The 57671-nt window shown below is 55.1% G+C and carries 46 protein-coding genes, 2 rRNA genes and 1 other RNA gene (1 of these 49 running past the window's edge); 3 read left to right on the top strand and 46 right to left on the bottom strand.

Features of this window, described 5'->3' with window-relative positions; genetic code table 11:
- From rimO to tkt, 8 genes are all read right to left on the bottom strand, one after another.
- Positions 1-1266 carry the 5' portion of a 30S ribosomal protein S12 methylthiotransferase RimO gene (gene rimO, locus ACFCTO_RS05280; protein ID WP_499876495.1) on the bottom strand. 69 nt of this gene lie to the left of the window's left edge, so only the first 1266 of its 1335 coding nucleotides appear in the window; the start codon lies at positions 1264-1266; its stop codon lies beyond the left edge, outside the window.
- A 6-nt stretch (positions 1267-1272) separates the two neighbouring features.
- The gene (locus ACFCTO_RS05275; RefSeq protein ID WP_499876494.1) at positions 1273-2316 is read right to left on the bottom strand and encodes an ABC transporter substrate-binding protein; all 1044 of its coding nucleotides are present in this window, start codon (positions 2314-2316) and stop codon (positions 1273-1275) included.
- A gap of 5 nt (positions 2317-2321) precedes the next feature.
- On the bottom strand, positions 2322-4211 hold the full coding sequence (locus tag ACFCTO_RS05270) for a YgiQ family radical SAM protein (RefSeq protein ID WP_499876493.1): 1890 nt from the start codon (positions 4209-4211) through the stop codon (positions 2322-2324).
- 12 nt (positions 4212-4223) lie between these two features.
- The gene (locus tag ACFCTO_RS05265; protein ID WP_292260152.1) at positions 4224-4628 is read right to left on the bottom strand and encodes a helix-turn-helix domain-containing protein; all 405 of its coding nucleotides are present in this window, start codon (positions 4626-4628) and stop codon (positions 4224-4226) included.
- Between the two features lie 72 nt (positions 4629-4700).
- Positions 4701-7277 (bottom strand): FtsK/SpoIIIE family DNA translocase, encoded by a 2577-nt coding sequence (locus tag ACFCTO_RS05260; protein WP_302485150.1) that lies wholly within the window; start codon positions 7275-7277, stop codon positions 4701-4703.
- A gap of 24 nt (positions 7278-7301) precedes the next feature.
- Entirely contained in the window at positions 7302-8621 is a 1320-nt protein-coding gene (locus tag ACFCTO_RS05255) for a replication-associated recombination protein A (RefSeq protein WP_292108204.1), read from the bottom strand.
- Between the two features lie 79 nt (positions 8622-8700).
- Positions 8701-8878: non-coding RNA, 6S RNA (ssrS, locus tag ACFCTO_RS05250), on the bottom strand.
- Between the two features lie 193 nt (positions 8879-9071).
- Entirely contained in the window at positions 9072-11063 is a 1992-nt protein-coding gene (gene tkt / locus ACFCTO_RS05245) for a transketolase (RefSeq protein ID WP_303148731.1), read from the bottom strand.
- A gap of 160 nt (positions 11064-11223) precedes the next feature.
- Between tkt and ACFCTO_RS05240 the strand changes: the two genes are divergently transcribed.
- A complete protein-coding gene (locus ACFCTO_RS05240; protein WP_303148734.1) occupies positions 11224-11985 on the top strand; it encodes an HAD family hydrolase in 762 nt (253 codons plus the stop codon).
- 38 nt (positions 11986-12023) lie between these two features.
- Here ACFCTO_RS05240 and ACFCTO_RS05235 read toward each other — a convergent pair whose 3' ends face one another.
- The 36 genes from ACFCTO_RS05235 to fdxA form a co-directional block, all read right to left on the bottom strand.
- Entirely contained in the window at positions 12024-13175 is a 1152-nt protein-coding gene (locus tag ACFCTO_RS05235) for a toxic anion resistance protein (RefSeq protein ID WP_020309645.1), read from the bottom strand.
- A gap of 9 nt (positions 13176-13184) precedes the next feature.
- The gene (locus ACFCTO_RS05230) at positions 13185-13895 is read right to left on the bottom strand and encodes a 5-bromo-4-chloroindolyl phosphate hydrolysis family protein (protein ID WP_292261269.1); all 711 of its coding nucleotides are present in this window, start codon (positions 13893-13895) and stop codon (positions 13185-13187) included.
- A 218-nt stretch (positions 13896-14113) separates the two neighbouring features.
- Positions 14114-15028 (bottom strand): lysophospholipid acyltransferase family protein, encoded by a 915-nt coding sequence (locus ACFCTO_RS05225; protein ID WP_499876492.1) that lies wholly within the window; start codon positions 15026-15028, stop codon positions 14114-14116.
- Positions 15029-15040: 12 nt separating this feature from the next.
- A complete protein-coding gene (gene lpxD / locus ACFCTO_RS05220; RefSeq protein WP_020309648.1) occupies positions 15041-16072 on the bottom strand; it encodes a UDP-3-O-(3-hydroxymyristoyl)glucosamine N-acyltransferase in 1032 nt (343 codons plus the stop codon).
- Between the two features lie 18 nt (positions 16073-16090).
- Complete coding sequence (locus ACFCTO_RS05215) at positions 16091-16510, bottom strand: OmpH family outer membrane protein (protein WP_020309649.1); 420 nt, start codon at positions 16508-16510, stop codon at positions 16091-16093.
- A gap of 16 nt (positions 16511-16526) precedes the next feature.
- Entirely contained in the window at positions 16527-17462 is a 936-nt protein-coding gene (locus tag ACFCTO_RS05210; protein WP_292261261.1) for an OmpH family outer membrane protein, read from the bottom strand.
- 9 nt (positions 17463-17471) lie between these two features.
- Positions 17472-18020: an OmpH/Skp family outer membrane protein gene (locus tag ACFCTO_RS05205; RefSeq protein ID WP_499876491.1), complete on the bottom strand. Its 549-nt coding sequence runs from the start codon at positions 18018-18020 to the stop codon at positions 17472-17474.
- 21 nt (positions 18021-18041) lie between these two features.
- Entirely contained in the window at positions 18042-19322 is a 1281-nt protein-coding gene (locus tag ACFCTO_RS05200) for a hypothetical protein (RefSeq protein WP_292300139.1), read from the bottom strand.
- 18 nt (positions 19323-19340) lie between these two features.
- Entirely contained in the window at positions 19341-21578 is a 2238-nt protein-coding gene (locus ACFCTO_RS05195) for a BamA/OMP85 family outer membrane protein (RefSeq protein ID WP_292300141.1), read from the bottom strand.
- Between the two features lie 16 nt (positions 21579-21594).
- Positions 21595-22194 carry a hypothetical protein gene (locus ACFCTO_RS05190; protein WP_292300143.1) on the bottom strand — a complete coding sequence of 200 codons (600 nt, stop codon included), beginning with the start codon at positions 22192-22194 and terminating at the stop codon, positions 21595-21597.
- A 168-nt stretch (positions 22195-22362) separates the two neighbouring features.
- Positions 22363-22998 (bottom strand): sigma-70 family RNA polymerase sigma factor, encoded by a 636-nt coding sequence (locus ACFCTO_RS05185; protein ID WP_418518036.1) that lies wholly within the window; start codon positions 22996-22998, stop codon positions 22363-22365.
- Positions 22999-23240: 242 nt separating this feature from the next.
- Positions 23241-27527 (bottom strand): translocation/assembly module TamB domain-containing protein, encoded by a 4287-nt coding sequence (locus ACFCTO_RS05180; protein ID WP_499876490.1) that lies wholly within the window; start codon positions 27525-27527, stop codon positions 23241-23243.
- 154 nt (positions 27528-27681) lie between these two features.
- A complete protein-coding gene (locus tag ACFCTO_RS05175) occupies positions 27682-29364 on the bottom strand; it encodes a TolC family protein (protein ID WP_499876489.1) in 1683 nt (560 codons plus the stop codon).
- A 28-nt stretch (positions 29365-29392) separates the two neighbouring features.
- A complete protein-coding gene (locus tag ACFCTO_RS05170) occupies positions 29393-30628 on the bottom strand; it encodes an MlaD family protein (RefSeq protein ID WP_499876488.1) in 1236 nt (411 codons plus the stop codon).
- Entirely contained in the window at positions 30625-31377 is a 753-nt protein-coding gene (locus tag ACFCTO_RS05165) for an ABC transporter ATP-binding protein (RefSeq protein ID WP_292300153.1), read from the bottom strand. The genes ACFCTO_RS05170 and ACFCTO_RS05165 overlap by 4 nt, the downstream gene beginning before the upstream one ends.
- 8 nt (positions 31378-31385) lie before the next feature.
- Positions 31386-32150, bottom strand: coding sequence for an MlaE family ABC transporter permease (locus ACFCTO_RS05160; protein ID WP_292107609.1), 765 nt, complete (start codon positions 32148-32150; stop codon positions 31386-31388).
- Positions 32151-32463: 313 nt separating this feature from the next.
- Positions 32464-34479: a SpoIVB peptidase S55 domain-containing protein gene (locus ACFCTO_RS05155; protein ID WP_499876500.1), complete on the bottom strand. Its 2016-nt coding sequence runs from the start codon at positions 34477-34479 to the stop codon at positions 32464-32466.
- Between the two features lie 11 nt (positions 34480-34490).
- Positions 34491-34781: a hypothetical protein gene (locus ACFCTO_RS05150; RefSeq protein ID WP_020309663.1), complete on the bottom strand. Its 291-nt coding sequence runs from the start codon at positions 34779-34781 to the stop codon at positions 34491-34493.
- Positions 34782-34822: 41 nt separating this feature from the next.
- The gene (locus tag ACFCTO_RS05145; protein WP_020309664.1) at positions 34823-35893 is read right to left on the bottom strand and encodes a rod shape-determining protein; all 1071 of its coding nucleotides are present in this window, start codon (positions 35891-35893) and stop codon (positions 34823-34825) included.
- Positions 35874-37148, bottom strand: a complete 1275-nt coding sequence (gene murA / locus ACFCTO_RS05140; protein ID WP_226884382.1) for a UDP-N-acetylglucosamine 1-carboxyvinyltransferase — start codon at positions 37146-37148, stop codon at positions 35874-35876. Before murA ends, ACFCTO_RS05145 begins: the two co-directional genes overlap by 20 nt.
- Before the next feature lie 382 nt (positions 37149-37530).
- On the bottom strand, positions 37531-38496 hold the full coding sequence (glpX, locus tag ACFCTO_RS05135; RefSeq protein ID WP_292301590.1) for a class II fructose-bisphosphatase: 966 nt from the start codon (positions 38494-38496) through the stop codon (positions 37531-37533).
- Positions 38497-38752: 256 nt separating this feature from the next.
- A complete protein-coding gene (gene serS / locus ACFCTO_RS05130; RefSeq protein ID WP_292262347.1) occupies positions 38753-40033 on the bottom strand; it encodes a serine--tRNA ligase in 1281 nt (426 codons plus the stop codon).
- Positions 40034-40087: 54 nt separating this feature from the next.
- Positions 40088-40732 carry a histidine phosphatase family protein gene (locus tag ACFCTO_RS05125; protein ID WP_292107600.1) on the bottom strand — a complete coding sequence of 215 codons (645 nt, stop codon included), beginning with the start codon at positions 40730-40732 and terminating at the stop codon, positions 40088-40090.
- Between the two features lie 12 nt (positions 40733-40744).
- Positions 40745-42337: a phosphoglycerate dehydrogenase gene (gene serA / locus ACFCTO_RS05120; protein ID WP_292262350.1), complete on the bottom strand. Its 1593-nt coding sequence runs from the start codon at positions 42335-42337 to the stop codon at positions 40745-40747.
- Positions 42338-42361: 24 nt separating this feature from the next.
- Positions 42362-43435 carry a 3-phosphoserine/phosphohydroxythreonine transaminase gene (serC, locus tag ACFCTO_RS05115; RefSeq protein WP_292262353.1) on the bottom strand — a complete coding sequence of 358 codons (1074 nt, stop codon included), beginning with the start codon at positions 43433-43435 and terminating at the stop codon, positions 42362-42364.
- Between the two features lie 328 nt (positions 43436-43763).
- Positions 43764-44828, bottom strand: a complete 1065-nt coding sequence (locus ACFCTO_RS05110) for a phosphoethanolamine transferase (protein WP_499876487.1) — start codon at positions 44826-44828, stop codon at positions 43764-43766.
- A gap of 37 nt (positions 44829-44865) precedes the next feature.
- Complete coding sequence (locus ACFCTO_RS05105; RefSeq protein WP_499876486.1) at positions 44866-45558, bottom strand: hypothetical protein; 693 nt, start codon at positions 45556-45558, stop codon at positions 44866-44868.
- 921 nt (positions 45559-46479) lie between these two features.
- Entirely contained in the window at positions 46480-48762 is a 2283-nt protein-coding gene (locus ACFCTO_RS05100) for an adenosylcobalamin-dependent ribonucleoside-diphosphate reductase (RefSeq protein ID WP_499876485.1), read from the bottom strand.
- Between the two features lie 139 nt (positions 48763-48901).
- Positions 48902-49858 carry an alpha/beta hydrolase gene (locus ACFCTO_RS05095; RefSeq protein ID WP_292261583.1) on the bottom strand — a complete coding sequence of 319 codons (957 nt, stop codon included), beginning with the start codon at positions 49856-49858 and terminating at the stop codon, positions 48902-48904.
- Between the two features lie 6 nt (positions 49859-49864).
- Complete coding sequence (gene dhaM, locus ACFCTO_RS05090) at positions 49865-50242, bottom strand: dihydroxyacetone kinase phosphoryl donor subunit DhaM (protein WP_292261584.1); 378 nt, start codon at positions 50240-50242, stop codon at positions 49865-49867.
- Between the two features lie 21 nt (positions 50243-50263).
- Complete coding sequence (dhaL, locus tag ACFCTO_RS05085) at positions 50264-50893, bottom strand: dihydroxyacetone kinase subunit DhaL (RefSeq protein ID WP_299723490.1); 630 nt, start codon at positions 50891-50893, stop codon at positions 50264-50266.
- Between the two features lie 6 nt (positions 50894-50899).
- Positions 50900-51889 (bottom strand): dihydroxyacetone kinase subunit DhaK, encoded by a 990-nt coding sequence (gene dhaK, locus ACFCTO_RS05080; protein WP_292261589.1) that lies wholly within the window; start codon positions 51887-51889, stop codon positions 50900-50902.
- 205 nt (positions 51890-52094) lie between these two features.
- The gene (gene pyrR / locus ACFCTO_RS05075; RefSeq protein WP_499876484.1) at positions 52095-52628 is read right to left on the bottom strand and encodes a bifunctional pyr operon transcriptional regulator/uracil phosphoribosyltransferase PyrR; all 534 of its coding nucleotides are present in this window, start codon (positions 52626-52628) and stop codon (positions 52095-52097) included.
- A gap of 15 nt (positions 52629-52643) precedes the next feature.
- Positions 52644-53561: an RluA family pseudouridine synthase gene (locus ACFCTO_RS05070; protein WP_302485906.1), complete on the bottom strand. Its 918-nt coding sequence runs from the start codon at positions 53559-53561 to the stop codon at positions 52644-52646.
- Between the two features lie 10 nt (positions 53562-53571).
- Positions 53572-54009, bottom strand: a complete 438-nt coding sequence (lspA, locus tag ACFCTO_RS05065) for a signal peptidase II (RefSeq protein ID WP_020309679.1) — start codon at positions 54007-54009, stop codon at positions 53572-53574.
- A 125-nt stretch (positions 54010-54134) separates the two neighbouring features.
- Positions 54135-54299: a 4Fe-4S ferredoxin gene (fdxA, locus tag ACFCTO_RS05060; protein ID WP_020309680.1), complete on the bottom strand. Its 165-nt coding sequence runs from the start codon at positions 54297-54299 to the stop codon at positions 54135-54137.
- A gap of 513 nt (positions 54300-54812) precedes the next feature.
- On the opposite strand from fdxA, the gene ACFCTO_RS05055 reads away from it, so the two are divergent.
- Positions 54813-55493: a response regulator transcription factor gene (locus tag ACFCTO_RS05055; protein WP_292300705.1), complete on the top strand. Its 681-nt coding sequence runs from the start codon at positions 54813-54815 to the stop codon at positions 55491-55493.
- Entirely contained in the window at positions 55477-56910 is a 1434-nt protein-coding gene (locus tag ACFCTO_RS05050; RefSeq protein ID WP_499876483.1) for a sensor histidine kinase, read from the top strand. Before ACFCTO_RS05055 ends, ACFCTO_RS05050 begins: the two co-directional genes overlap by 17 nt.
- A 440-nt stretch (positions 56911-57350) precedes the next feature.
- On the opposite strand, the gene rrf is transcribed toward ACFCTO_RS05050, so the two are convergent.
- Positions 57351-57467 (bottom strand): 5S ribosomal RNA (gene rrf, locus ACFCTO_RS05045).
- Between the two features lie 98 nt (positions 57468-57565).
- Positions 57566-57671: ribosomal RNA gene (locus tag ACFCTO_RS05040) — 23S ribosomal RNA — on the bottom strand; the annotation flags it as partial.

The following is a 57671-nucleotide window of genomic DNA, read 5'->3' as shown; positions in this document are numbered from 1 at the left end:
AGACTGTACGTCCTGGGCGTCTTCCAGATAGGTCAGGCCATCGACGTCGGGAGCCTGGATTTCAATGCGCCCGACAGCCTGGCGGATACCCTTTTCTTCTTCTACTCTTTCGACGAGCATCGTATGGACAGAGCCTTCCAGTTCCTGATTGCGGATTTCCGATACCTTGGCCTGGATGGCCATGAGCTGATGATACCGTTCTTCCTTGACTTCTTCCGGAATCTGGCCGTCCATGAGGGCTGCCGGCGTGCCGTCTTCGCGGGAATAGGTGAAGACGCCGACATCGTCGAATTCCGTTTCCTTGACGAAATCACAGAGTTCCTGGAATTCTTCTTCAGTTTCGCCAGGGAAGCCGACGATGAACGTCGAGCGCAGGGTCAGCTTGCGGCCGTGGCTGCAGAGCTTCTTCATGAGGCTGCGCACATCGGCTTCGGAATCGCGGCGGTTCATGCGCTGCAAGACGGACTGGGAAATGTGCTGGAGCGGCAAGTCGACGTAGGGACAGATTTTTTCTTCCTTGACGATGAGGTCCATCAATTCATCCGTAAAGTAGTGGGGATAGAGATAGAACAGGCGGATCCAGCGGATGCCGTCGATCTTCACCAGCTGGCGCAGCAGTTCCGGCAACAGGGAATGACCGGCCAGGTCGACGCCATAGCTCGTCGTGTCCTGGGCGATGAGGTTGACTTCCTTGACGCCGTCGGCTGCCAGCTGCTGTACTTCGGCGACGACGGAATCGACGGGCCGGCTGTACAACTTGCCCCGTACATGGGGAATGATGCAGAACGAGCAGCCGTTGTTGCAGCCTTCGCCGATCTTCACATAGGCACTGTACTTCGGCGTCGTCCGCAGGCGGCTCGTATTCTGGTTGTAGAGATGGCTGACGTCGTCCATGAAGCAGGCTTTGCGCCCTTTCTTGACCGTATCGATGGCTTCCCAGATGCGGTCCCACGAACCGGTTCCCAAGAGGGCGTCGATTTCCGGCATTTCCTTCATCAAATCTTCTTTATACTGCTGGCTCAGGCAGCCCGTGACGATGAGTATCTTGCATTTCCCTTCCGTCTTGTAGCGGGCAGCCTGCAATATCGTATCAATGGATTCCTGCTTGGCTTTTTCAATGAACGTACACGTATTGACGATAATGATATCCGCCTGGGGCAGGTCCTCTGTGATCTCCATATGGCGGTCGCGGAGGATGCCCAGCATGACTTCCGTATCAATAAGGTTTTTGGAGCAGCCTAAGCTGACAAATCCGATTTTTTCCATGTATCTTTACTTTTCCTTTCCGAAGCGAATTGATTTGATCCACCAGGCCTGCAAATCGCGGCGGCCCTGATCAGAATACTGTTTTTTTACGGGGAATAAGACGAGCTCCCGGCCTTTGGCATCGACTTCCGGGTTGGCCGGCGGCAGGGCTTCGCTCAAAAAAATGTGTCTCTGCCGCAAGACGTCAATAGCATCGGGCGAATAGAGCCAGTCGATGAAGGCATTGTTCAATTCTCCATCTTCACACCAGTTGGTGACAGCCGCACCGGTCAGCCAGTACGATGTACCGTCCTGGGGATAGAGGATGAAGATCGGCGCCCCGTCTTTGTAATACTGCCGGGCGACGGACGCGTCGGCGACGCCCATATCGGCTTCGCCGCTGGCTACGCGGCGGACATTGACCGACATGGACTTAGAATAGGCCGCTACATGGCTCTGGAGCGAGCTCAGGTAGCGGGCACTGTCCTCCATGCCTCTCATTTCCACAAAAGAACAGAGGAACTCGCCGGCCATATCCATGGATGCCAGGTCCGGGAAAGCCAGGACCATACCCGGGTCGGTCAACAGGTCGTCCCAGGACTGGATCTGCATGCCCCGCCGTTCGTAATAGGCCTGGCTGAGGACGAAGATCATAGGGTTATACCAGAGGCCATTCCAGAGCTGTTCCTGGTCCTTCATGGACGGCGGCACTTTATCCGTCACCGGTGAGGCGTAGGGCTGCAAGATGCCATTTTTCTTCTGAGCCTGCAAGTCGTCTTCCGAGGCGATGAGGATATCGGGCTTGACGCCGCCGTCGTCCTTCAGGGACTGGCGGATCTCGCTGTCGCTCTTGGAATAGATCTGGACGCGCAGATGTTTCTGTTCGTAAAAGCGCTGGGCCAGGCCGTCATTGACATCCTGAGGCAAGTCGGAAAAGACGACGAGATGGCGTTCGGCTTCATACGCCCGCTGTGCTTCTTCCTGCTGGCGCTGTACCAGGATGGGCCCGCACAGGCTCAGGAGCAGGATGACGAAGAGGCTGAGCACGATAAAGGGCACGAATTTCTTCATTAGCTTCACCTGAATTTTCTAGTCTTAGCCGGTCCCCTCCCCTGCCTGCGGGGCGGAGCGACATGCCGGCCGGCCTTATCGGGCCGTCTCCCTGCCTGATGGCGCCGCGGCGCGATGAGGCATTTGGGGCCGTACCCGATGAGGTCCCGTCGGCCGGCCAGGCACAGAGCCTTATAGACAATATCATAATTGGCCGGGTTCTTATACTGCATCAGGGCCCGCTGCATCTGTTTCTCTTCCGGCCGGCGGGCGACGTAGACTTTTTCACCCGTCAAGGGATTGAGGCCTGTATAGTACATGGCCGTCGACAGGCTGCCCGGCGTCGGGATGAAGTCCTGTACCTGTTCCGGCTGCATATGCATATCCCGCAGGAATTCGGCCAGGGCGACGGCATCTTTCAGGGTACAGCCGGGATGGCTGGACATGAAATACGGGACGAGGTACTGTTTCTTCCCCAGTTCCCGGTTGGCTTCATCGAACCAGTCCTTGAACTTCAGGAAGGCATGGACGTCGGCCTTGCCCATGAGGTCCGTCACGTGCTTGACGACGTGTTCCGGCGCCACTTTCAGCTGGCCGCTGACGTGATACTGACAGAGTTCCTTGACGAAAGCCTTGTTGTGGTCAGCCAGGACGTAATCATAGCGCAGGCCTGAGCGGACGAAGACCTTCTTGACGCCTTTGACGCTGCGTATTTCCCGCAGCAGCTTCAGGTAATCGTCGTGGGACGTATTGAGGTTCGGGCACGTTTCGCTACCGATGCAGTGGCGGTTGCGGCAGGCCCCGTCGGTGAGCTGCTTGGCACAGGCGACGTGGCGGAAGTTCGCCGTCGGGCCGCCGACATCGTGGATGTATCCTTTGAAACCGGGCAGATGGGTCATGCGTTCCGTTTCCCTGACCAGCGATTCATGGCTGCGGTGCTGGATGATACGGCCCTGATGGCTGGTAATGGCACAGAAATGGCAGTGGCCGAAACAGCCGCGCTGGCTGGTCAGGCTGAACTGGACCTCATGGAGGGCCGGAACGCCGCCGGCTGCGTCGTAATCAGGATGCCAGCGCCGCTGGAAGGGCAGTTCGTAGATAGCATCCATCTCGGCTGTCGTCAGCGGCAGGGCCGGCGGCGTCTGGACGACGAAGCGGTTCTCTGACGGCTGGATGATAGTCTTGCCGTAAAAGGGATCCTGTTCTTCGTACTGCATCTTGAAAGCCTTGGCAAAGGTCAATTTATCCTTCTTGACGTCTTCATAGGACGGACAGACGACGGTCTTATCCGAAATGGGCGGCCGGCTGGTGACGTAGCAGATGCCGCGGATGTCGTACATTTCGGCGACAGTCTTGCCTTCGGCCAGGGCGTCGGCGATTTCGACGACGGAATGTTCCCCCATGCCGTAGCTGAGGATGTCGGCCTTGCTGTCCAGGAGGATGGAATGGCGCACTTTATTGGACCAGTAATCATAGTGGGCAAAGCGGCGCAGGCTGGCTTCGATGCCGCCGATGATGATGGGCACATCCTTATAGGCTTCCCGCATGCGGTTGGCATAGACGATGGTCGCCCGTTCCGGCCGATGGCCGGCTTCGCCGCCTGGCGAATAGCTGTCGCGGCTGCGGAATTTCTTGGCTGCCGTCTTTTCATTGAGCATGGAATCGAGATTGCCGGCTGTAATCAAAGCGGCCAGCCGCGGCCGTCCCAATTTCTTGAACGGTTCGGCACTATGCCAGTCGGGCTGGGAAATGATACCGACACGATAGCCCCGGCTTTCCAATACGCGGCCGATGAGGGCTGCGGCAAAACCGGGGTGATCGACATAGGCGTCGCCATTGATGTAGACAAAATCGAGCTGATCCCAGCCGCGGCGTTCCATGTCCTCCCGGCTGGTTACTAAGAATTTCTCGCGCATATGGCTCCTTATTTAAATTAAAATCCAAATGATGAGCAGCAGGAAAATGATGATGCCGGCAATGATGGTGATTTCCGGCCATTTTCCCTGACGCTGCTTCTTCTTTTTATTGCTGTCCTTGCGGACTTTCTTCTTTTTGACGGGCATGATGGTCCGCACTTCCGGCTGCGGCGTCCGTTCTTCGACGTTTTCCTTGTATTCCCGGGCCAGGGCGATGCCGTCCAGTTCCAGGAAATTACCGTAATTGCGAAGAAAGCCCTTGACGAAGACGGCACCGGGAATGGCATCGTATTCGTCCTTTTCCAGGGCTTCCAGGTATTCCCGCTTTATATTGAGGGCATCGGACACGTCTTGCAGTGTCAGCCCTTGTTGTTCTCTTGCCAGTCGCAGCACTTCTCCGATCGACGATTCGTTCACTGTTGTTCCTCTCCCCATTCTCTATAATCGTACCTTTTATTATATAACAGATACGGCCAGGGGTACAGGGGTTCAGCTCAAATACTTCTGCTGGACTTCGTCGGCCGTCATGAGGATTTCCCTGGGCTTGCTGCCGTTATTGGGGCCGACGATGTGCATGGCTTCCATCATGTCGATCATGCGGGCTGCCCGCGTATAGCCGACGCGGAAGCGGCGCTGGAGCATGGACGTCGAAGCCTGGCCCGTTTCCAGGACCATGTCGATGGCCTGGCGCATGAGGTCGTCTTCAAAGAAATCGACGCTGTCTTCGGGATTTTCCGACTGGGCCTTCTGGACGGCTTCATCGTAATTGGGACCGCCCTGGGCCTTGATGAATTCGACCATTTCGTCGATTTCCGAATCGGAAATGAAAGCGCCCTGGACGCGGAGAGGCTTGGAAGCGCCGAGAGGATAGAAGAGCATGTCGCCCTTGCCGATCAGTTTTTCTGCACCGGCCATGTCAAGGATAGTCCGCGAATCGACCTGGCTGGAAACGGCGAAGGCAATGCGGCTCGGGACGTTGGCCTTGATGAGACCCGTCAGGACGTCGACAGACGGCCGCTGCGTCGCCAGGACGAGGTGCATGCCGCAGGCACGGGCTTTCTGGCCCAGGCGGATGATGGACTTTTCCACGTCGTCTGAGGCCATCATCATGAGGTCGGCCAATTCGTCGATGATGATGACGATGAAAGGCATCGTGTCTTCCGGATGGAGTTCATTATAGCGGGAAATATCCCGCGTATGGGTGATGGCGAAGCGCTTATAGCGGTCGTCCATTTCCCGGACAGCCCAGCGCAGGACGCTGGCGGCCTTCTTCGGGTCCGTGACGACTGGCGTCAGCAAGTGCGGGATGCCGTTGTAATTGGATAATTCGACGACCTTCGGGTCGATGAGGATGAGCTTGACGTCTTCCGGCCGCTGCTTGAAGAGGATGCTGGCAATGAAGGTGTTGATGCAGACACTCTTGCCGGACCCGGTCGAACCGGCTACCAGGAGATGAGGCATCTTGGTCAGGTCGGCGACGATGGGGTTGCCGGCAATGTCTTTGCCCAGGCAGACCGGGACGCCGCCGGCGGCCTTGCGGAACGTATCCGTGTCGATGACATCGCGCAGATTGACACCGGTCAGCTTTTTATTCGGCACTTCGATGCCGACGGCCGCTTTGCCGGGAATCGGCGCTTCGATGCGGATATCCGTGGCGGCCAGTTTCAAGGCGATATCATCGGCTAAGTGGACGATTTTGCTGACTTTGACGCCCGCTGCCGGTTCCAGCTCGTAACGGGTGATGGACGGCCCCTGGCTGGCATTGAGTATCTTGGCATCGATGTTGAAGCTCTGCAGCGTTTCCTGGAGGATGCGGGCATTTTCCCGGACTTCATCGCTCAGGCCGACGATATGCTGCGGCCCCGGTTTGAGCATGCTCACCGGCGGCAGGCGGTACGTCTTTTCGCCAGCCGCTTTGGGAACGGCACTGCTCCCTTCTTCGCTGGTTTCGACAGCGACGCTGCTCTTTTCGACTTCAATGGGCTTGAGGTCGTCCATATCATGGCCGAGGACATCCGTTTCTCCGGCCAGCGAAGCCGCCGGCGCTGCCGGGCCGGGCTGTACGTCATGAGCCGTCGGCACTGTATCGCCGACGACGGTTTCATGTATCTGACTGTAAGGCCGGGCGTCTTCCGGCATTTCCTCCGGCGTTTCCGGAACTTCTTCATACGAATCGTCGCTGGCCCAATCGTAAGGCACGTCTTCTTCGATAGGGCTGGCATCGAAGCGGACTTCTTCGACGCCGTTGCCCAAGTCGCGGGCATCGGCAATGGTTGAGACCGGTCGTTCCATATCAGCGGGATAATCATCGGGATTCCCACAAGCGGGACGCCCTGTGTCTACGGAATTCCCACAAGCGGGACGCCCTAACGGGTCGTCCCCTACAACCGCTTGCAAATCGAAGATGCGGCGGCGTTCATGCCACTGTTTCAGGGACTGGGATGCGTCCTGAAGGCCTTCGACGGCCTTCCCCGACACTTTGGCCGCTTCCTGGCCGGCCTTGTCGGCTACGACAGCCACAGGCTTAGAAATAGACCAATTCTTCCAGACCAGGAAGGTGACGATGCAGGCACCGGTAATAGCCATGACAGCTCCAAAAAATCCAAGAAACCGCCGCAGGACCGAGGCCATGACGGCCCCGACGATTCCCCCGCCGACAGATAAGCTGTGCGGCAGGAACTCCGTCCCTTCCGGGATGACCAGCAAATGGACCAGCCCCAGGAGGAGGATATAGATCCACGTCCCGACGGCCCACGATTTCGACACTGGGCAGGCCTTGCGGATGACGATGTATTTCAGGCCCAGGACGATGAGGGACAGGCTGACGACGATCCGGCCCAGGCCGAAGATATACGCTAAGATATCGTCGACGCTGTGGCCGATGCGGCCTGTATCGACGCCGATGAAGCCGGCCGTCGCAAAGACGCCTGCGAGGATACAACAAATACCTATGATTTCATATTTCAAAAGTGGCGACGTCCCTGCCTTCCTGGCAGTCTTCGCCTTCTGACGCGTGCCAGTCGTCCGCTTGGTGCGGCTGGTTTTACGGGTCTTTCCTTTTGTCAAAACAGTTCACCTTCTACTAATAGATTACTTGCCGCCACGGCGCTTATGCCAGGCAGCTGCCATGCTCCCTTCCTGTCCATAGGGCCGTTCCCGGTAATAGGACGCCCCTTTCAAAGCATCGGGCAGATACTGCTGGGCCACCCAGCCCCCATCGAAATCGTGAGGGTACTGGTAGGTCAGGCCATGGCCCAGGGCGGCGGCGCCGCTGTAATGGCTGTCGCGCAGATAATCGGGCACATCGCCGCAGTCCTTATGGCGGACGTCGGCCAAAGCCGCATCAATAGCCATGTAGGCGCTGTTGCTCTTCGGCGCACAGGCCACGTAGATGACGGCTTCGGACAGGATGATGCGCCCTTCCGGCCAGCCGACGAACTGGACGGCCTGGGCAGCGGCATTGGCGATGACCAGGGCCTGGGGATCGGCCAGTCCTACGTCTTCAGCCGCACAGATGACCAGGCGGCGGGCGATGAAGGACGGCTGTTCTCCGGCGTCGATCATACGGGCCATATAGTGCAGGGCCGCATCGGGGTCGGACCCACGCATACTCTTGATGAAGGCCGATACCGTATCGTAATGGGCATCGCCTTTCTTGTCATACGTATAGACCTTATGACCGGCTACTTTTTCGATAGCGTCGTGTGTGATATGGCCGCCAGCCGGGACGACCATGCAGACCTGTTCCAGCAGGTTGAGGCCGACGCGGGCATCGCGGTCGGCCAGCCGCGCCAGGGTTCCCAGCATCTCATCGCTGGCCGTGATGCCCAGCGAGCCCAGGCCTTTTTCTTTATCCGTCAGAGCCCGCCGCAGGACGGCCATGACGGCCTGTTCCGGCAGGGGCTTCAGCTGGATGACGCGCAGGCGCGACAATAAGGGGCGGTTGACTTCAAAATAAGGATTTTCCGTCGTTGCCCCGATGAGGATGACCGTCCCGTCTTCGACATACGGCAACAGGACGTCTTGCTGGCTTTTATTGAAGCGGTGGATTTCGTCGATGAAGAGGATCGTCCGCTTTTGATATAAATGGATGGCATCCTGCGCCGCCGCGATGACTTTGCGCAGTTCCGCCGTCCCGGCCGTGACGGCGTTGAGGGTTACGAAACGGCTGTCCGTCTCATTGGCAATGACATGGGCCAGCGTCGTCTTGCCGACGCCAGAGGGACCGTAAAATAAGAGGGACGGGATCGTGTCCTTCTCGATGAGGGTCCGCAGAAAACTGCCCGGGCCGATGAGGTCGTCCTGGCCATAGATGTCATCCAAAGATTCCGGCCGCATGCGGACGGCCAGCGGCGCATAGTCCCGGCCGCTCCGTTCATCAGCCATAGAAAATAAATCGTCTCCGCTCATTTGTTTGCTCTCCAGACTAAATAGAACGCCGCCAAGTCTCCTCAGCGGCGGACGAAATAACTAAATTCTCGAATAAGAAAAGAGCCCCACCATGCCGTTTATAAACCGAGTTTTGAGCCTGCCTAAGCAGGTGGGTGTTCTCCTATAAGGGTCGACAGTCCAGTGAAGGCATTGCCTAACGATATAGAGCCCGAACTCCCAATGTAAAAAGTGTTGGTTCAAAACATCGAGACCATTTACGTACACAGTAGGGTTTCTTCTTGCATCTAGTATAATAAAATATAGAAGAAAAATCAAGCCTTGACAAATGAAAAAGGCGCTGTCGCATGAAGACAGCGCCTTTTAAGTGGCTAGGGATTAGGGGTTAGGGGTTAGGGGCTAGCGGCTAGCGGCCAACTGCTGACTGCTAACTGCGCCCTTTGGACGTCCCCTACGAACCACGAACCACGATTATTTTACGACTTTCTTTACGGCGGCTACGACGTTTTCTGTCGTGAAGCCAAATTTCTTGAACAAGACGCCGGCCGGAGCGGAGGCACCGAAGGATTTCATGGAAACCGTCGTCCCGTCGAGGCCGACGTATTTACCCCAGCCGAAGTCCGAAGCGGCTTCGACAGCGACACGGGCGCGGACAGCTTTCGGGAGTACCTGTTCTTTATAGGCTTCGTCCTGCTGTTCAAAGAGTTCCATGCAAGGCATGCTGACGACGCGGACGTCGACACCTTCTTTAGCCAGTTCGTCTTTAGCGCTGACAGCCAGTTCGACTTCCGAACCGCTGGCCATGATGATGGCATCGGGAACGGCCTTGTTGGCATCGGCGATGACGTAAGCGCCTTTCAGGGCTTCTTTGCTGCTGCCGGCGAGCTGCGGCAGGTTCTGGCGGGTCAGGACGAGGGCCGTCGGCGTCTTCTGGCTGGTCGCAGCCAGGTACCAGCCGGCAGCCGTTTCCGTAGCGTCAGCCGGACGGAAGACGTTGACGTTAGGAAGGGAACGGAGCATGGCCAGCTGTTCAATCGGTTCGTGAGTCGGGCCGTCTTCGCCGACACCGATGCTGTCGTGCGTGAGGACGTACGTCGTCGGCAGGCTCATGAGGGCAGCCAGGCGGATCATGGGTTTCATATAATCGCTGAAGACGAAGAACGTGCCGGCATACGGACGGATACCGCCGTGAAGGGCCAGGCCATTGGTGATGGCGCCCATAGCCAGTTCACGGACGCCGAAGTGGACGTTGCGGCCGCTGTAATCGGTCTTGCTGAAAAAGCCTTCGCCTTTCATTTCCGTCTTGTTCGACGGAGCCAGGTCGGCGCTGCCGCCAAAGAGCTGAGGCATGATGTCTTTCAGGCGGTTGATCATCGTGCCGGACAAGCTGCGCGTAGCCTGCGGTTTATCTTCATAAGCCCAGAAATCTTCGTTATTCAAGAGGGCCTGTGCATCGACATCGCTGTGGAAAGCATCCCATTTAGCTTTCATATCCGGGAATTTGGCAGCGTAGTCGGCAAAGAGTTTCTGCCAATCCGCTTCGGCTGCGCCGGCTTTCTGGCTTAATTCAGCATAATGAGCATAGACTTCGTCCGGGATGTAGAAGGTTTCCTGCGGTTTCGGCCAGCCCAGGTTTTCTTTCATGGCGACGATGTTTTCTTCACCCAGCGGCGAGCCATGAGCGGCAGCCGAGCCCTGTTTGGCCGGGCAGCCATAGCCGATCTGGGTCTTGATGGTGATGAACGACGGATGTTCCTTGTCGGCTTTGGCTTCTTCGATGGCTTTGCCGATGGCGTCGAGGTCCGTGCCGTCTTCGACGGTAATCGTCTGGAAGCCGAAGGCAGCCATGCGGGCCTGGACATTTTCCGTAAAGGCGATGTCCGTATTGCCTTCGATAGAGATGTTGTTGCTATCGTAGAGGACGATGAGTTTGGAAAGGCCGAGCGTCCCTGCCAGGGAGAAGGCTTCCGACGAGATGCCTTCCATCAGGCAGCCGTCGCCGCAGAGGGCGAAGGTGTAGTGGTCGACGACGGGATAGCCCGGTTTATTGAAAATAGCTGCCAAGTGAGCTTCTGCCATGGCCATGCCGACAGCCATGCCCAGGCCGGCGCCGAGGGGGCCTGTCGTCGCTTCGACGCCCGTCGTGTGGCCGTATTCCGGATGCCCCGGTGTCAAGGAGCCGTCTTGACGGAACTGTTTAATGTCGTCCATGGTCAGGCCGTAGCCGTAGAAATGGAGCAGCGAATACAACAGCATCGAGCCGTGGCCAGCCGAGAGGATAAAGCGGTCGCGGTTCGCCCATTTCGGGTCCTTTGCGTTATGGTTCATGTGATTTGCCCAGAGTTCGTATGCAATGGGAGCTGCGCCGAGGGGCAGGCCGGGATGGCCAGAGTTGGCCTTCTGGATGGCGTCAGCCGACAATACACGAATGGCATTTACACAAGTCGTATCAATGGTGCTCATTAGTCAAATCGCTCCTTTTTATGTGATCGAAAATAAATAGACATTCACTTTATTATGTAAAAAAAGGACCCCTTCTGTCAATGGCAAAAGGGGATTTTGGGAGAAATTTATATATGCTATAATAAAGAAGTTTCTTAATTTTCCGAGAAAGGATAGACTCATGACGAAAAAATACTTTTTCTTTGATATCGACGGGACCCTGGGCCTGGGAATCTCCAGCATCATCCCGGCAGACACGCTGTACTGCCTGCGCCGCCTCGTCCAGGAAGGCCATTTCATAGCCATCGCATCGGGCCGCCTGCAGCACGATACGCAGACCTTTGCCGACCGCTACGGCATACCAGCCGTCGTCGCCGATGGCGGCAACAGCCTGTCCCTGGACGGGAAAATTCTGGAAATGACCGGCCTGCCCCTGGAGAACTGCAAAGCCCTGCTGCGCGACCTGACGGACCGCCACTATCCCTGGGCCGTAGTCACGGACAATACCATCAACCGCTATACGCCGTATTCTGATTTCCCCCACGACGACCCGCGCAATTACATGGAAACCGTCATCCGCCCGGTCCCCATCGAAAACCTGACGGCGGTCTATAAAATCATGTACGCCCGGCCCCAGCGCCTCGAAGACGAACCGCCGACATACGGCCTGCCCCACCTGGAATACATCGACCACACGTACCTCATCGAACCGACCGACAAGAGCCGCGGCATCCTGCGCATGCTGGACCTCGTCGGCGGCCGCCCGGAAGATGCTGTCGTCTTCGGCGACGGCATGAACGACATTTCCATGTTCCGCAAGCCCTTCTTCTCCATCGCTATGGGCAACGGCCGGGATGAGCTGAAAGCCCATGCCGACTACGTCACAGGCGACAACGATAAGGGCGGCATCCTGGAAGCCTGCAAAAAATTCGGCTGGCTCTAAGGGATAGTCCGTAGTTTGTAGTCTGTAGTTGGCAGTTTCTAGTTGTGGCCGGCGCCTTTTAACAGGGCTTCCCGCAGGCGGTCTTCGATCTGGACCAGTTCGGCTTCGGCGGCCTGCCGCTTCTGCCGTCCTTCCTGCTGGATGCGCAGCGTATCTTCGATGGTGCTGATCAAATCTTCATTGACCTGCTTGACCGTTTCGATATCGACGATGGCCCGTTCATTTTCGACGGCCGTATCGTGGGAATTCTGCTTGAGCATGGCGGCGTTGCGCTTGAGCAGTTCATTGGTCGTATTGGACACGGCCTGCTGCATTTCCAGGGCCTCTTTCTGCCGCCCCAGCCCCAGGGCCAGGACCATCTGGTTCTTCCACAAGGGGATGGTGTTGTAAATGGCACTCTGGATGCGGTCGACGAGGATCTTGTCGTTGTTCTGGATGATGCGGATCTGTGGTGCCGTCTGGATGGCAATGGTCTTGCTGATTTTCAAGTCGTGGACCTTCTTTTCAAAGCGGCTGACGGAATTCTTGAAATCCTGGACGACCTGGACGGCCATGGGATTATCTGAAACCTGGGCCTGGGCTTCCAGTTTGGGAATCGTCGTCAAGTTCAGTTCCTGTATCTTTTCTTCGCCAGCCTGGATGTAAAGCTGGAGCTGCTTGAAGTATTCCAGGTTCTTATCGTAGAGGCCGTCAAACATGGCAATGTCCTTCATGAGGGTCATTTTCTGGCTGTCCAGGCCGGCCTGTATCTTGTCGATCTGGGCAGCCAGCGTCGTATAGGACTGGGTCAGGGCTTCTTTTTTCTTGAACAGCGAGCCGACGACGGGCAGGCTGGCCAGGAAGCCCTGGTCCTCGTCGTTTTCGTCTTCAAAGGACTTGACCCGCTTGACCAGGTCGTTGAGCAGGTCACCGGCTGCGGCCGGGTCCGTACTCTTGACCGTCGACAAGACGCTGTCCGAAAAGGTGGCGATATTTTTCTGGGCGGCGCTGCCGTACTGGACGATGGCGTTGGAATTGACCAGGTCGATGGCATCCTTGATGGTGTCGACCTGCTGCCGTTCTTCCGGCGTCAGGCTTTCGACCTGGGCATTGAAATGAGCTACTTCGTGCTTTTCATCGACGGCTGGCAGGGCTTTCTGGCTGTCAGCCTGCTTTTTCTCTAAAAGGTCATTCAAATTGATATCGGCCATAGTATCTACCTACTTTCTTTTTGTATTCAAGAACTGGTCGGCTAAATCGATGATCGTCCCGACCAGGTCATCACTGCGCTTAGCCTGCGGTTCCACCTTGGGCGGTTCCGTCTGGATGCCGTCAGCGGCCATGTTCTGCTTCATGACCTTCATTTCGGCGTCGAGGTCCATGAGCTGGGCATTGAGGACCTTGGAAAACTGGTCTTCATAGGCTTCGTCGAACTTATCCAGGAGCTGCTTGATGTCCCATTTCGACTGCTGCACTTCCTGCGCTTCAAGGCCCGTCTTTTCCAGCTCCTGGTACTTGCGGACCAGGAGCAGAGCCCGGTCCTGGTAATAATCGACGAAGCGCCGGGCCAGGCTCATCCGTTCCGGATGCTGCTGCAAGTAGGTCAGGAAATTCTTGGCAATGCCCTGCATCTTGCGCAGCTGTTTCCGCAGTTCGTCGTCATCGACGTGCTTCATTTCTTTTTCAATGGCGTTGAAATCATCGACGGCTTTGCTGAAGAGCTCGTCGTTCAGCTTGTCCACTTCTTCGTTGCCGCTGGAAAATTCCAGTTCCGGCTTGAACTTCTTCTTATTGCGGCGGTGAATCCAGTAGAGGATGAAGACGCCGAAGACGAGACTGAACGTCCCGGACAGATGACCCGTAGCGAACCAGTTATAACTGGGAACGGCAAAACAGATGATAGCGATGAGATATAAGAAAATATTCACGATCGTCCCTCCTAAGTGAAGAATGTCTTTCCTTAATCATAGCATTTTTCGCCCCATTTGTCGTGGATTGTAAGGCAAAAAAGAGACTGCCTCTGAAGACAGCCTCTTTTGAGTGGTTAGGGGTTAGGGGTTAGTGGCTAGGGGCTAGGGGCTGCTTTTAAATTTAAAACCATCCGCTAATCGCTGACAGCTAGCCGCTAACGGCTTAAAAGGACCTGTCGTCACGCGACAGGTCCTTTTTCAGCTTGTTTTATTTTATACCGTTTAGTCCATTTCCAGCGATTGTGCAGCCAGAACCAGTCTTCTGGATACTTGCGGATATGGGCTTCCAGGCGGTCGTTGAGTTCCTGTGTCGTTTCGTACATGATGCGGTTCTTTTCCTCTTTCGAGAGCTTGTGGTCCGCTGTGTACGGCTTGATGGGCGGCAGGACTTCGACGATGTGGTGGTACGGCCGGTCTTCGTGGATGAAGGTCGACACGATGGGGTAATTGGCGATGCCGGCCATCTTGGCCGGTCCGTCAGCCGTCAGGGTGTCCATGCCAAAGAGTTTGACCATGATGCCGGTATAGCCCGGGTCCTGGTCCATGAGCAGGCCGATGTAGTGGCCATCGCGGAGGAAGCGGACCATGTCGCGGATGCCCGTCTTGTAAGTGACGTGCTGCTTCATCATGGCCCGATACTCGTTGATGAAGGTATCGGCGCTCTTGCTGTTCTGTTCCTGAGCAACGGAGATGAGGGGATAGCCATTCATGGCTAGGACAGCTCCCAGGAGTTCCCAGTTGCCGGCATGGGATGCCATGAAGACGGCCCCTTCGCCGCTGGCTTTGAGTTCGTCCAGGTATTCCTTGCCGTGCCAGGTAATCTTTTCGTCGAGCATCTCCTTCGTATAGCGCGGATACGACAGGACTTCGATGATCATGGGCCCGAACCGGACCGTACTGACCTTGGCGATGGCCATGGCCTTTTCCGGATCATCGGTCAGACCGCAGTCCAAAATCTGCTGCTGGGCCAGGACCTTGCGCTTCTTGGGGACGAAAGTCCAGAAAAAGGCACCTAAAAAGGTGCCCAGGGCCCGGCGACAGCCTTCTGGAATGTGGCAGATAATCCAGCTCAGACATTTCATAAAGGTGTACATAGGCAAATCCTCTTACTGTTGTTCTAATTTCTTTTCCAGTTCAGCGATTTTTTTCTGCAAGGCTTTGACGGTCTTGGCCATTTCCGGCAGGTGTTTCAGGTAGACCTGGGTACGGCTCCATTCCATGTGAGGCCGAATGGGGAACCCGGCATAGACCTGGTTGCCCTTGACATTGCCCGTAATGCCCGATTTGCCGGCAAAGACGGCATTGTCGCCAATGGTGATGTGGCCAGTGCAGCCGGTCTGACCGGCAAAGATAACGTGATTGCCGGCTTTGGTGCTGCCAGCGATGCCCGTCTGGGCGATGAGGAAACAGTCTTCACCGATTTCGACGTTGTGGCCGAGATGGACGAGGTTGTCGATTTTCGTCCCCCTGCCGACTTTCGTCGAACCCAGGGTTGCGTTATCGAGACACGTGCAGGCGCCGATTTCGACATCGTCGCCGAGGGTGACGTTGCCAATCTGCGGGATCCGCGTATGCTTGCCCTTTTCCGTAGCAAAGCCGAAGCCTTCGCCGCCGATGACGGCGTGAGCCCGGATGACTGCGTTCTTTCCGAGGACGCAGTTTTCGTGGATGACGGCACCGGGATAGAGTACCGAACCTTCGCCGATCTTGACATTATCGCCTAAAAAGACGTAGGGATAAATCGTCGAGCCCTTGCCGATTTCGACGTTCTTGCCGATGACGGCATAAGGCATGATGGCTACGTCTTCGCCGATAGAGGCGCTGCCGTCGATGATGGCTGTCGGATGGATGCCCGGCGTGACCGACTGGCGGGGGTGAAACAGCACGAGGAGCTGGGAAAAAGCCAGGCGGGGATTTTCTACGACGACGAGCGTATTATCTCCGGCAGGAACTTCTTTTTCGACAATGACGGCACCGGCATGGACCTGCGGTAAATATTCCGTATACGGATCGACGGCAAAGGTAATGTCCTGCAAACCGGCTTCGGCCAGGCCTTTCACGTCTTCAATGACGGCGTCACCCTTGCCGATGACCGTGCCGCCCAGCAATACTGCTAATTCCTGTACTGTTTTCTTCACGATATACAACCCCTTTTTTTACTGCAATTTGGCAATTAAATCGTCGGTTACGTCGATGCCGCCGGAAGGAACGGCTTCTTTGACGACGATGATGCCGACATTTTTATCCTTGGCGATGTCGCCTAACTTACTCTGGATGTCCGACATGAACTGACGCTGCATGCTGGCGCCGAAAATATTGAGTTCCTGCTGGGCCTGCTGCTGTTTCTTCTGGAAATCTTCAGCCGACATGGACTGCTGTGCGTCCTGCAATTCCTTTTCGATGGATTTCTGTTTATCTTCGGTCTTCTGTTTATACTGCTGGACCAGGGGCGCTTCTTTCTGTACGCGCGACATGTCGACGACGCCTACATTATCTTTTCCGCCACAGCCGGCGAGCATACCCGTCAGGGCCAGCATTGCGGCGACGATTCCTAAGCGCTTCCAAACTTTTTTCATTGCTAAAAGCCTCCTGTTATGCCAACTTGGCAATAATATCATCGGTAACATCCGTAGCCGTGCCGATGCCTTCGTAGTTGGCGAAGATCATCTCAAAGCCCTGTTCCTGGGCGACATCAGCGGCTTTATCGCGGATATCTGCCATGATGGCGTCTTTCACATCTTTCATTTCTTTTTCTTTTGCATCGAGTTTATCTTTCCATTCCTTGTTCCACACAGCCGGTTCCGGCCGGTCCTGCAAGACGCCCAGCTGCTGCTGGAAAACCTGCTGGCTGTCTGCCTTGCGTCCTTCCAGGTCTTTCTTGACCTGCTGGGCGTAGTCATCGAGCTCTTTCTTGGCCTGGGCCTTATCCGGTGCCATGAGGGCCGCGATTTCATCGGCTGTCCGGTTGGTCACCTGGACGTCAGCCTGGCTGCCTTTGAGCAAGGTTTGGAGCTGTTCCTCTGTCGCTGCCCGTTCTTCTTTAGACAGGGACAGGGTCTTCAGCTTCAACTGGAGATTGACGATTTTCAACGTGTCGGCCTGGGAAATGACAGGCGTCGTCTTCTTCTTTTCCTGGACGAGCGAATCATACCGCTGTTTCAGCCGGTTGTTGAGCTCGTTCTCTTTGAGGGCGACTTTGGCCTGCAGTTCCTGGTCGAGGGCTGCCGTACCTGCGGCGTCGGCAGCGGCAAAATTCTGGACCGACGTCCCTTCGGCAGCAGCCTTCTGGGAATAGTTCCACTGTTCAAACTGATATTGGGCAACCATAGCGTTGTATTCCAGTTCTAAATGGTGATACTCGCTATAACGCGGGTGGCTCATGACGACGTGTTCCAGGTCTGCATAGGCATAGACCGGCGTCGCAGCTGTCGACGGGGCCGGCTGGCTGCGGTGGCTGAAGAACCACCAGCCGGCGAGGAGACAGACCATGAGGACCGCGGCACCGGCTGCCGCATATATCCGTTTCATAAAGACTCCTTACTGGTTACTGCTGCTGGAGCTGTCCGAACTGCTGGAGCTGTTGGCGCTGCTGTCGGAGCTGCTGGAGCCAGAGTTCTTGTTCAGTTCTTTAGCGACCTGGTCGGTAATATCCGTACCGCCATAGAGGACGACGCTCTTGTCGACGACGAGGCTGAGGCCTTTGGTCTTGGCAACATCGCTGACAGCCGTGTCGACTTTATCTTTGATGCCTTTGAAGATTTCCTGGCGTTTCGTAGCCAGTTCGCCCTGCATCTTCTGGAAGAGCTGCTGTTTCTGCTGGTCGTCCATGCCGGCCGACTGCTGTTCAAACTGTTTCTGCATGTCTTCGCCAGCCTGCTGGAGCTGTTTCTGTGCCGCAACGGCATCCTGATTATCAGGAGTGATGATCTCGCTCGTATCGACGACGCCGATGTTGCTCGACGGAGCCGCATTGACAGGGTTGCCCGTCTGCATGATAGCCAGGCCGGCGACACTGAAGACGAAGATAGCTGCGATAACAGCCGAAAAAATCTTGATATTGCGTTTCTTACCTATTTCAGACATCATAATAAAACTTCTCCTTTTGTATTACAAATAACCGATAATCCGGAGCCAAGCATCGTGGTCGGACACGATATATTCCAAACCGACATAATCATCGACGCGATAGTGCAGGCCGACTTCGGAATCGTCATGCGTCAGGTCCCGGTCGTAGCGCAGGGTCCACCGCCCGCCTAAGGGCTGGCGCAGCCACAGGTGCTGGCTGTCGTCGAGGCTCTCGAACTGGTATCCCGCCTGTGTTCCGCCGGCAAAGCGGTAAAAGTAGCCGGGAATGAAATTCCAGTCCAGCGAAGACGGCATGAACTTGACGGCGCCGTAGATTTCGTGATGACTGCCGATTTTGCGGCCCAGATGGGCCATGAGGACCGTATCTTCGTCGCTGCTGTGGTCACGGCCGGCGTCGATATAGGCGCCGCCGCGGATGTCATAAAAAGCCGTCTTCGACGTAAGGTCGATGGTCGTATCCTCACCGAGCGACAAGGACGGCGTCACGTGAAGGCCGTAGTTCTTGACGACCCACTGACGCTGGACGTCTTCCTGCAAGGCTGCGGCGATGTCCCGCTCATGGCGCTGAACGAAGGCGACAGGCAGGCCGTCCAGTCCGGCATAGTCCCGTTCCAGATGGTTGCGGGCGCTGAGGAAGATGACCTTGGGCACATCATCGCCCTTGATGGCGACGCGGACGTTGCGCACGACAGGCAGCTTGGGCAGCATGTAGACCGTGACGTCTGTCTCGGGCCCGCCGTGGATGACGATGTGCGGATAGAATTCCGGCACCCGGTCTTCCAGTTCATTCTCCAGGACCGACTTGACGGCGCCATTAGCCCAATCCAGGGCATCGACGGGCAGTCCCGTGAGCAGGCTCTCAGCCATATCCCCGGCGTGTTCCAGGTCCTTATCGACCAGGGCCTGGCCCATCGCCGGCAGAGCGCCGTAGTCGATAACAAAGTGGACTTTGCGGATCGTATCGCCCCAGGGGCGGATGCGCACATCCAAGTCCGTCCGGCTGCCGGGATGGATGGCAATGGATTCCACCGTATAGCCTATGAGGACGCGGTTGATGATATCATTGACGGTTCGCTCGTATTCTTCATGACGGCTGACGATTTCCCCGTTGTCGTGGTTGAGGAATACGTGGTTCCCTACAGTTTGGATGCTGGCAGCAATACGTTTCTCGACTAATGGCGGAATCGCCTCCTCTACGGAGGCGACATGGACCGTCACTTGTTCTACCGATGCTGCTGTAGCACTACTAAGACTAGCACAGACGGCAAAGACAGTCAATAAATAAGTGCGGATCTTCATCATCCACGACCTTTCATTGTCTTAGAACTTACCGCCAAAGCTGAAGTGGAACTTGCCGCCATCCTGGCCTACGCCGTAATCCAGGCGGATAGGCCCGATTGGCGTGGTAATGCGGAAGCCAAGGCCACCGGAGTAATGGAGTTTATTGTTTTCATGGTACCAGGGGATATTTTCTACGCCACCCCAGGCATTGCCCACGTCGGTAAAGACGACGCCCTGGATCTTCTTGGCAATGGGATAGCGGTATTCGATGGTCGCTTCGTACATCTTGTTGCCGCGGAATTCATCGTCTTCATAGCCGCGCAGGTTGTCGGCGCCGCCGAGAGTGAACAGGTCGTTGTAGGGCATATCGCCGGTGGCGATACCGCCCATGAGGCGGACGGCGATGACGTGGGCCCGGCCGACTTTATAGTACAGGCGGTTTTCGGCAATGAATTTGAAGTAGTCGAAGTCACCGCCCATGCCGTGGCCGGCCCAGGTGCCCGTAAAGGACAGGCGCTTGCCTTTCGTCGGGTCGTAGACGTTGTCGCGGTTATCGAAGACGTGGGACCAGGTCAGGCTATTGGTACGGCCGAAGTTATTATTTAAGTAATTACGATATCTATCTAAATCGCCACCCCAACGGCCAAAATCTTGACCATCATCGTTGACCCATTTTTTATACTCTGCCCCACTGTCATAATCGGTGTATTTCGTCCGCTTCGTTTCCAAAGTGACGTAGTCGCTGACGTATTCGCTGCGGACGCGGCCGTACGTGACGTTGAAGCCATTGGTCCGGCGGTCGTATTCAGCGACGGAATTGCCTTTTTCATTGTAGTCGTCGTATTCCGATTCGCGGTCGAAAATGCTGAAGCCGATGGAGTCGCCGGCGTCGTTGAGGTACGGATGGGTATACGAGAAGATGTAGTTCTTGTTGGTATCCGTATTGCCGCCGAATTCCCAGCTGATATTGACCTTATCGCCCGTACCGCGCAGGTTCGTTTCAGCCAGGCCGAGGATGCCGACCAGGCCGTCGGAGTCAGAATAACCGGCACCGATGGTGACCGAACCTGTCTTCTGTTCGGTGACGTCGATTTCGACGATAACGTCTTTGGGATTGCGCTGACCCGGCAGGAGGCGGACGTTGACGTCTTCAAAATAGCCCGTGTTGTAAACACGCTGGATACTGCGGCTGGCCGCGTTCTTGTTGAAGATATCGCCCTTCTTCATGCGCAGTTCACGCATGATGACTTTATTCTTGGTCTTGGTATTGCCGCGGAGATTGATATTTTCGATGCGCGGTTCAGAAATAGCAATGTGCAAAACGCCTTCGTCGTCGAGGCGGACATCGGAGACGCGGCTCATCATATAACCGGCATTGGCAAAGGCCGTGTTGATATTGGCTACGTCGTGGCTGACGACGGCGGTGTTGAGCGTCGTGCCCGGCGTCGTGGCGACGAGTTTCATCAAATCACCTGTACTGAGGGATTCGTTGCCGACGATGTCGATTTTCTTGACGACCGGATTCATCTGGACCGTATAGTTCAGGGAAACGCCTTCCGGTACGGTCGTAAAGGACGGCTTGACCGTCGAGAACAGACCCGTCGCACCGATGACGTTGAGGTCGTGACGGATGTAGTCCATGTTGACGGCATCGCCGACGCGCATGGCCAGCTGCGGCAGGAGTTTCTGTTCGATCTGGGCTTCCGGTACGGGGCCGACCGTAACAGAAGTGGCTACTTTGTCGATATAGGGTTTCAAGTCGGCATCGGTGACGGCTTCCCCATAAGGCAGGGCCACGTCCTGGCCGGCCTGGATGACGGCCAGGGGATAGCCGGGGATGGACGTATCGAACTGCATGTCGCTGGTACCGCTCATGTAGCTGACTTTATCGCCCGTAATCTGCGGCGTCGTATCGACAGGAGCCGGGTTGAGGATTTCATTTTCCTTGTGGACGGCTTCTGCTGTTTCCTGCTGAACTGCAGCCGGACTCTTGCCAGCCGCAATGGCTGCCAGTTCTTCTGCCGTTTCATAGCCCGTCAGGCCCGATTTAGCCGCTTTCATGGCATCGGCTGTCGTTTCATCGTTAGGCGAGGTTACGACCGTATTGACAGCTGTTTTCTGGTCATCCGCCGGAGCGGCTGCCGAGCCAGATGTAACCGTCTGGCTGCCCGACGACTCATAACCTGTCGCCGCCGTCGTATCATCAGCCCAAACAGGGCACGTCATCATCGCACTGGTTACCATCAGGGCGAGAAGTTTTTTCTTCCGCATATTCATAAAAATCCTCCATTATCTATTTCGTAATACCTGTACCGCGCAAGGTATGACGTGCTTCTTGTACAGTAGCTTGTACCTGGCGGTCCGACAAGACAGCCTTCCTTTCCACCCGTACCGGAGCCGCTGCTGGCGGTTCCGGTACGGCTGCAGCCGTCGCGGCTGGCTGCACAGGCAGTTCGTCTCCGGCAGGAGCTGCTGGCGGCGCAGATGCTGCCACCGGTGCTGGTCCTTCCTGGACAGGGGGCTGCACGCTGCCTGTCGGGACCGGCTCGGCCACAGGCGCAGCCGTATCCACCGGGTCCCGGTCCGCTTCATTCCCTGCCGCCGTCTCCTGGACGACGGCCTCGACGGCCGGCGGCCGTTCTTCCGGCCCGGTCAGGCGGAAGGCATACCAGCCGCCCAGCGCCAGGCAGAAGGCCGTGACCATGGCACCGGTCCGCAGCCAGTTCCTGCTGACTGGATGGTGTTTGCGCAAATTCTTCATTTCCGCTTCGGCCAGCATCAGATTGAGTTCGCCCTTGATATCGGACTCTTCATCAAACGAGGCTTCGGCCTTTTCCAGCCAGGACCGGACGGCCCGGACCCGGTGAACCGTGTCGCGTTGGGAATGTTTCATACAGCCTTCTCCTTTCTGCCTAGACGAATACTCTTATAAAATCGGCAAAGGCCGTATGAATTTATACCGGCAAAAAGGCGCAAAAACATGCCATAATCTATATTTTACAGCATTTTTCGATTATTTTCACCTAAAAACGGGTCAATTTTAAGAAAATGTAAAAAAATTTTAGTGGCGGCTCTCATGGATGAACCGGCTGAGCATGCCGCGCACGCGGCGGATGCCCCGTTTCTGCAGGCGGTAGACGTAAGGCAGGCTGACGTCCAGGCTCTTGGCCAGGTGCTTCTGCTCCACGTCGTTCAGGTACACGCCTTCGACGACGGCCTGTTCCTTTTCGGGCAGCCTTTTCAAGACGTGGCCGACCTTTTCCAGCAACAGCTGGCGGCTCGTGGCTGCGACAGGGTCCTGGCGCTCATCGCAGAGTGTATCCTGCAATGTCACGCCCCGTTCATCCGGTTCGTCAAGGGATACGGCGCTGACGGCGCCTTCGCGCTTCAGATAGTCCAGGATGGCCCCGCGGATGCGGTGGACGGCAAAGAGCGGGAAGGCCACGCCACGGCGGTAATCATAGCGTTCCACGGCTTCGATGAGGCCCAGCGTCCCTTCCTGCAGGGCGTCGGACAGGACATCGCGATGGATGTGCCAGCGCATGGTCTCTTTGAAGACCAGGGGCTGGTACTGCTCGATGAGGCGGCTGCGGGCCTCCAGATTCCCCTCGTCCTTATAGGCCTGCCACAGGGCCCGTTCTTCGTCGGGCTGGAGCAGGGTGATGTGCTGTAGTTCTTTCAGATAATCGTCTAACATGGCCTTTCACCACCTTTTCATTCAAATGGAATTCACACATATATAGGGACGGGCGCCCCACGTGGGCGCCCCTACAAAGGCAATGGCGTATCCACACATATACAGGGATGGGCCTGTGTCCCATCTGTAGGGGCTTGCACGTGGCAAGCCCGCTTCAGGACATGTTTCCTTCCCGTTATTCCTGTATGTATGGCGTCCTGCCATCAATCCCCGGATGCAACGGCATGACCCCATATACGGAATCAAAACGAATACTTATAGACACCGCCGATGAAACTGTCGTCGTCGGACGTCCAGGCGTTGACGCTGAACTTGCTGCCCAGGTCGTACATGAAGCCGAAGCGGTCGTCACCGTGGTTGATGCCGAAGGCCGCCGTGACCATGAAGTCGTTGAACAGGTATTTCCCCATTTCAATGTTGTAATAGTTGCGGCTCACATCGGTATTCTTATCATTGAGGTTCAGCGAGCCGTTGGTGACGGTGAGCATATCCAGGGACAAGGCCTTTTCCAGGCTCTGTGTAAGGCCCAGGCTGTTCAGGGTCATGCGGATGCCCGATCCGAGGAGGCTGTCCATATCTTCCTCGCTGAGGGAGCTCTGGGGGCGGCCGCCGCTGTTGCGCAGGGTAATGAGCGATACGATCTGCTGCTTCGTCAGGGGCGGGTCGGAGCGGAGCATGAGGTCCATGTTGTCCGCCTGACCTCGCAGGGTCAGCATGACATTGTACTGGCCGACGCGGCTGAAGCCTTCAGCGTCGACATAGGGCAGGAAGGAATCATACCGTGAGAAATCGGCCTTAGCCTTGGTCACGCGGAAATTGGTGTCCAAATAATGGACGGTTCCCCGCGTCGCTTCAAAGCGGCCCGACGGATGGGGATGATTGAGGTTGCCCTGGAAGGTGACCGACCCATTGACCATCAAGTCGTACAGAGCCGGATTGTACAGGCGGACCTTGTTGCCCAAAGTCAGGGTGAAGTCCAGGTCCAAATCGGGCCCTTCACTGCTGCTGGCCAGGGCCAGGGGGATGTCGACAGTCGTATTGTCGACCTGCATGAGGCCGCTCACTTTAGGCCGCCCGTCACCAGGCGTGACGTTGACATAGCCCGTAATGGGACCGTCGTAATAAGGGCAATTCAGATAGAGGCCTGAAAAATCAGCCGCCAGGGAATACGAATCTAAGCTGCGGCCACTCCAGGCGGCTTTGCCGTCAAGGCTGATGCTGCCGGGATTCTTCTTCCCTTTCTTATCCATAGTACCGCTGCCGCTGAGGACGGCCGAACGGCCTTTGAAGGCCAGGTCAGCATTGATGTTGGCCAGGGGATAAGCCGTGTCCTTGAACTTGATGGTGCCGTTCTTGATGGCAATATCGCCGTTGACCGTCGGCGCATCCAGAGTTCCGCCGATTTTGACGGCCCCCTGGATGGGACCGTCGGCTTCGGTGACGTAAGGCGTCAGGAAAGTCAGGACATCGAGGCCGGCGTTATCGAGCTGCAGCGAAAGGTCCATGGATTCGCCGGTCTTGCCGCCAGACAAGGCGCTGACGGGAATGGTACCGTGTGCGCTGACCTTATAGGGGTCGCGGCTGCCGCTGGCCTGCTGCAAAGTGATCAGTCCGTTGCGGATGTTGAACAGGGCATAAGCGCCCGTAAAGGAAATGCCGTTGGCCGTGCCGCTTCCCAGCTGGGCCGATACGTCGGCCTGGAGGTCATCGCCTGTACCGCTCAGGTCAGCGGCAAAGTCGATAGGCGCATCGACGACGAAGTCTTTATGTCCCAGAACGTCGGTCAGGGCCTTGGCCGGGAACTGCTTAGCAGCGACGGACAATTTCACCGGACCGTGCAGGGCATACGTCCCTTGGGCAGCCAGGACGCCGCTGCCGATGTTCAGGGCCATCTTGTTGATGGTGACGACACCATTTTCCATCTGGACGTCGATGTCAGCCGGTTCGACGGCCTGGCCGCCGAAAGAAGCGTCACTGATGGTCCCCTTCATGGAGACCGTCGGGTTGTCACCTGTGCCGCTGATGTCGACCTGGCCATTCAGCTTGCCGGCAATATCCTGTACCGGCAGGGCCGCGACCTTGAGCAGGCCGGCAATGTCGCCGTTGACGACCGTCGCCTGGCCCCGCAGGAGGGACGATTTCGTATTATACAATAAATTGCCGTCATACGTCCCGCCGAGCTGGGCGAAATGAAGGTCCGTCAGGCGCAGCATATTGTCATAATAGGCAAAATCGCCGTGGATATTGTTCAGGGCCATGTGGTTGATGACCAGATTGACCGCCGTCAGTGAACCGGCTACCGTCGGATTGTCCAGGCTGCCGCCGATATGGGCCTGGACGTCGAAAGATCCGCTGCGCGGCGTCTTGTTCTGCGGTACCAGGCGGGAAATCTCGACGTTCTTCCCGGTCAAATCGAGATTGAGCGTATCGCCGATGGAACCGGACAGGGCCAGGGATGCCGTGTAGGAAGAAATATCGCCGTTCGAGAGATAGACTGTCCCATTATCCAGGCGGTAATCGGCGCTGACATTCTTATAGAGGTAGCCTGCATAGGATCCGCTGGTCAGGCGGAACGAGCCGGAAGCCGTCGGATTATCCAGGCTGCCGCTGAGGGTAATCGTATTATCGGCCCAGCCAGTGAGCGGCAGGTCTGCCTTGCCGATGGCCGGCAGGAGCTGTTCGATGCGCATATGCGCCGTCGTCAGCGATGCCTGTATCGTTCGGGCATCCAGGTCCGCCTGGCCGCGCAGGGTGTGGGTCCCATCACCGCGGCGCCAGTAGAGGGCCGGGAGTTCGATGCGGCTGCCCTGTCCCCGGGCCGTCCCGTCGATGCTGTCGAAGGGGACGCCTTTGATCTGGCCGCTGCAGGCATTGAAGGCCACATCCCACTGCTGCCCTTCGATGTGGCCGGACAAATCAGCCGTTCCATCCATAGGGAGGGACACAAAGGGCGAGGCGGCGTCGAGGGGCAGGTCATGGCCGGTAAAGGTCAAGTGCGGCGTCTGGCTGTCCACTTCATAAGAACCGCTGACGTCGATACTTCCTCCTGCCAGGTCAGCGTGACCGCTGCGCAAGGTCATGACGCGGCCATCATAGGCCACATCGCCGGCTGCCGAGTCGACAGTCAGGCCATTATAAGACAGGTCCCCTGCCGTCACGTGGCCTGTCGCCATGATCGAGTTATCCTTACTGTTGCCGGCTGCGTGGAGCGACGCCGACAGACTCCCCATGACGGCCACAGGCACGCCGGGCACGGCCGAGATGTCCAGTCCGTCTACGTCGGCATCGGCTTCATAGGCACCGCTCTGGATGTCATAGACGCCCTTCCCGCTCAGGGAAGCGCCATAGGCCTGGGCCGTCAGGGAATCGATATCGATCCGGTTCTGACTGTAAATCAAATCTGCCTGGGCTTCATCGACGGTATAGCCGTTATAAGTCATATCGTGCAGAGACGCTGTACCGCGGGCATTCACGTCCTGTACCGTCCCCCAGACCGTCCCTTTGAAACCGGCTGTCCCGCTGATGGCAACGGGCAGATAATCGGCAAAGGCCGTCACGTCGGCTCCCGGGACGTCGACGTTCAGGTTGAATACCGGCGTGTCGCCGTTGGTCACGATAGTCCCGCCGACGCGGAAGTCCTGGCCGTTGACACGGCCTTCGACGTCCGATAAAGTAATATCTTTGCTCGTCAGGGCCGCATGGCCTTTCAGGCCGTCTACCTCGAGGCCCTGGACGGTGACGTGGCCGTCAGATACGTCGGCCTGGCCGGACAGGAAAAAGCCGTTGTGGCTGTCCGCAACGCGTACTTTGACATTTTCGACAGTCCCGCTGCGGATGACGACATCGGCCGACGACGGGATGAATGACGATGCATAAGTCCCGTTGATGACGTCGGCGCTGACAGTGAAGTCATACTGGCGGTTCGAGGCATACGTCCCGTGGGCCGTCACCGTTTGGCCATCGACGGTCATGGACGCATCAATGGCCAGCGACGGATAATCGGCAAAGGCCACGCTGCCGTTGACGTTTTCTCCGGTGACGACCGTGCTGTCCGGTAATTGGGCGTCAATAGTCCCGTTGTGGACGTTGATGGCCCCGCGGAACCCGGCATCGGTCGTACTCTGATTCTTCTTGATGAGCGACGCCACGTTCCACGTGCCATCGTCTTCATTCTGCCAGAGATGCAAGACCGGCGCATCGACATCGGCCGTATCCAGGGCCTGCAGGATTTCGCCCTGCTTCAGGGCCGTCATGATCTTACCGGGATTGACATAGACCCGAACGGCGTCGCCTTCGATGACGACCCGCCCTTGTGTATCTTTAATGACCGGCTTGGCCATGACCAGCTGGCCATTCAAGGATATATCCAGTGAAGAAAACGACAAGGTCCCGTTCAATTTACTGTTTGCAGTTGTCGTAATCGCCTGGCCAGCCATCTGGGTCAGAGCCGGCTTTTCCATCCACAGGGCAATCCCTGCAGACAGGAAGAAGGCCGTGACGCCACAGGCAGCCATCCATTTTTTCTTCATAATCGAGCTCCGCATACAAAAAAAGAGAGAATCGCACGTTACAATTCTCTCTTTATTCTACCTATGGAGTTGAGGAAAATCAAGAAATAGATGATAAATAGGATATTTCCCTTGTAAATTGTTAAAAACCTGTCATCATCTCTTTAAGTCCTGTTTATCCCCGATATGTCGTCGCCGTCAAAGACGGATGGATGACACCCGATTCGACATCGACGCCCATGACCTGTTCCAGTTTGGCAATGCCGACGTTGTAGTCGTACAGGGCCTGGATGTGGTTGACCTGGGCTTCGTTGAGGCTCAGCTGGGCATCGAGGACGTCCAGGTTGATGCCGACGCCGGCCTGGTAACGGATATTCTGGATACGATAGTTTTCACGGGCCTGGTCGACGACGGTCTGCGTTTCTTCGACCTTCTGGGCGGCACTGCGGATGTTGAGGTAGGCCTGCTTGACTTCCAGCTGGACGGCTTCGCGGGTCTTCTGTTCCGTTTCACGGGCCACAAGGAGATCCTGTTTAGCCTGGTTGACTTTAGCCTTCGTCGCGCCGCCGTCATAGAAATTATAGGTGACGCCAGCAGCTACTTTCCAGCTGCGCTTATTGGCATCGATGCCAGGGAAGGTATTATCGGCCCAATCATTACCGCCCGTAATAGCTACTGTCGGTTTATTGCCGGCATCGGCGATGTCGATATTGCGTTCCGCTTCCTGGACGGCAATGGCTGCCTGGAGGACTTCCGGCCGATACTTCATGGCGTAATCCGTCGCTTCCTGAAGGGAAATGTTATAGGTATCGAAGGGAAGCTGATGGTCGGCCAGGTTGAGCTTCGTTTCCAAGGGCAGGCCGAGGATGTTGTTCAAGTTCGATTCGGCCACAGCGACGTTGTTATCTGCCGTAATGGCCGTCGTCTTGGCGTTGGCCAGGGAGACATCGGACGAGAGGACGTCGACTTTGGCCTTGGTGCCGACGTTGTACTGGGCCTGGACGTTGTCCAAGTGGCCCTGGAGATTGTCGACGGCTTCATGGTAGACGCCCTGCAGTTCCTGATAAGCCAGGAGACCGTAATAGCCTTCAATAGCCGAGTATTTCGTCGCCTGTTCGACGCGCAGGATTTCTTCCTGGGCACTGGTCTTGCCTAATTTAGCAACGTCGATTTTCCCTTCAACGAGGCCGCCCGTATACAGCGGAATATTTACAGAAATGCCATTGGAAAAAGCATTGCTGACACTATTGGCACCTCCCATAAGACTAGCAGCACGACTATACGTAGCGGCATCCGTAGCCCGGCTGCGCTGGGCACCAAAGTTGTAATCGACAGTCAGCTTCTTGCCTGCCTGGGCCTGATTAATGGCATATTCAGCCTTCTTCAGGGCGTACTGGGAATTCTTGATATCCCGGTTGTAATCGAGGGCCATCTGAACGGTCTTGGGCAGGTTCAAATCGACAGTGCCATTGGTCGGTACGCGGCCGATGACGATGACCGGGTCGACTTCCTGGTTCTTCGCCCGCTTATCCGCTGCTTTTTCAGCACTCTTGGCGGCATCATCAGCGATTTTCTGAGCCAGTTCTTCGCGCAGTTCCGGCGTAATGTCTACGGGCCGGACGGCGTCGGCAGCCTTCTTGGCTTTGGCTTCGGCCTTGGCGGCTTTCTTCTGCTGAGCCTTTTCAGCCTTGATTTCCTGCTGTTCCGCCTTGGCGCGGGACTGGATCGCATCGGCCTGCGCTAAGTCGACAGGACGGACAGAAGCCGTCGTATCCGCTGCCGAAGCGGCGGCGACTGCGCTTATGGTCGTAATCATCATGGCGATGACCAATTTCTTGTACAGTTTGTTGTTCATCATGGGTACCCCCGTTTATTTCTATAATCTGCTAAAAAGCGTAGTTAATACCATAATAATTGCCACCGTCACTGCGACTCATGGGCCGCGTGAACTGGCTGAAGAGATAGAGATCCGGCGCCAGGCGGTACTGGGCTTTCAAACGGAAGCGCCAGTCATCGGGATCATAGCCTTCCAGGGACAAGCGGAAAGGCCCGTCCTGGAAGAAATCGAAGCCCGCACCGAGGTCGCCGTTGATCAGGCCGGCCCGCGTGTCGAACAGGCGGCCGCGGCGGCCGTACTGCAAGTTGAGGTTCGTACCGTTGCCGATGTTCTCTGCCCCGACGAGGCCGAACGTATCGCCACGGTACACCTTAAAATTTACAGTGCCGCTGGTCTCATTCTTGGTCGTATTATATAAGAGTCCGGCTTCGCCCTGGACTTTGATATCCGATGCGCCGCCGAGTATCTTATTCACTTTTGTTGTAATCTGGGCCGTATTATTCAGCGTCGTCTGAATATTGGCCTGGGTCTGCGGATCCGTCGTCATCTTTTCCATCGACTGAGCAATAGTTTCAAAGCGGTCCGTTATCTGCTTCATGTTGGCCGCTGTCGCCCGGACGTTGGCCGAAGCCGCGCCGTCACCGTCAAGGTTCTGCATGGACGCGTTCATCTGGGCCGTCATGGCTGCCATATTGGCCGTAATCTGCTGGATATTGCCGGCATTGGCATCCATCATCTGGCTCGTCTTGCCGGTAATATCGTCGATGTTCTGGATGGAACCGCGCATAGCGGCCTGCGTCTTTTCATCGCCGATGATGGCATTGATATTCTTGACCATATCGTCAGCACTGCCCATGAGCTTGCCGGCACTGTCCATCATATCGTCCATGTTCTTGCTCTGTGTGCCATCGATGTAATCTCCATCAGCGAGAAAATGATTCTTGTCATTCCCCGGTGTAATGGCCACGATTTTTTCGCCGAGCAGGCCGTCCGTCGTAATCGTCACTTTGGAATCGCGGGGGATTTCCGTCCCCTTTTCTAATTTCATAGCTACGTCGACGCCGTGGCGGGACGGTTTCACACTTTCGACTTTGCCGACGTGAACGCCGACATAGCGGACGGAATTCCCTTTTTGCAACCCATTGGCATCTTTGAATTCCGTATGGACGACAAAGCCGGGCTTACCAAAGATTTCGGCATGAGCCAGGGTCAGGACGACAAAGGTAAATAAGAGGACGCCGACAATAGTGACCAATCCCACTTTTGCTTCTGCACTCCACTTCATAGGCTATCCCCTCTTTCTTCTGGAAGACGCCCGCCGTGGATAAAGCGCTGCACTTCCTCATCATCTGTATGGGCAAAGGTCTTCTTATCGGCAATGAGCTGGAAGCGCCCGTCTTGTAAATAAGCCAGGCGGTCAGCCACATAAAAAGCGGAGTCCATGTCGTGGGTGACGATGACTGACGTCGCATGGATCTGCTTCTGCATGCTGACGACCAGGCGGTTGATATCCATACAGCGCAGCGGGTCCAGGCCGGCTGTCGGTTCATCGTAGAGGATGACCTGCGGGTCCAGGGCAATGGCCCTGGCCAGGCTGACGCGCTTCTTCATGCCGCCTGATAAATCGTTGGGCATCATATCTTCGATGCCCTCCAGGCCGACAAGACGCAGTTTTTCCTCAACGATGCGCTGGATCGTCGCTTCATCGTCTTTCGTATGCTGGCGCAGGCCAAAGGCAACGTTCTCGCCGACAGTCATGGAATCGAAGAGAGCCGAATACTGGAAGACCATGCCCATATGACGGCGCACGGCTGTCAGCTGTTCCTCATCATACCCTGTAATGTCGGCATCATGGAAGAAAATATGGCCTTTCGTCGGCTTCTGCAAACCGATAATCAGGCGCAGGATGGTACTCTTGCCTGAGCCGCTGGCACCGAGTATAGCCAGCGTTTCGCCCTGATGGATATCTAAATTGATGTTGTCTAGTATGACCCGGTCGCCATAGGCGACGGTCACATTGCGAAGACGGATCATAGCACTCCTCAATACAACAGAACCGATAAGATATAATTGCAGATAAAGATGAAAATAATCGACGTGACGACGGACTTCGTCGTAGCCTGGCCGACGCCTTCGGCCCCGCTCTGGGCATGCATGCCTTCATTGCAGGCGACGAGGGCAATGATACCGCCGAAGAACATGGCCTTGATGAGGCCGTAGACGACGTCGCTGACTTCCGTAAAGAGTTCGATGGAATTCACATAGGTGAAATGCGTGAGCCCGGCGCCCAATGTGGCCACGCCGTAGCCGCCGGCCGTACCGATGACATAGCCGTAAAAGGCCAGGATAGGTACCATGACGACGCAGGCTACAAAGCGCGGTACGACGAGATAGGCAATGGGATTGACGGCCATACAGCGCAGGGCATCGATTTGTTCCGTAACCTTCATGGTCCCGATTTCAGCCGTCATGGCCGCACCGACGCGGCCTGCCATGACGACGCCAGTTAAAATAGGGCCTAATTCACGGCCCATGGCGACGGACATGACACCGCCCAGCGTCGACTGGGCGCCATAACGCAAGAGAATATCGACGATCTGCAAGGTCATGACCATGCCGGCAAAGAGCAGGGTCAGGCTGACGATAGGCAGGGAATTAACGCCGAGATGAGCCATCTGGGCAAGGGTCAGGCGGCGTTGTATCTTTGGCAGCTGACGCAGGGTCTGGCCAAAGAGGATGGCAATGACGCCGACTTGTTCAAAGACACGGAGCGTAAAACTGCCGATGCCTTCCAAAATTTCCTGCATGAAAGACCGTCCTTTCTTTAAGTATCATACTACTTTACTATACCATCATTAAAAATGGATGTAAAACACCTGTATTCAATTGTGCCTAAATTGTGAGAAAGAAAATAAGGAAAACTAAAATTGCGATTTGAGTTTTCTACAGCTAAAATAATAGCATTTTATGCGAAAAATGGCAAGGGAAAAGGCGCTGTCATATGAAGACAGCGCCTGTTTAGTGGCTAGTGGCTCGTGGTTAGGTGTTAGGGGCTGACCGCTGACGGCTAACTGCGACCTGCGGCCTGCGGGACGCCCTTTGGGCGTCCCCTACGAACGGTTAGTGGAACATATCCAGGTCGACGGTGCGGATCGGTTCTGCCGATTTCTTATCCTGGCCTTTATCAGGCTTCTTGTCGCTTCCCTTGTCATCTTTCTTGGTTGTATCCTTATTGTCATCGCTGCTCTTATCGGCTTTGACCAATTCATCATCCTGCGAGGACCCGTCGGTTTCTTCACCGATGACAGCTTTCGCTTCGTTGATGTTGTGGTTCTTGGCCAAATAAGCATCGCGTTTTTCCGGCGTGACGACTTTGATGGTGATCTGGCCGTCGCCTTTGACGATATACGGTGTCGGAATGGAAGATTTGGCGTCGTTCGGATTTTCATCGCCGATGTTGTGCTTGCCCGGTTTGATGACATCCTTGGCGCTGGTCCCCGGTTCTTTGCCGCGGATCTTTTCCTTCTTCACTTTCGTGCCGCTTTCGTTGATCATGCTGACGCCCTGGCTGAGGATTTCGATGACCAAGTCATTATTAGCATCTTCTTTTTCGATTTCCTTCTTCAGTTCATTGAAATCCTTATAATGGCGCAGGCGCTGGACGATTTCGTCAGTCAGATTGTAGCGCTGTTTTTCGATAAGGTACGGCAGAGGAATGACGCCGCCGCCGCGCACTTCCAGGACCATATCGCCGAGAGGCTGGTTCTTGGGGACGGTGAAGCTCATGGTCTTCACTTCATCGACACCGCGGTACGGGTGGAGCTTGACCTTGAAATAGACCGTATCGCCCGGGCTGACGACGACAGGCGCTGCCGACGCATCGACGATGGTCGCCGACTTGCGGGCCTGCGTGATATCGACGGACATGTTGATGTCCAGGATAGGATAGTCGATGAACTCATTATGTTTCAAGATATCCAGTACATTGTAAAGCTCGTCGATACTCTTTTCATTGATGTTATCTTCGGAATAATACATATTGTGCCGGGTAATATCCTTATCGCGGCCATTGGAAGAGCGGATGGTATACGACAAGGTCGCCGTGCCACCGCCCGTGCGGTCGATGGTCTTATTGACCGTATTGTACACCGTCGTAGCCGCCAGGACCGGCGTCAGTTCATTGTCTTCAATGATCTTGACGCGCTTGGTCATGGCCGTGTCGGTGTCCGTATCCCTGGCCTTGATGACGACGGGGATGCCCGGTGCCAGATAGCCATACTGGCCGCCGATGCCGGCGCCGCGGTCCTGAGTGATCTTGCCCACTTCGGCACCGATAGAGCCCAGCTTAAAGGAACTGGACAGGTTATTGACGACCGTAAAGATGTAGGCATTGTGCATGAAATAATTGATGCTGCCCTTTTTCAGGAAGGGATGGCCAAAGGCGACAATCTGGTCGTTGTCGACGTAAGTGACCGTCCCGATGGCACCCATCTTCATATCGCCGTTGACGAAGGCTGCGGCGACGCTGCTGCCCGGTTCCAGGGGCAGGGCCGTACTGTCGCTGCTGGCCGAAGCCGTATCGACAGGCATGAAGTTATAGCCTGGCAGTTTGCTCTGCATCCACGCTGTCGACACGCTGTCGAAGCCCGACGTCATGAGCGGCGTCGCAATGGGGATGAGCGATGATTCGCGGGCGTTGAAAGGCCGGATTTCTTCTCTCGTCGGCACATTCCAGAGCTTGATCATATCGTTGATAGGCGTAATCATGCCGACGCGGGAATTGGTAAAGGACCAGCCGTAAGCGACGGCACCGAGCAGTTTGCCATTGATATAGACCGGGCTGCCGCTCATGCCCTGAGCGATGCCACCCGTTTCTTCAATGAGGGGCCCGGAAAACTTGGCCAGGACCAAGTCCCCTGACGGGCCGCTGTTCTTCATGACCCCTAAGATCTCGACGGGGAAGGTATCAATAGTCGTACCGTGGACGACGGTCTTGGCATAGCCCGTCATCCCCGGCTGGACTTCACTGACATTCATGAACTCCTGTGCCTGTGCCGAAAGAGTCAGGATACAGGAAAGGGCCGCGGTCAGACAGACCCGGCCCAACGTACGCCGCAAGGCGGAGACTTTCTTCATCATGGTATATCTCATTTCGTTTCCACCACGACGACAACGGCGCCTTGCTGCACTTGTGATCCCGGCTGAACGAGGACGGTCTTGACGACGCCATCCTTGTCAGAACGGGCAGCCGGCATCGGACCGGCCAGGGAATTCACCGTAAGCAGGACATCTCCCTCTTTGACGGCTGCACCGACAGGGGCTACGCTGACGACGCTGCCGCTCAATACCGTCGTGTACGATACGTCAGCAGCTGCGGCCGGCATAGCCATCAGACCTGCTAACCCAGCTAATACGGCGAGTCTGCGAAACTTTTTCATGACGGCTCCCTCCTTCTCAGCTCCGCCTGCTGCGGAGCACTCTATAAATCATCAAAACTATCTTTTAAGCGGTCCATTTCCCGCAAAGCCTTACCGGCTCCGTTGGCGACGCACAACAGGGGTTCATCGCAAAGATAGGCTGCCATGCCCGTCGTCTGGGAAATGAGGCGGTCGAAACTATCCAGGAGCAGGCCGCCGCCGGTGAGGACGATGCCATGGTCGGCAATGTCCGCAGCCAGTTCGGGCGGTGTCTTTTCCAGGATGGAGACGATCGTCTTGAGGACGGTCTGGATCGGTTCGTCCAGGGCCTGGCGGATTTCCTGCGAGTCGATATCGACCGACGTCGGCAGGCCCGTTTCAGTGCTGCGGCCGCGGACATCGGCCGTCATGCGCCGGCCGTCGCCCATAGCCGTGCCGATGAGTATCTTCAGCTCTTCTGCTGTGTGCTGACCGATGGCGACGTGCTTGATCTTTTCCAAATAGCGGATAATCGCTTCGTCAAAAGTGTTGCTGCCAATGCGCAGGGATTCGCTGATGACGACGCCGCTCAGGCTGAGGACGGCGACGTCCGTCGTCCCGCCACCCATGTCGACGACCATGGAACCATTAGACGTGGCAATGTCCAGACCGGCGCCGATAGCGGCAGCCAGCGGTTCTTCCATGACCGTCGTCTTGCGGGCACCGGCCTGCATGGCCGCTTCGATGACGGCCCGCCGTTCGACGTTGGTGACGCTCGACGGGACGCAGATGACGACGCGGGGTTTAAAGATCAGCGCCTTGCCGATGGCCTTGCGGATGAAGTAGCGCAGCATGTATTCCGTCGCATCGTAGTCGGCGATGACGCCGTTGCGCAGCGGATGGTAGGCGTGGATGTTACGCGGCGTCCGCCCCAGCATAGCCTGGGCTTCGCGGCCGATGGCGACGACTTTATTTTCCATCGTATCGACGGCGATGACGGCCGGTTCATTGACGACAATGCCCCGGTTCTTGACGAACACGATGATATTGGCCGTTCCCAGGTCGATAGCGATATCGCTGCCGAACCAGTTGGCCAGAAAGAACGAGTGGGACTGTTTCGGCTGTACTCTTTTCTTAGTTTTCTTCTTCCTCAATATTGACGCGAACAATGTCTGCACCTAGCCTTTGTAATTTTAATACGAGATTATCATAACCGCGGTCGATGTGGTATAAATAGCCGACTTCCGTTTCCCCTTCGGCGACGAGGCCAGCCAGGACTAAGGCAGCACCGGCCCGCAGGTCCGTCGCATTGACAGAGGCCCCTTTGAGCCTGGGGACGCCTTCGACGATGGCGCTGCGGCCTTCGATGCGAATCTTGGCGCCCATGCGCTTGAATTCGTCGACGTGCATGAAGCGGTTTTCAAAGACCGTTTCGGTGACGACACTCGTCCCCTGGCAGATAGTCGTCAGGGCCATGAACTGGGCCTGCATGTCTGTCGGGAAACCGGGATAAGGCAGGGTCTTGATATCGGCCGGGCGAAGCGGTTCATGGCCGATGACGCGGATGCCGTCGATTTCTTCCTGGACTTCGGCGCCGACTTCTTTCAATTTGGAAATGAGGGGCTTCAAGTGTTCCGAAATGGCATTCTCTACGAAGACATTGCCCTGGGTCATGGCCGCGCCGACCATGAAAGTACCCGCTTCGATGCGGTCGGGGATGACGGCGTGATTGGCGCCATGCAGTTCCTTGACGCCTTCGATGCGGATGACGTTGGTGCCGGCACCGCGGATGTTGGCGCCCATACTGTTGAGGTACGTTGCCAAATCGACGATTTCCGGTTCTTCTGCGGCATTTTCCAGGACCGTCTTACCGTCGGCCATGGATGCAGCCATGAGGATATTTTCCGTAGCGCCGACGCTGGGGAAATCGAGATAGATCTGAGCCCCTTTGAGGCCATTCGGTGCCGTCGCTTCGATGTCTCCGTTTTCCAGGTTGATGACGGCTCCCATGGCTTCAAAAGCCTTGAGGTGCAGGTCGATAGGACGGGCACCGATGGAGCAGCCGCCGGGCAGGGAAATCTGGGCCCTCCCCTTGCGGGCCAGTAAAGGTCCCATAACCAAAAAAGATGCACGCATACGGCGCACTAAATCATACGGAGCCGTTGTCGATGTCAGCTCATGGGCATCGATGACCAGTGTATCTCTTTCAGGATGTTCTATATGAACGCCGAGGGACGCGATGACGTCACAGACGGTATGTACGTCGGCTAATTTCGGGATTTCTGTCAAAGTACTCTGCGTCGTTCCCAGCATAGATGCGACAATGATAGGCAGCACGGCATTTTTAGCCCCGCTGACGCGAACCGTACCCTGTAAGGGCTTTCCACCATGAATAACAAGTTTCTCCAATTCTGGTGCCTCCTAATACTATTCGAGTAGTTTATTCTAAATGGCCCAAAGGCAATGGCGCCTAAGGTACCATTATGAGCATATAATTACTATCAAGTCATTGTACCATAAAAGGGGAGAAAAAAAAAGGGCTTGTCGCCGTGCGATAAGCCCTTTTTAAGCTGTAGGGGTCGCCACGTGGGCGACCCGCTGGATATTTGACGACGTTCTCCCCAATCCGGAAAATCACTCATATTCCGGAGCGGGCTTGCCACGTGCAAGCCCCTACAGACGAAATCACTCGGAAATTTTTCTTCAACCTACAAGCGGGACGCTAACTGCTGACGACTGACTGCTGACTGCTAACAGCTGACGGCTGACAGCGGCCTGCGAACTGCGGCTTTTACAAATGAATACTCCATTTGGCTTTCTTGTCGAAGCGGTGGAACGTGTCGATGAAGCGGATTGTGCCGCTCTTGTAGCGCATGACGACAGACATGGTGCGGGCGCCGCCGCCAAAGTACTGGACGCCTCGCATCATGGGCGTATCGGTAATGGCCGTCGCCGAGAAGATGCAGTCGTCGCCTTTGACCAGGTCGTCGAGGGTCATGACGCGGTTGATGTCATCAATGCCCATTTCCCAGCAGCGCTTCCGTTCTTCGTCGGTATAGGGAATGAGGCGGGCCTGCATATCGCCGCCCAGGCATTTCAGGGCCGCTGCAGCCAGGACGCCTTCCGGAGCGCCGCCGATGCCCATGAGGACGTGGACGCCGGACCCTTCGATACCGGCGTCGACAGCCGGCGAGACGTCACCGTCCGTGATGAGCTTGATGCGGGCGCCGGCACTGCGGCATTCGTCGATGATTTCCTGATGGCGCGGCCGATCGAGGATGACGACGGTCAGATCGTCGATGCCTCGTTCCAGGCCTTCGGCGATGCGGCGCAGGTTTTCCTGAACGGGCTGGGTCAGGTCGATGCGGCCTTTGGCCCGCGGGCCGACACAGAGCTTTTCCATGTACATGTCCGGAGCGTGGAGCAAGTTCCCCTTGCGGGCGATGGCCATGACGGCAATGGACCCATCCTGTCCTTTCGCCGTCAGGTTCGTCCCTTCCAGCGGGTCGACGGCGATATCGACTTCCGTGCCGCCGGCGCCGACTTTTTCACCGATATAGAGCATCGGCGCTTCGTCCATTTCGCCTTCGCCGATGACGACAGTCCCATCAATAGGAACCGTCGATAAAATCGAATGCATCCCATCGACAGCCAACTGGTCGGCGCCCATCTTGTCGCCCTTCCCCATGAGGCGGCCAGCCTTGACGGCAGCCGCTTCGGTAACGCGGACAAATTCCAAGGTCAATACGCGATCCATAGTGAACCTCCTATCTAAAAATAATTGAAATACATATATAGTATTACTTCTAGACAGAGTGAAAAAACTCCTGCCTCGGGGCAGGAGTTTTTTAGTGGTTAGTGGCTAGCAGTTAGTTGTTAGCAGATGGATTTAAATTTAAAGTTTTCTCGTTCGTCACAAACCTTGCCTCTCCTCATAGGAGAGGTGGCCTGAAAAGCCGGAGAGGTCGAACCGCTCAAATTCAGAAGTGGACACCCCACGCGGGCGTCCCCTACTACTGTTTCGTGATCACGTCGCAATGCATGTACGGGCGGAGGACTTCCGGCACGATGACGGAGCCGTCAGCCTGCTGGTAGTTTTCCAGGATAGCGGCGACGGTACGGCCGACAGCCAGGCCGGAGCCGTTCAGGGTATGGACGAATTCCGGTTTCGATTTCGGCGTGCGGCGGAAGCGGATATTGGCCCGGCGTGCCTGGAAATCTTCCGTATTGGAGCACGACGAGATTTCACGGTATTTCCCCTGTGCCGGGAACCAGACTTCGACGTCGAAGGTCTTGGCAGCGGAGAAGCCGATATCGCCCGTGCAGAGGCAGACGACGTGGTACGGCAGGCCCAGGGCCTTGAGGATATCTTCGGCGTTGTTGGTCAGTTTATCGAGTTCGTCATAGCTCGTTTCCGGAGCGACGTATTTGACCATTTCGACTTTGTGGAACTGGTGCTGGCGGATGAGGCCCCGCGTATCGCGGCCAGCCGAACCGGCTTCGGCACGGAAGCACGGCGTCATGGCCGTGAAGTAGACCGGCAGCTTGGCACCGTCGATGATTTCACCGCGGTAGTAGTTGGTCAGCGGTACTTCTGCCGTCGGGATCATGTACATTTCTTCGCCTTCGACGTTGAGCTTGTACATATCTTCGTAGAACTTCGGCAGCTGGCCTGTACCGGTCATGGAATCGCGGTTGACGATGTACGGCGGGATGACTTCGGTGTAGCCGTCCTTTTCTGTATGCTGGTCGAGCATGAAGTTGTAGACAGCGCGTTCCAGGCGGGCGCCGGCGCCGATATAATAATAGAAGCGGGCACCCGTGACTTTAGCAGCCCGTTCGGAATCGAGGATGCCCAGTTTTTCACCGACGTCCCAATGATTGAGGGGCTGGAAATCGAATTTCGTCGGTTCGCCCCATTTGCGGACTTCCGGGTTGTCGCTGTCGTCGTTGCCAACGGGGACCGAGGGGTGGCACATATTGGGGATCATGAGCTGGATAGCGCGCATGTCAGCTTCAACTTTCTTGACTTCTTTATCGAGGACGTCGATGTCGTCGCCGAGCTTCTTCATGGCTGCGATCTGGGCGTCCGCATTTTCTTTGTTGCGCTTGAGCTGGCTGATTTCCTTGGTGACCGTGTTGCGTTCGTTCTTCATGGCTTCAACTTTCTGAAGAATGTCGCGGCGCTGGTTGTCCAAGGCGACGAAAGCGTCGACATCGGCTTTGGCATGGCGGTTCTTAATATTTTCTTTGACTTCTTCCACGTGTTCGCGGATGAATTTCGTATCTAACATGATAGTTTCTTCCTTCCTCAGTAAATATGCTTTTATACCCCTCGTATTATAGCCTTATAAGCCCTTTTGTTCAATACCGCTGAACAAATACCCCATGTGATTCGTAGAATTGAGCAGGACCAGGCGCCATACGCCGTCCTGACATTCCAAGACGTTGATGCACGTATTATCCTGTTTGATCTGCCAGAAATGGCTCATATCCAGGCCCAGGACATCGCAGATGATGGCCTTGTTGACGGCGTCATGAGCGGCGACGAGAACCGTCTTGCCGTCGTACTTCCGGACGTAATCGTCAAAGGCAGCGCGGGCGCGGACGCGGACATCTTCCAGGGATTCGCCGCCCTGGCCGGGCATGGTCACCGTATGAGGCTGTGTATGCCAGCGGTGGAATTCTTCAGGATACTTGGCTTCGATTTCATCAGCCAGCTTCCCTTCCCAATCGCCGTGGTTGATTTCCAGGAGCCTGTCGTCCTTGAGGACCGGCAGGCCGTGGAGGTCCGCACAGAAAGAGCAGGTCATGTACGACCGTTCGAGGGGGCTGGAAATGGCTACATCGATGGGCGTATCCTTCAGGCCTTCGGCGACCATATGGCCCTGGCGGAGGCCCCGTTCGCTCAGGTGCGTGTCTTCCTGGCCCTGGTAACGGCCTTCAATATTCCATTGTGTTTCGCCGTGGCGAATGAGTATGATGCGTACCATAGTTTCCCCCTGTTAGTGAATATCGCAGTGAATGAGCTTCATGTCGAGGATGCCGTTGATCGAGCGGAGCTTGACCATGATGTCGTTGGGGATGTCATCCTGGACGGCAATGGCCATGATGTTGTTGCCCGATTTGGTCATGCGGCCTACCTGCATGCCCATGATGTTGATATGAGCCTGGCCGAGGATGGTCGAAATCTGACCGATCATGTTCGGCTGGTCGACGTGCGGTACCAGGAGCAGGTAGCCTTCGGGCGTGAAGTCGACGCGGTATTCATCGATCTGGACGATTTTGGCTTCCGTCCCGTTGAACAAGACGCCGACGATGGCGTGTTCGCCCTTATTGGTGCGGACCCGGACAGTGACGGAGTTGACGAAATAGCCATTGGACTGGCTGTTGATTTCTTTGATGGCAATGTGGCGCGTCTTGGCGACTTCGGCGGCATTGACGTAGTTGACCGATTCCTGGAGGATCGGATTGAGGGCCCCTTTGAGGACGGCCGTCGTCAGCAGGCGCGTTTCTGTATCGGCCAGTTCGCCCGTGTATTCGACTTCGATTTCCTTCATCGGTGCATCGGCCAGGTAAACGGCCAGGTTGCCCATGCGTTCCATGAGGTCGAAATAAGGATGGATGACATTGTAGACATTGGGCGGTACAGGAGCCATGTTGACGGCCGTAGCGACGGGTTCGCCTTTCAGGGCTTCCATGACGCCTTCGGCGACGTCGACGGAAACGCCGATCTGAGCTTCGACAGTCGAAGCGCCGAGGTGCGGCGTAATGACGACGTTATCCATGCCCAGGAAGGGGTTGATGTCCTTGGTCAGCGGTTCCGTCGGGAAGACGTCGATAGCGGCGCCGGCGACGTGGCCGCTCTTGAGCGCTTCAGCCAGTGCATAGATATCGAGGACCGCCCCGCGGGATACGTTGATGACCCGGACGCCGTCTTTCATCTTGGCGATTTCTTCCTTGCCGATGAGGCCCCGCGTTTCTTTGGTCAGCGGCGTATGCATGGTAATGTAGTCCGACCGCTTGAGGAGCGTATCCAGGTCGACTTGTTCGACGCCGAGCTGTTTGAACCGTTCTTCCGGGATGTACGGGTCATAGCCGATGGTCTTCATTTCCATAGCCTGCATGCGTTTGGCAATGCGCGAACCGATGCGGCCGACGCCGATGATGCCGATGGTCTTGTTCTGGAGCTGGATGCCCGTAAAGGTCTTGCGGTCCCAGTTGCCGGCCATGAGCGAATTGTGGGCCTGCGGGATGTGGCGGGTAATGGCCATGATCATGGCGCAGGTATGTTCCGTAGCGGCCAGGGTGTTGGACGTCGGCGTATTGACGACGACGATGCCCCGTGCCGTCGCACTCTTCAAGTCGATGCTGTCGACGCCGACACCGGCACGGCCGATGACCTTCAATTTCGTAGCCGCTTCGATGACCTTTTCCGTGACGTGGGTCATGGAACGGGTAATGAGGCCGTCGTATTCGCCGATGCAGTCGATGAGGCCCTGTTCATCGAGGTTCTTCTTCACATCTACTTCATATCCATTTTCGCGTAAGAGATCTACGCCTTTCATCGATACGTCATCGCTGACTAAAATCTTCATTTTCTTCTCCCCCTATGTAATACATTAATGTTTTTTCTGGAACGCTTTCATGAAATCGGCCAGAGCCTGGCATCCTTCTTCGGTAACGGCATTGTAAATCGATGCCCGGCAGCCGCCGATGGAACGGTGCCCCTTGACACCGATGAGGTCGTGATCAGCCGCTTCAGCGACGAACTGGGCTTCCAGTTCCTTCGTCGGCAGGTTGAAGGTGACATTCATGAGGCTGCGCGAATCTACGCGGGCATGGCCGCGGTAGAAGCCGTTGCTGTCGTCGATGACACCGTAGACGATAGCCGCTTTCTTCTTATTTCGTTCATGCATGGCAGCCAGTCCGCCGTTATCGTCGAGCCAGTGGGCCACTTTATTGACGAAATAAATGTTGAAGACCGGCGGTGTATTGTACGTCGAATCGTGGTCGACATAGGTCTTGTACTGCAGCATGAGCGGCAAATCACGGCAGACCTTCTTCAGCAAGTCGTCCTTGATGATGGCCACAACGACGCCGGCCGGGCCGACATTCTTCTGGACACCGGCATAGATGAAATCGAAATTCTTCACATCGACCGGACGGCTGAGGAAATCGCTGGACATATCACAGAACAAGGGAACGTCGAAAGACGGGAAATCATGCCATTCCGTCCCATGTATGGTATTGTTCGATGTCATGTAAATATAGTCCGTGTCGGGCTTGACGACGAAACGGTCTGCCTTGGGGATGTACGTAAAGCCATCGGCTTTGCTCGAAGCGACTTCATACGTTTCCCCGTAGAAGGAAGCGGCTTCCATGGCCTTATTGGACCATACCCCAGTATTCAGATAACCGCCGCGTTTCTTGAGGAAATTCGCTGCGTGCATGACGAACTGCATACTGCCGCCGCCCTGGATGAAGACGATATGATAATCATCTGGAACAGCCAGGAGCTTCTTCAGCGTCGCCACCGTGTCGTCCTGCATTTCCTGATAGGCAGCACTGCGATGACTGATTTCGACGATGCTCATCCCCGTGTGATTGAAATCGAGGAATTCATCCTGAACTTCCTTGAGGACTTCCAAAGGCATTGCCGATGGACCTGCATTGAAATTGTACACTCTCTTCATATTTCCACCTCTTACTGCGCGAAGACCGCAGGGAAAGTCTTCTGCCATACCAATAAAAAAACTCCCGTCCCATCAAAGGGACGAGAGTCGATATTCCCGCGTTGCCACCCAACTTGCCTTTCGGCCAACTTGTACCGCTATATCGGGCGTACCCGTCAAATTCATCATTTGCAGCTCCAGAGCGGAACGCCTTACAGCCCTGCTGCCTCGCACCACCCGGCAGTTCTCTGAAAGGACCCATAATTTGCTTCTCCTTCATCGCCTTCTGTAAAATTACGTTTATTATAAACACAAACGCCCTGCCTGTCAAGACAAATTTTACCGATATCTATTGAAGGGCTTGTTTTCCATGTAAAGTCCGCAAGGTATCTTTTGTCATGCTATACTGCGATGAAGCCAGATTCCAATTTAAGTCTGTGCCGGGAACACCTTGGATTCCTAAAATATCTGTCATGACATCATAAAGCAAGTCATTCGTCCAGTAACTATTTTCATGAGAACGAAGTGTCTCTACCGTCTGTGCCCGTTCAGCCTGAAAATCCGGGCTAAAAGCCATGAAAAGAGGGATATGGCTCATCGTTGCCGTATATTTGCTGGCTTCATGCCCATAATTGTGTTCCACATCTTCTCCATGATCGGAAAAATAAATGAATCCTTTGAACCGAGGATTTTCTTTTAGCTTTTCATAAATCTGTTGGAGAACATAATCATTATAACGGACAGCATTGTCATATTTATCGATAACATCACTCTTGCCGCTGTAATGCTTCCAATCTTCAGGATAACGATCTGCATAGGAACCATGACAGCCCATGAGATGAATGACAATCAAGGCATTTTTTTCATTTGTCAAATCGGGCAGAGCCTTTATCAAGACATCATCATAATAATCAGACCGGAGGTCATGTGTTCCTGTCCGTTCATTGAGCCAGGCCTGATGGGCTGCGGTACTGGCGATTTCAGCTACCGGCGTATCCCACGCTCCATATTTTCGCTGGTTACTAATCCAAAAAGTATCATATCCAGCGGCCTTGGCAATTTCCATGAGGGAATAGGCCTTTTCCAACGGGACATTATTGTACTGATTCTTTTCACTGAGCGCATAGGTCAAGACAGGTACTGTATGGGTATGATTTGAATAAGCATTTTGGAAAAGGATAGCTTCCGGTTTCTGCGTTTCTTCACTCATCCATGGCGTCGTATCTCTGTCGTACCCGTAAGCCCCCATATGATCCCGTGTCTCTGATTCACCGATGACTAACACAAATATCCCACCGTCCGATGTAATCTTCAGGCCTTGCAGCTGTTGTAGACGCGCTTCCCGCTGTGCTTTCGCTTTGCCATATTCTTTATATTGGTGCAAAGCATCCTTTGTTTCTGTTACAATGCGCACTGGTAAATAATCCGTGGCTTTGACAACAGCATGTCCGCTAATAGCTAAAATGAGAACAGATAATACACAGATGATTTTTTTTAGAATAAACGATAGAAGGTGTTTTAAGGCGATATAACATGCTCCCTAAGCCAATGAGGATAAAAATAAGCGCTACGAACGTCCCTCCCCATACGGACAAATTCTGACTTTTAAGATAGGCCAGGGATTCACTGCCATTTGTTTGAAACAATGTCAAAACAATAGTAGCCGATAGAACGTGGCCGCTGACAGCATAATAGCCCCAAATGAACAGTGGCAATAATAAGGCAATTCCTAAGCATACATACAGAACGCCATCAAGTACACGACGTAAGAACTTCTTACGAATATGACGGCTGATATAGATTAAATCGGTGAAAAATAAAAACAAAGATGCCCCTATCAGATATGCCACTGTCACATCAACACGCTGCACATGTTGCCCCGCTAATATCGGTACTAATGAAGAAGATAAGAAAATTCCCGTATACAAACAAAAAATCCCTATATAGGGTCGAGAATACTTCCACAGGAACATACTCAATGCCAAAGCGAATCCACTGTAAAATAATCTCCCCTTAAAGGCAAGTGACGCTGAAGAAGGAATCCACCATTGAATCAAGATTCCTGCTAGCACAAATAAGATAATACACAGCACACTACGATAAACCGTCTGTCTATGACGCTGCATATATGATAAAACTTGCATACTTTCCGCTCCTTTACTTTTCTCATTGTAATAAAATCGACAAATCGTTGTCGCAAATCCGTTTCATTATAACACAATTTATATGAATAACAAAAATAAAGGAGTCCTTAAACATCTCAGTCGCCTAGCCTTTAAGCGGTCCAATGGACCGTTTCCGTAGGGGCCGTCCCAGCGGGCGGCCCGCTACGCGCTGAAGGCGTCCTGAAGTGTCGTTGTTAGTTTGAGTCTGTCGCGGCGGAACGCCGCATCTGAGTCCGAGCAAACGAAAACAACACAATAGCCATAAAGTCATGATATTATCCCATAAAAAAAGACCTGCGCACAATGATGTGAACAGGTCTATCGTATTACATCAATACAAACATGCCAGGCCAGCGTCAGCCAGTGGCACGACTCATTGGCTTTTCCAAATCTCCCACAGCCCAGAGTCTGATGCCGTCTCTGGGAAACGTCAGTTTACCACATTTCAGCCGTAGGGGCGTGCCCGTGGCGCGCCCGTCCGGAGTGAAGAGGCATACGTAATCCATACCGTTCGGATAAACCAGTCCCATCATCCTGCCACGGGCTATCTACTATCAGTCTCCAGCGGGTCGCCCACGCGGCGACCCCTACAGTCCGGATTGCCCATTTCCCAAAAGCCAGCGTCAGCCAGTGGCACGACTCATTGGCTTTTCCCAATTTTCCATAGATTGCATAGAGTCTGATGCCGTCTCTAGGAAACGTCAGTTTACCACATTGCCCAACAAAGGCCGTGACTCGATGCTGACACCCCATATGAGGTGGTTCGGATTGCCGCAGATTGGCGTATCTGCCGAGGAAGCAATCCGCAAGGCGTAGCAGGGCTACGTCGAGGAATTGCTGACGCAGGCAGATGCGTCAAGATGCGGTAAGACGGGCCTCCCCATATGGGGCGTCAGCATCTTAATTACATTTACTCCAGCCGCAGTTTTTGCAGGTGTTGCAGCCGCCTTCAAAGACTAAGGGTTCGCCGCACTGGGGGCAGAGCATGCTTTCGGCTGTGACCTTCTTTTCAGCTTTCGGCCGGACCGGCGTCTTTTTGACTGGCGTATGGCCGCTGGCGACGGATGCCGTCTGATGCAGTTCTTCCTGGACTTCATCGAACATTTCCAGCAGGGCGTTGCCGACCGTCATGGGGCAGCACGAACCGCGGCTGGTATCGCCGCGCGTCGCCCGGCGCACCGAATAGGACGGGCAGTTGCCTGTCGAATTGAGCTGGTCGACGATGGTATAGATATCGATGCCGGCGCGGGCACTGATGGAAATCATGCGCGACAAGCCGATCATGAAGTTGTTGCAGCCGCCTGTCGAGCCCTTGCTGAGGTATGTTTCCAGGAGAGCCCCTGTCTGGGGATCGAAGAAAGCCATGCAATGCAGGCTGCCGCAACCCGTGATGAGTTTACGTTTCTTGCCGATGACGTTGTCGTCGATGCTGACGATTTCACCGCGTTCCAGGCCTTCACCAGCCGTAGGTACGCGTTTTTCTTCTTCATGGGTCGTCAGGATACCGGCCCGCTTGCAGCCGTCGCGGAACAGGGTCAGGCCTTTACAGCCCTTTTCATGGGCCAAGAGGTAGAGGTCTTCCGTATCTTCGACGGTAAAGCTGTTGGGCACGTTGACTGTCGAGCTGATGGACGCATCGATATGTTGCTGCCAGGCTGCCTGCATTTCGACGCGTTCATGATAATCCAGGGTCAGGGCCGTGACGAAGTATTCCGGAAGCTGGCCGTCGTCTTTGATGTGGTGCTTCTTCATATAGCGTTCGACAATAGGCGTATAGACCTTATAATAGACGTCCGTCCCGTGGAGGGATTCCGTCTTGCGTTCATAGAAGTTCGCATAAATCGGTTCGATGCCGCCGGAAATGCCGAGCATCGTCGACAAAGTCCCCGTCGGGGCGATGGTCAGGAGCTGGGAATTGCGCAGGCCGTATTCCTTGACCAGTTTGGCCGTCGCTTCCGTCGTGTTGGCCTTGAAATAAGGCGTACTCATGATTTCATCGATATGGCATTTTTCGAAGGCACCGCGCTGATGAGCCAGTTCTGCCGACGCAGCGATAGCCGTATCGGCCATGGCAAAGCCGATATCATGACAGAAGGCGACGGCGTCTGTGCTGCCATAAGTCAGGCCCATCTGGATGAGCATGTCGCCGAGACCCATGATGCCCAGGCCGATCTGGCGCCAGGCTTTGACGCTTTCCCGCTGTTCTTCCAAGGGATGCAGGGGCAGGCCTTCTTCGAGGACATCGTTCAGGGCCCGGACGGCAATGCGGACGCAGCGCTTGAATTCATCGAAATCGAAGGTAGCGTTCGGCGTAAAGGGATCGTTGACGAAGTTGGCCAGGTTCATGCTGCCCAAGAGACAGGAGCCACCGGCCGGCAACGGTTCTTCGGCGCAGGGATTGACGCCGGCAAAGGAAAATTCCGGCGTGTGGGCCAGGAGGTTCCACGATTTGATGCGGTCCCAGAACAGGGCGCCCGGTTCGGCATAGTCCCAGTTCGTTTCTGCGACCAGGCGGAAGACGTCGGCTGCATTGACCAGGCTTTCAATGACCTGCCCCGTTTCCTGTCGCTTGAAATGGAGGCGGAACTGTTTGTGTTCCTTGACGGCTTCCATGAATTCATTGCTCAGGCGGATGGAAATATTGGCCTTAGTCACCTTATTGAGGTCCGTCTTGAGCTTGATGAAATCCAGGACATCAGGATGGGCACAGTCGATGGAAATCATCAAGGCCCCGCGGCGGCCGTTCTGGCCAATCAGTTCCGTGACCAGGGAATAGAGGGTCATAAAGGAAATGGAACCGCTCGTTTCTTTGGCCGCGTTGTTGATGCGCGCCCCTTTCGGACTCAAGCGGGAAATATCGATGCCGCAGCCACCGCCGTAGCTGTAGGTCCGGGCCAATTTCCCGGCCCGGTCGAAGATGCTTTCGATGCTGTCTTCCGGCGGCGTCATGACGTAACAGTTGGACAAGGTAATCTTCTTGCCTTCATATTCCAGTCCCCGGTTGGCCAGGATGCGGCCGCCAAAGAGAAATTTCTTGGTTTTGATCAAATCGGCGACTTCTTCATCGCCGCCACTGATGCGGCCGACCCAATGGTCAAAGGTTTCGCCGTTATCGCAATATTTATTCTTCCAAATATCGAGGCCGAGCTGATTCTCTGCACCGAGCCATTCTTGTTCGTTCATAATCTTCCTCCTCCACTGCGCATAGCAAACGCATGACCGCCGTCTACTACATGTAGTAGACGGCGGTCATTTACTATACTAATAATAGTAGGATGGCGGGAAATAGTCAAGTATCGGAAATGCATAGTCCGACGCCTTCCTAGTCATTGAGGACATCCTTTTCTATGAAACGGCTGACGACGCGCAGGTATTCGCTGCGGTCTGTTTCAATGCCGACGGCATGAGGAGAGTCGGCAAAAATATAGAGTTCTTTTTTCGGGCTCGTACAATTATCATAGAGGCTCTTTGCCGTCTTGACCGGCACCAGGGCATCGTCGCTGCCGTGAAGGAAGAGGACAGGCATCTTCATCCGCTTCACAGCCTGCGCCGGTTCCAGGGAAGACACGGTCTTGTGGGTATGGTAGAACATGGCAGCCTGGAAGAAGGGGTCCAGGAGGTCATAACTCCAGATAGCCCGCTTATCTCCTGAAGCCTGCCACAATTTCTCCCGTCCCAGGGAGATGATATTGCCATAAGAGCTATCGGCGACGACAAAGGACAGGTCCTTGCCGTATTCACTGCCTGCATACAGCAGGGCCATGGCCGCTCCGAGGGAGACGCCGTGCAGGCCGATGCTCATCTGTTCATCGCGGTTGCGCAGCCACTGGCACCACATGGCCAGGTCATCGATTTCCCGGATGCCCCATTCCGTATGGGCCCCTTCGCTTTCGCCGTGGCCCCGCAGGTCGATGAGCAGGATATTATAGCCCAGGCGGCGATAGACTTCCATATAAGGCAGGCACATGGACCGATTCTGGTAGAGGCCGTGGATGAGGATGACCGTCTTATGGGAATCATGGCGGTTCTCGATATACGTCCCGCGCAGGATCGTCCCGTCCTGGCCATTGACCCGGACCGGTTCCCAGCCCCGTTCCTTTTCCCACTGGCGGACGGTGGACACGTCGCGGCTGTGGTTCTCGATGCCCAGGAGCTGGTCCCAGGGAGCATCATAAAATTCTTCATAAGCCATGTTTCCGATATAAGCCCCGATACCGCCCAAGATGACGGCCAGGCAGACCAGGAACAGGAGCAGGCGTTTCAAGAAGCGCTTCATCATGATACCTTACAGCTTCCTGTCCCGGCTGGCTTCTACTTTATCCTGCATGGCAGCCAGAGGCGTACCGCCAGCCGCTTCAATGGCGGCGATGACGGCACCTTCGACGAAGGGGCAGTCCAGGAGCTGTATCTGCCGGTCGTCCAGGCTTTCAGCGACCATTTCTGCCGTCATGACGGCACTGCCCATATCCATGATGCAGGCGACGCCATCGCCTTGATCTACGGCTTCGACAGCCGCCGTGATTTTCTCGAAACTCGTTCCCAGGCTGCCGTCTTCGAGTCCGCCGGCAGCGGCAATAGGCGCATCAGGCGCCATCATGCGGGCCAGTTCAACGGCCCCTTCAGCGGCCTTCTGGCTGTGGGAAATCAATACGATTCCTACCATCTTTTCCTTCACTCCTAAAGATCAGGCCATTTCAGCCAGGACCTGCAGCAAATAGAGCGACGACGTAGCGCCCGGATCCTGATGGCCCAGGCTGCGTTCGCCTAAATAGCTGGCACGCCCTTTGGTAGCGATAATGGTCTTCGTGTATTCTACGCCTTTTTCCGCAGCTTGAGCCGCATCCTGCAAGGCTTCTTTCAATGATTTGCCGGCCGCTACGTCATCCTGCATGACTTTCAGTGCCGGGCACAAGGCATCGAGCATGGTCTTTTCGCCTTCTGTCGCCTTGCCGCGCATCTTGATGCCGTCGACAGCGGCTTCCATGGCTTTGACGAAAGCAGGTCCGTCGATTTCCGTCAGGCCCTTGCAGGCCATGCCGGCTTTCATAAAGGCCGTCCCGTAGAGCGGGCCCGATGCGCCGCCAACTGTCGACACGAGCTGCATGCCGACGCCTTTGAGCAGGGCGCCGATGTCGCCGCCTGCCAGGGAAGGCAGCTTCTTTTCGACGGCTTCAAAGCCGCGGGCCAGGTTGATGCCGTGGTCGCCGTCACCGATTTCGTTGTCGAGTTCGGTCAAATATTCTTTTTCTGCTTCGATTTTCTTAGCCATCCCTTCGATGATGGCTGCCATCTGTTTCGTATCCAATGAATTCATCCCCTCTTATTTTTTCCAGGCCAGCGTATCAGCCGGTGCGTCGTAGAGAGCCTTCATTTCGTCATCCAGTCGCAGGAGAGTGATGGAGAAACCAGCCATTTCGATGGATGTCATATAATTGCCGACCATCGTGTCGTAGACGCTGATGCCCTGTTCCTTGAGATAATCCTGTACGAAGTTGTTTACGATGTACAGTTCCATGAGCGGCGTCCCGCCCATACCGTTGATGAGAACGACGACTTCATGACCTTTATAATCGAGATCCGCCAGGATCTGGTCGACGAGCATCTTGGCGATTTCATTGGCCGGACGCATTTTTTCCCGATGCGTCCCCGGTTCGCCATGGATGCCGATACCGATTTCCATTTCATCATCGGCCAGTTCAAAGCCCGGTTTCCCCGCAGCCGGAACAGTGCACGGTTCGATGGCCATGCCCATGGAGCGGACGTTGGCAATGACCTTTTCGGCGACGGCCTTGACTTCCGGCAGTTCAGCGCCCTGTTCAGCTTTGGCACCGGCGATCTTATGGACGAAAATCGTACCGGCTACGCCGCGGCGGCCCGTCGTATACAGGCTGTCCCGGACGGCGACGTCATCATTGACGACGACATAGTCGGCCTTGATATCTTCATCGGCTGCCATTTCGATGGCCATTTCAAAGTTCATGACATCACCTGTATAGTTCTTGACGACGCAGAGGACGCCTTTATCCGTCGCTACGGCTTTGATGCCTTCCAGGACCTGGTCCGGTGTCGGCGACGTGAAGACCGTCCCGGCCACGGCGCAGTCGAGCATGCCCGTGCCGACGTAGCCGGCATGAGCCGGTTCATGGCCGCTGCCGCCGCCGCTGACCAGGGCGACTTTGCCTTCTTTTTTGTCGGCCCGGACGACGATGGTCCCATAATCGAGTTTGCGCAGCTTCTTCGGTGCCGATTTGACCAGGCCCTGAATCATTTCCTCTTCAACGTTATTGACATCATTGACAATTTTTTTCATGATAACCCCTTCTTTCTAGATATATTAAAAGAGCTTGTCGCACGTGCGACAAGCTCTTTTAAGTGGTTATTGGCTAGCAGTCAGTTGTTAGCGGATGGTTAAAAATTTACATCAAACTTCAAACATTAACGCCAGGATAACCAGATAAAATGGTCGAAAACTTCGTGCGATGTTCACTTAAGTATAGCAAGAAATAAGGGGAAAATCAATTCTGTTCCCGCAAGACGACGCGGTCGCACGAATCGGTTTCCTTTAATTGAACCGACACGTCTTCCTTCCGTGACGTCGGCACATTTTTGCCGACATAATCGGCACGGATCGGCAGTTCCCGGTGACCCCGGTCGACGAGAACAGCCAGTTCGATGAACTGAGGCCGCCCCAGTTCCATGATGGCATTGAGGGCCGACCGGACCGTCCGTCCCGTGAACAGGACGTCGTCGACTAAGATGACCGTCTGGCCGTCGGCATCGAATTTGCCGGCATCGCTGACGGCGATGGGGCTCTTGCGGTCGTCGTCGCGATAAGCCGAAATATCGAGATCATACACGGGCACATCCCGGCCTTCGATAGCTGCCAGTTCCCGGCCCAGGCGCTGAGCCAGGGGGACGCCGCGCGTATGGATACCGACGAGTACCGTCTTGTCCAGGCCTTTATTGCGTTCAATGATTTCATGGGCAATGCGGCGGATAGCCCGGCCGATTGCTTTTTCGTCCATGAGCAGTGTCTTTTCTTTACACATGTGACTCACCACCTGTCAGTCTTTCTTTTCCGCCCGTTCCAGGCAGGCCAGGAAATCAGCCGGCGCTGGCGCTTCAAAATGCATGGTCTTCCCCGTAATCGGATGGACCAGATCGAGAGTATGCGAGTGAAGGGCCTGACCGTCGATAGGGAAATCATCCTTCTTATACCCGTACAAGGGGTCGTTGACGACGGGATGATGGATATAAGCCATGTGGACGCGGATCTGATGAGTCCGGCCCGTTTCCAACTTACATTCGACCCAGGTGTAATCGCCATAGCGCTTCAATACTTTGAAATGGGTCACAGCTTCGCGGCCACCCTTAAAGGTGACGGCCATCTTGACCCGGTCTTTGGGATGGCGGCCGATAGGGGCATCGACGACGCCCCGTTCTTCCGAAATATTGCCGTGGACCAGGGCCCAGTACGTCCGGTGCGCCGAATGTTCTTTAATCTGTTCGGCCAGCCCCTTATGAGCTTCATCGGTCTTGGCGGCAACCATGACGCCTGACGTATCCTTGTCCAGGCGATGGACGATACCCGGGCGGATGACGCCGTTGATGCCCGACAACTCGCCCTGGCAGTGATAGAGCAGAGCATTGACCAGGGTCCCGTCGGGATTGCCTGCAGCCGGGTGGACGACCATGCCGCGGGCCTTATTGACGACGATGATGTCCTTATCTTCATAGACGATATCCAAGGGGATGTCCTGCGGGACCACCTTATATTCTTCCTGGAGTTCGATGACAGCCTGTACCTGATCGCCTTCGTTGAGGCGGCGGTTGGCCTTGGCTTCCTTACCGTTGACGGTGACTTCCTTGCGCTGAATGAGCTGCTGGGCATAACTGCGCGAAATATCCAGGGCCGTCGTCAAATAGACGTCCAGCCGCTTTCCCTGTTCCTGTTCTGTGACTATTAATTTCTTTTCTTCCATGTCTTCATCCTCATTTATCCGAAATATGGGTCCAACTATACCATAACAAAAGTGCGACGCCGACGACGATACCGATATCGGCAACGTTGAATACGGGCCAGATGCGAAAATCGAAGAAATCTGTTACTGCCCCGCGGAGCGTCCGATCCAGGGCATTGCCCAGGGCACCGCCCAAAAGCAGCCCCGCCCCGCCATAAACCCAGGGCGTCGCCGGCAATTTCTTGCGGAATAGACCATACAGCAGGAATAAGGCCAAGGCCATGACTAAAAAGAGCCACTGCTGATTTTCTAAAATCCCAAAAGCAGCACCGCGATTCAAAATATAAGTAATATGAAAAAATCCCGGAATGACCGGAATGGATTCATGAAGGACCATGGCCTGATGGATAGCGTATTTCGTAAGCTGATCGACAACGGTCACGGCCAGGGCAATGCCTAATACATACAAAGCAAACTCCTCCTATTATGCATCTTACAGTGCTTTTATCCTATCACAGAAGCAGGGAAAATTCAATAAAAAAAGGCCGCCGCATGATGGCCAAAGCCTTCTGCGACAGCCTTTTGCCGAAGCAATTATTCAGCTGCAATAGCGCCTGTAGGACAAGCGGATTCGCAAGCACCGCAGTCGATGCAGGAATCAGTTACAACGTATTTCGTTTCGCCTTCTTCGATGGCACCGGTCGGGCAAGTGCTAGCGCAAGCGCCGCATTTTACGCATTCGTCGGAAATAACATGCATGGTTTTCACCTCCAAACATCAAGCCTTCGGGGGAATCTCCCCTTCGTCTTCCTCATTATTACACGAATAGACAGACTTGTCAATGAATACCGAATGGGTAAAGATATAGGTATTTCCTAGGTTTTTGCGATTGTCCAAAAAATTTTCTCAAAATTTCGCCAAAATCATTTTCCGCAGAAATAGAAAAAGCCGGCGAGGGGAGCCGGCTTTCTCTTTTTGCAAGATATCATCGGGGGAAGACAATATCTCAGCAGTTGAAGAAAATAAGATAGGGGTGTTCGAGGGGTATATGAACAACTTACTTCTCCAACGTCTCGTAGATGATCTGTTCTACATATACTATAATAACAGGTTCTGGCGAAAAGTAAATCCCTAAAGATTAAAAATAGATTAAATTTTCGTGATATTTTTGTAACAATGTCCGAATGAGTAGTACAAAAAAGGGAATTTATACGTTATAATAGTATGTATATGGCTTAGAGTGTGCAAATTCTTTTTTGGGGAGGTTGTTATATGACCGAAAAGACACATATCTTAATCGTCGAAGACGAAAAACAAATCGCCCGCTTCCTGCAAATGGAGTTGGAACATGAAGGCTATGAATGTGGCATCGAATACAACGGCGCCGCTGCCATGGACCGCATCGGCCAGGAACACTTTGACCTCATCCTGCTGGACATCATGCTGCCTGACGTCGACGGCCTGACCATCTGTAAGCGGACGCGGGAACTATCGAACGTCCCGATCATGATGCTCTCAGCCAAAGACGATATCGAAACGAAAGTCGTCAGCCTGGACATCGGCGCCAACGACTATCTGACCAAACCCTTCAACAGCAAAGAACTCTTTGCCCGCATCCGTGTCCTCCTGCGAGAACGCCATCAGCTGGCCGACCGGGGAAATTTTCTCCAGCTGAATGACATCACTTTATTCCTCGACCGTCACGAAGTCATGAAGGGAACAAAAAAATTAAAATTGACGAAGAAAGAATTCGAGCTCCTCGCCTATTTAGTCCGGAACAAGAACATCGTCCTCTCGCGATCGCGCATCGTCGAAGAGGTATGGGGCTACGATTACATCGGCGACACGAATATCGTCGACGTCTATATCCGTTACCTGCGCAGCAAACTGGGCCCGAACGGGCGCAACTACATCCGTACAGTCCGTGGAGTCGGTTATGTGGCAGAAGATTAATCATTGGCTGACACAGCACCTGCTCATCGCTCCCCTGCCCATTTTCGCTAAAATGGTCCTGCTCTATTCGTCTATCGTCTTTTTCATCCTCCTGACCGTATCGGTCGTAACCATTACCAGCGTCCACTACATCATGAACGACTCCCTGCGCGATGAATTGAAGTCCCGCGCTGCGGCGGCCATCCAATACCTGGACGACTACGGAAAGGTCGATACGACGATATTTATCCGGGCCAACGTACCACCGTCGATGAACTTACAAATTTATGACGGCGCAGGCCATCTCATCGTCGACAACGGCCCGACCCATGCCGTCCGCAAACTGAGCGACCGCTACATCGACGACGCCATAAGCAATCCGCAGAAAAAGCCGCTGCCCACCAGCGTCCAAGGCAACGAATCGTCTGAATTCTCCTATTATCAACTCTGGACGGACAAACAGGGAAAGAACTACTACCTGCGCTTTTCTCAACGCCCCGATAAAGAAACGGGCTTCGTGTCGCTCTTATCGAAACAGCTCCTGGCTTCGGTCCTCATCAGCCTGATTTTGACCATCTTCACGGGTATGTACCTCATGAAGCGCTCCCTGGCCCCCTTGCAGGTCATCAATGACACGGTCAAGACCATTGAAGTCAACCGCCTGGACAACCGTATCGCCCTGTCTGACAACAAGAACGAACTCCACGACCTGGCCGTCAGCATCAACCAGGCTCTGGACCGCATCGAATACGGTTATAAACAACAGCAGCAGTTCATCAGCGACGCGTCCCACGAATTGCGGACGCCGATTACCGTCATTGCCGGCTACGCCGACCTCTTATGCCGCTGGGGCAAAGACGACCCGGCCGTCCTCAACGAAAGCCTGACGGCCATCAAATCAGAAACGGACTATATGAAGCAGCTCATCGAACGCCTGCTCTTCTTTGCCCGTTCCAATAATGGAACGCTGTTGAAACACTTTACGAAAATCAATACGGCCGACCTCCTGCAGGAAGTATACAGCGAAGTCAGCCTCATCGACAAAGAACACCAGATCATCCTGCGTCAAAACGACGAAGCCCTGATTACGGCCGAACCGGGCAGCGTCAAACAGATGCTGCGCATCTTCGTCGACAATGCCCTGAAATATACGCCTGCCGGCGGACAGGTCACCCTGACCTGCCAGGCCGACGAAAAGACCGTCCGCTATGTCATCAGCGATACAGGCATCGGCATCCCCAAAGAAGACCTGGAACGCGTTTTTGAACGCTTCTACCGCGTCGATTCGTCCCGCACCAAAGACACAGGCGGATCCGGCCTGGACCTGTCCATCGCCAAATACATCGCCAAGGCCAATAATGCCGAACTGGAATTAGACAGCACCCTCCATAAAGGAACGACAGTCACCGCCATCTTCCAACGCACGCAGGAAGAGTGATGGATTAGCCGTTAGCGGTCGGTCCACCGGACCGCTTTCGTAGGGGCCTGCACGTGGCAAGCCCGCTGTGACTATGTGAGCATAACGTATACTAATATATGTGCGTGTTTTCCTGCATCACCTGTCATGTATGATGGATATGCCATTATTCCGAACGGGCGCCCCACGTGGGCGCCCCTACTAGCAGCTAGCGGTCAGCAGTTAGCAGTTAGAATCCGCAGTCCTACGAACCATGCCTCATGGACCTGTTATGTATATCACCATTTATTCGCGGCGGGCCGCCCAAGGCTCCCTTTATAGGGGAGCTGACCGCCAAAGGCGGTCTGAGAGGTTAAAGATTGGCCCCTACGATGCGGCCATAAGGCCGTAAAAACGAACCACGAGCCACTAACAACGAACAACAAAAAAAGCACTAGCCTAAGCTAGTGCTTTTTTTCCTTAATCAGCGGCTTCCTATCCTCCCAGGGGGCCTCCCCCCAAGTACTTTCGGCGTTTGCGGGCTTAACTGCTGTGTTCGGCATGGGAACAGGTGGATCCCCGCAGCTATCGCCACTGAATTATATTGTTCAGGGTCGCGCCCTGACAACTGCATAAAAATGTTTTCTTCTTAACGGGTCGCCCACGTGGCGACCCCTACCAATCGGTAGGAATATTTGTAGTCAAGTCCTCGGTCTATTAGTACCGGTCCGCTCCGTACATCGCTGTACTTCCACTCCCGGCCTATCAACCACATCGTCTTTGTGGGACCTTACTTACTAATG

The sequence above is a fragment of the Megasphaera indica genome (assembly GCF_046614755.1).
GTDB lineage: Bacteria > Bacillota > Negativicutes > Veillonellales > Megasphaeraceae > Megasphaera > Megasphaera intestinihominis.
This window is presented reverse-complemented; position numbering and strand designations above follow the sequence as displayed.

What these genes read in the sequence shown, in the direction of transcription:
- ACFCTO_RS05275 (WP_499876494.1), bottom strand. Translation starts at nt 2,316, where the DNA reads ATGAAGAAATTCGTGCCCTTTATCGTGCTCAGCCTCTTCGTCATCCTG.
- ACFCTO_RS05270 (WP_499876493.1), bottom strand. Translation starts at nt 4,211, where the DNA reads ATGCGCGAGAAATTCTTAGTAACCAGCCGGGAGGACATGGAACGCCGC.
- ACFCTO_RS05255 (WP_292108204.1), bottom strand. Translation starts at nt 8,621, where the DNA reads ATGAGCGGAGACGATTTATTTTCTATGGCTGATGAACGGAGCGGCCGG.
- tkt (WP_303148731.1), bottom strand. Translation starts at nt 11,063, where the DNA reads ATGAGCACCATTGATACGACTTGTGTAAATGCCATTCGTGTATTGTCG.
- ACFCTO_RS05240 (WP_303148734.1), top strand. Translation starts at nt 11,224, where the DNA reads ATGACGAAAAAATACTTTTTCTTTGATATCGACGGGACCCTGGGCCTG.
- ACFCTO_RS05235 (WP_020309645.1), bottom strand. Translation starts at nt 13,175, where the DNA reads ATGGCCGATATCAATTTGAATGACCTTTTAGAGAAAAAGCAGGCTGAC.
- ACFCTO_RS05225 (WP_499876492.1), bottom strand. Translation starts at nt 15,028, where the DNA reads ATGTACACCTTTATGAAATGTCTGAGCTGGATTATCTGCCACATTCCA.
- ACFCTO_RS05215 (WP_020309649.1), bottom strand. Translation starts at nt 16,510, where the DNA reads ATGAAAAAAGTTTGGAAGCGCTTAGGAATCGTCGCCGCAATGCTGGCC.
- ACFCTO_RS05210 (WP_292261261.1), bottom strand. Translation starts at nt 17,462, where the DNA reads ATGAAACGGATATATGCGGCAGCCGGTGCCGCGGTCCTCATGGTCTGT.
- ACFCTO_RS05205 (WP_499876491.1), bottom strand. Translation starts at nt 18,020, where the DNA reads ATGATGTCTGAAATAGGTAAGAAACGCAATATCAAGATTTTTTCGGCT.
- ACFCTO_RS05200 (WP_292300139.1), bottom strand. Translation starts at nt 19,322, where the DNA reads ATGATGAAGATCCGCACTTATTTATTGACTGTCTTTGCCGTCTGTGCT.
- ACFCTO_RS05195 (WP_292300141.1), bottom strand. Translation starts at nt 21,578, where the DNA reads ATGAATATGCGGAAGAAAAAACTTCTCGCCCTGATGGTAACCAGTGCG.
- ACFCTO_RS05190 (WP_292300143.1), bottom strand. Translation starts at nt 22,194, where the DNA reads ATGAAACATTCCCAACGCGACACGGTTCACCGGGTCCGGGCCGTCCGG.
- ACFCTO_RS05185 (WP_418518036.1), bottom strand. Translation starts at nt 22,998, where the DNA reads ATGTTAGACGATTATCTGAAAGAACTACAGCACATCACCCTGCTCCAG.
- ACFCTO_RS05180 (WP_499876490.1), bottom strand. Translation starts at nt 27,527, where the DNA reads ATGAAGAAAAAATGGATGGCTGCCTGTGGCGTCACGGCCTTCTTCCTG.
- ACFCTO_RS05175 (WP_499876489.1), bottom strand. Translation starts at nt 29,364, where the DNA reads ATGATGAACAACAAACTGTACAAGAAATTGGTCATCGCCATGATGATT.
- ACFCTO_RS05170 (WP_499876488.1), bottom strand. Translation starts at nt 30,628, where the DNA reads ATGAAGTGGAGTGCAGAAGCAAAAGTGGGATTGGTCACTATTGTCGGC.
- ACFCTO_RS05165 (WP_292300153.1), bottom strand. Translation starts at nt 31,377, where the DNA reads ATGATCCGTCTTCGCAATGTGACCGTCGCCTATGGCGACCGGGTCATA.
- ACFCTO_RS05160 (WP_292107609.1), bottom strand. Translation starts at nt 32,150, where the DNA reads ATGCAGGAAATTTTGGAAGGCATCGGCAGTTTTACGCTCCGTGTCTTT.
- ACFCTO_RS05155 (WP_499876500.1), bottom strand. Translation starts at nt 34,479, where the DNA reads ATGAAGAAAGTCTCCGCCTTGCGGCGTACGTTGGGCCGGGTCTGTCTG.
- ACFCTO_RS05150 (WP_020309663.1), bottom strand. Translation starts at nt 34,781, where the DNA reads ATGAAAAAGTTTCGCAGACTCGCCGTATTAGCTGGGTTAGCAGGTCTG.
- glpX (WP_292301590.1), bottom strand. Translation starts at nt 38,496, where the DNA reads ATGGATCGCGTATTGACCTTGGAATTTGTCCGCGTTACCGAAGCGGCT.
- serS (WP_292262347.1), bottom strand. Translation starts at nt 40,033, where the DNA reads ATGTTAGATACGAAATTCATCCGCGAACACGTGGAAGAAGTCAAAGAA.
- ACFCTO_RS05125 (WP_292107600.1), bottom strand. Translation starts at nt 40,732, where the DNA reads ATGGTACGCATCATACTCATTCGCCACGGCGAAACACAATGGAATATT.
- serA (WP_292262350.1), bottom strand. Translation starts at nt 42,337, where the DNA reads ATGAAGATTTTAGTCAGCGATGACGTATCGATGAAAGGCGTAGATCTC.
- serC (WP_292262353.1), bottom strand. Translation starts at nt 43,435, where the DNA reads ATGAAGAGAGTGTACAATTTCAATGCAGGTCCATCGGCAATGCCTTTG.
- ACFCTO_RS05105 (WP_499876486.1), bottom strand. Translation starts at nt 45,558, where the DNA reads ATGCAAGTTTTATCATATATGCAGCGTCATAGACAGACGGTTTATCGT.
- ACFCTO_RS05100 (WP_499876485.1), bottom strand. Translation starts at nt 48,762, where the DNA reads ATGAACGAACAAGAATGGCTCGGTGCAGAGAATCAGCTCGGCCTCGAT.
- ACFCTO_RS05095 (WP_292261583.1), bottom strand. Translation starts at nt 49,858, where the DNA reads ATGATGAAGCGCTTCTTGAAACGCCTGCTCCTGTTCCTGGTCTGCCTG.
- dhaM (WP_292261584.1), bottom strand. Translation starts at nt 50,242, where the DNA reads ATGGTAGGAATCGTATTGATTTCCCACAGCCAGAAGGCCGCTGAAGGG.
- dhaL (WP_299723490.1), bottom strand. Translation starts at nt 50,893, where the DNA reads ATGAATTCATTGGATACGAAACAGATGGCAGCCATCATCGAAGGGATG.
- dhaK (WP_292261589.1), bottom strand. Translation starts at nt 51,889, where the DNA reads ATGAAAAAAATTGTCAATGATGTCAATAACGTTGAAGAGGAAATGATT.
- pyrR (WP_499876484.1), bottom strand. Translation starts at nt 52,628, where the DNA reads ATGTGTAAAGAAAAGACACTGCTCATGGACGAAAAAGCAATCGGCCGG.
- ACFCTO_RS05070 (WP_302485906.1), bottom strand. Translation starts at nt 53,561, where the DNA reads ATGGAAGAAAAGAAATTAATAGTCACAGAACAGGAACAGGGAAAGCGG.
- fdxA (WP_020309680.1), bottom strand. Translation starts at nt 54,299, where the DNA reads ATGCATGTTATTTCCGACGAATGCGTAAAATGCGGCGCTTGCGCTAGC.
- ACFCTO_RS05055 (WP_292300705.1), top strand. Translation starts at nt 54,813, where the DNA reads ATGACCGAAAAGACACATATCTTAATCGTCGAAGACGAAAAACAAATC.
- ACFCTO_RS05050 (WP_499876483.1), top strand. Translation starts at nt 55,477, where the DNA reads ATGTGGCAGAAGATTAATCATTGGCTGACACAGCACCTGCTCATCGCT.